At 66.1% G+C, this 55,537-nt stretch carries 56 protein-coding genes (2 of these 56 only partly in view); 24 read left to right on the forward strand and 32 right to left on the reverse strand.

The window, feature by feature from the left end; translation table 11 throughout:
• Both AC1RT8_RS12820 and AC1RT8_RS12825 read right to left on the reverse strand, forming a co-directional pair.
• A protein-coding gene (locus AC1RT8_RS12820) for a class I SAM-dependent methyltransferase (protein ID WP_493076034.1) crosses the window boundary here: on the reverse strand, positions 1-466 show its 5' portion. 161 nt of this gene lie to the left of the window's left edge; only the first 466 of its 627 coding nucleotides appear in the window; its start codon is at positions 464-466; its stop codon lies beyond the left edge, outside the window.
• The gene (locus AC1RT8_RS12825) at positions 466-1,350 is read right to left on the reverse strand and encodes a helix-turn-helix domain-containing protein (RefSeq protein ID WP_493076036.1); all 885 of its coding nucleotides are present in this window, start codon (positions 1,348-1,350) and stop codon (positions 466-468) included. Before AC1RT8_RS12825 ends, AC1RT8_RS12820 begins: the two co-directional genes overlap by 1 nt.
• 473 nt (positions 1,351-1,823) lie before the next feature.
• On the opposite strand from AC1RT8_RS12825, the gene AC1RT8_RS12830 reads away from it, so the two are divergent.
• Positions 1,824-2,057, forward strand: coding sequence for a hypothetical protein (locus AC1RT8_RS12830; RefSeq protein ID WP_493076037.1), 234 nt, complete (start codon positions 1,824-1,826; stop codon positions 2,055-2,057).
• 36 nt (positions 2,058-2,093) lie between these two features.
• Here AC1RT8_RS12830 and AC1RT8_RS12835 read toward each other — a convergent pair whose 3' ends face one another.
• The 7 genes from AC1RT8_RS12835 to AC1RT8_RS12865 all read right to left on the reverse strand — a co-directional run bounded on the left by AC1RT8_RS12835 (position 2,094) and on the right by AC1RT8_RS12865 (position 10,367).
• Positions 2,094-3,974: an ABC-F family ATP-binding cassette domain-containing protein gene (locus AC1RT8_RS12835; protein ID WP_493076131.1), complete on the reverse strand. Its 1,881-nt coding sequence runs from the start codon at positions 3,972-3,974 to the stop codon at positions 2,094-2,096.
• 156 nt (positions 3,975-4,130) lie between these two features.
• Positions 4,131-4,922: an SDR family NAD(P)-dependent oxidoreductase gene (locus AC1RT8_RS12840; protein ID WP_493076038.1), complete on the reverse strand. Its 792-nt coding sequence runs from the start codon at positions 4,920-4,922 to the stop codon at positions 4,131-4,133.
• A gap of 137 nt (positions 4,923-5,059) precedes the next feature.
• A complete protein-coding gene (locus AC1RT8_RS12845) occupies positions 5,060-6,367 on the reverse strand; it encodes a sensor histidine kinase (protein ID WP_493076132.1) in 1,308 nt (435 codons plus the stop codon).
• Between the two features lie 38 nt (positions 6,368-6,405).
• Positions 6,406-7,125 (reverse strand): response regulator, encoded by a 720-nt coding sequence (locus AC1RT8_RS12850; protein ID WP_465173881.1) that lies wholly within the window; start codon positions 7,123-7,125, stop codon positions 6,406-6,408.
• Between the two features lie 90 nt (positions 7,126-7,215).
• Entirely contained in the window at positions 7,216-7,932 is a 717-nt protein-coding gene (locus AC1RT8_RS12855) for a hypothetical protein (RefSeq protein ID WP_493076039.1), read from the reverse strand.
• 135 nt (positions 7,933-8,067) lie between these two features.
• Entirely contained in the window at positions 8,068-8,844 is a 777-nt protein-coding gene (locus AC1RT8_RS12860) for a thioesterase family protein (protein ID WP_493076040.1), read from the reverse strand.
• Positions 8,841-10,367: a class I adenylate-forming enzyme family protein gene (locus AC1RT8_RS12865; RefSeq protein ID WP_493076041.1), complete on the reverse strand. Its 1,527-nt coding sequence runs from the start codon at positions 10,365-10,367 to the stop codon at positions 8,841-8,843. Before AC1RT8_RS12865 ends, AC1RT8_RS12860 begins: the two co-directional genes overlap by 4 nt.
• Positions 10,368-10,438: 71 nt before the next feature.
• Here AC1RT8_RS12865 and AC1RT8_RS12870 point away from each other — a divergent pair, with 71 nt between their 5' ends.
• Complete coding sequence (locus AC1RT8_RS12870; protein ID WP_493076042.1) at positions 10,439-11,053, forward strand: glutathione S-transferase family protein; 615 nt, start codon at positions 10,439-10,441, stop codon at positions 11,051-11,053.
• Positions 11,050-11,844, forward strand: a complete 795-nt coding sequence (locus tag AC1RT8_RS12875; protein ID WP_493076043.1) for an SDR family NAD(P)-dependent oxidoreductase — start codon at positions 11,050-11,052, stop codon at positions 11,842-11,844. The genes AC1RT8_RS12870 and AC1RT8_RS12875 overlap by 4 nt, the downstream gene beginning before the upstream one ends.
• Positions 11,845-11,856: 12 nt before the next feature.
• On the opposite strand, the gene AC1RT8_RS12880 is transcribed toward AC1RT8_RS12875, so the two are convergent.
• The gene (locus tag AC1RT8_RS12880) at positions 11,857-13,092 is read right to left on the reverse strand and encodes a TCR/Tet family MFS transporter (protein ID WP_493076044.1); all 1,236 of its coding nucleotides are present in this window, start codon (positions 13,090-13,092) and stop codon (positions 11,857-11,859) included.
• Between the two features lie 262 nt (positions 13,093-13,354).
• Between AC1RT8_RS12880 and AC1RT8_RS12885 the strand changes: the two genes are divergently transcribed.
• From AC1RT8_RS12885 to AC1RT8_RS12930, 10 genes are all read left to right on the forward strand, one after another.
• The gene (locus AC1RT8_RS12885; RefSeq protein WP_493076045.1) at positions 13,355-14,164 is read left to right on the forward strand and encodes a flagellin N-terminal helical domain-containing protein; all 810 of its coding nucleotides are present in this window, start codon (positions 13,355-13,357) and stop codon (positions 14,162-14,164) included.
• A gap of 206 nt (positions 14,165-14,370) precedes the next feature.
• On the forward strand, positions 14,371-15,588 hold the full coding sequence (locus tag AC1RT8_RS12890) for an acyl-CoA dehydrogenase family protein (protein WP_493076046.1): 1,218 nt from the start codon (positions 14,371-14,373) through the stop codon (positions 15,586-15,588).
• Positions 15,589-15,633: 45 nt separating this feature from the next.
• On the forward strand, positions 15,634-16,701 hold the full coding sequence (locus tag AC1RT8_RS12895) for an acyl-CoA dehydrogenase family protein (protein ID WP_493076047.1): 1,068 nt from the start codon (positions 15,634-15,636) through the stop codon (positions 16,699-16,701).
• A gap of 259 nt (positions 16,702-16,960) precedes the next feature.
• Positions 16,961-19,942 carry a TonB-dependent receptor domain-containing protein gene (locus tag AC1RT8_RS12900; RefSeq protein ID WP_493076048.1) on the forward strand — a complete coding sequence of 994 codons (2,982 nt, stop codon included), beginning with the start codon at positions 16,961-16,963 and terminating at the stop codon, positions 19,940-19,942.
• Between the two features lie 99 nt (positions 19,943-20,041).
• A complete protein-coding gene (locus tag AC1RT8_RS12905; RefSeq protein WP_493076049.1) occupies positions 20,042-21,358 on the forward strand; it encodes a spinster family MFS transporter in 1,317 nt (438 codons plus the stop codon).
• Between the two features lie 17 nt (positions 21,359-21,375).
• Positions 21,376-23,715, forward strand: coding sequence for a ribonuclease R family protein (locus AC1RT8_RS12910; RefSeq protein WP_493076050.1), 2,340 nt, complete (start codon positions 21,376-21,378; stop codon positions 23,713-23,715).
• Positions 23,712-24,014 (forward strand): hypothetical protein, encoded by a 303-nt coding sequence (locus AC1RT8_RS12915; RefSeq protein WP_493076051.1) that lies wholly within the window; start codon positions 23,712-23,714, stop codon positions 24,012-24,014. Before AC1RT8_RS12910 ends, AC1RT8_RS12915 begins: the two co-directional genes overlap by 4 nt.
• 41 nt (positions 24,015-24,055) lie before the next feature.
• Complete coding sequence (locus AC1RT8_RS12920; protein ID WP_493076052.1) at positions 24,056-24,367, forward strand: hypothetical protein; 312 nt, start codon at positions 24,056-24,058, stop codon at positions 24,365-24,367.
• A gap of 9 nt (positions 24,368-24,376) precedes the next feature.
• Complete coding sequence (locus AC1RT8_RS12925) at positions 24,377-24,931, forward strand: hypothetical protein (protein ID WP_493076053.1); 555 nt, start codon at positions 24,377-24,379, stop codon at positions 24,929-24,931.
• 48 nt (positions 24,932-24,979) lie between these two features.
• Positions 24,980-25,336 carry a hypothetical protein gene (locus AC1RT8_RS12930; RefSeq protein WP_493076054.1) on the forward strand — a complete coding sequence of 119 codons (357 nt, stop codon included), beginning with the start codon at positions 24,980-24,982 and terminating at the stop codon, positions 25,334-25,336.
• Here the strand turns inward: AC1RT8_RS12930 and AC1RT8_RS12935 are convergent, their stop codons facing one another.
• From AC1RT8_RS12935 to AC1RT8_RS12945, 3 genes are all read right to left on the reverse strand, one after another.
• Positions 25,337-26,500 carry a saccharopine dehydrogenase family protein gene (locus AC1RT8_RS12935; protein WP_493076056.1) on the reverse strand — a complete coding sequence of 388 codons (1,164 nt, stop codon included), beginning with the start codon at positions 26,498-26,500 and terminating at the stop codon, positions 25,337-25,339.
• Positions 26,501-26,676: 176 nt separating this feature from the next.
• A complete protein-coding gene (locus tag AC1RT8_RS12940; RefSeq protein ID WP_493076057.1) occupies positions 26,677-27,207 on the reverse strand; it encodes a dihydrofolate reductase family protein in 531 nt (176 codons plus the stop codon).
• Between the two features lie 28 nt (positions 27,208-27,235).
• On the reverse strand, positions 27,236-27,907 hold the full coding sequence (locus AC1RT8_RS12945) for a glutathione S-transferase family protein (protein WP_493076058.1): 672 nt from the start codon (positions 27,905-27,907) through the stop codon (positions 27,236-27,238).
• A 59-nt stretch (positions 27,908-27,966) separates the two neighbouring features.
• Here AC1RT8_RS12945 and AC1RT8_RS12950 point away from each other — a divergent pair, with 59 nt between their 5' ends.
• Positions 27,967-28,419 (forward strand): MarR family winged helix-turn-helix transcriptional regulator, encoded by a 453-nt coding sequence (locus tag AC1RT8_RS12950; RefSeq protein WP_493076059.1) that lies wholly within the window; start codon positions 27,967-27,969, stop codon positions 28,417-28,419.
• A gap of 320 nt (positions 28,420-28,739) precedes the next feature.
• Here AC1RT8_RS12950 and AC1RT8_RS12955 read toward each other — a convergent pair whose 3' ends face one another.
• Together AC1RT8_RS12955 and AC1RT8_RS12960 are read right to left on the reverse strand one after the other, a co-directional pair.
• Entirely contained in the window at positions 28,740-30,179 is a 1,440-nt protein-coding gene (locus AC1RT8_RS12955) for an FAD/NAD(P)-binding protein (protein ID WP_493076060.1), read from the reverse strand.
• Position 30,180: 1 nt separating this feature from the next.
• Positions 30,181-31,983, reverse strand: coding sequence for an ABC transporter transmembrane domain-containing protein (locus AC1RT8_RS12960; protein ID WP_493076061.1), 1,803 nt, complete (start codon positions 31,981-31,983; stop codon positions 30,181-30,183).
• Positions 31,984-32,150: 167 nt separating this feature from the next.
• Here AC1RT8_RS12960 and AC1RT8_RS12965 point away from each other — a divergent pair, with 167 nt between their 5' ends.
• A complete protein-coding gene (locus AC1RT8_RS12965; RefSeq protein WP_493076062.1) occupies positions 32,151-33,365 on the forward strand; it encodes a polyhydroxyalkanoate depolymerase in 1,215 nt (404 codons plus the stop codon).
• A gap of 89 nt (positions 33,366-33,454) precedes the next feature.
• The gene (locus AC1RT8_RS12970; protein WP_493076063.1) at positions 33,455-33,613 is read left to right on the forward strand and encodes a hypothetical protein; all 159 of its coding nucleotides are present in this window, start codon (positions 33,455-33,457) and stop codon (positions 33,611-33,613) included.
• A 6-nt stretch (positions 33,614-33,619) separates the two neighbouring features.
• On the opposite strand, the gene AC1RT8_RS12975 is transcribed toward AC1RT8_RS12970, so the two are convergent.
• The 4 genes from AC1RT8_RS12975 to AC1RT8_RS12990 all read right to left on the reverse strand — a co-directional run bounded on the left by AC1RT8_RS12975 (position 33,620) and on the right by AC1RT8_RS12990 (position 37,038).
• Positions 33,620-34,576, reverse strand: coding sequence for a glucokinase (locus AC1RT8_RS12975; protein WP_493076064.1), 957 nt, complete (start codon positions 34,574-34,576; stop codon positions 33,620-33,622).
• An 82-nt stretch (positions 34,577-34,658) separates the two neighbouring features.
• A complete protein-coding gene (locus tag AC1RT8_RS12980) occupies positions 34,659-35,219 on the reverse strand; it encodes a DUF805 domain-containing protein (protein WP_493076065.1) in 561 nt (186 codons plus the stop codon).
• Between the two features lie 37 nt (positions 35,220-35,256).
• A complete protein-coding gene (locus tag AC1RT8_RS12985) occupies positions 35,257-36,435 on the reverse strand; it encodes an acetyl-CoA C-acyltransferase (protein WP_493076066.1) in 1,179 nt (392 codons plus the stop codon).
• 144 nt (positions 36,436-36,579) lie between these two features.
• A complete protein-coding gene (locus tag AC1RT8_RS12990; RefSeq protein ID WP_493076067.1) occupies positions 36,580-37,038 on the reverse strand; it encodes a MaoC family dehydratase in 459 nt (152 codons plus the stop codon).
• A gap of 299 nt (positions 37,039-37,337) precedes the next feature.
• Between AC1RT8_RS12990 and AC1RT8_RS12995 the strand changes: the two genes are divergently transcribed.
• Complete coding sequence (locus AC1RT8_RS12995; protein WP_493076068.1) at positions 37,338-37,829, forward strand: hypothetical protein; 492 nt, start codon at positions 37,338-37,340, stop codon at positions 37,827-37,829.
• Position 37,830: 1 nt separating this feature from the next.
• On the opposite strand, the gene AC1RT8_RS13000 is transcribed toward AC1RT8_RS12995, so the two are convergent.
• From AC1RT8_RS13000 to AC1RT8_RS13025, 6 genes are read right to left on the reverse strand one after another with little or no spacing between them, the layout of a single operon-like run.
• Positions 37,831-38,199, reverse strand: coding sequence for a nuclear transport factor 2 family protein (locus AC1RT8_RS13000; protein WP_493076069.1), 369 nt, complete (start codon positions 38,197-38,199; stop codon positions 37,831-37,833).
• The gene (locus AC1RT8_RS13005; protein WP_493076070.1) at positions 38,196-39,449 is read right to left on the reverse strand and encodes a mechanosensitive ion channel family protein; all 1,254 of its coding nucleotides are present in this window, start codon (positions 39,447-39,449) and stop codon (positions 38,196-38,198) included. Before AC1RT8_RS13005 ends, AC1RT8_RS13000 begins: the two co-directional genes overlap by 4 nt.
• Before the next feature lie 4 nt (positions 39,450-39,453).
• On the reverse strand, positions 39,454-40,455 hold the full coding sequence (locus AC1RT8_RS13010; RefSeq protein ID WP_493076071.1) for a DNA topoisomerase IB: 1,002 nt from the start codon (positions 40,453-40,455) through the stop codon (positions 39,454-39,456).
• Positions 40,456-40,510: 55 nt separating this feature from the next.
• Complete coding sequence (locus AC1RT8_RS13015; protein ID WP_493076072.1) at positions 40,511-41,644, reverse strand: acyltransferase family protein; 1,134 nt, start codon at positions 41,642-41,644, stop codon at positions 40,511-40,513.
• Entirely contained in the window at positions 41,641-43,002 is a 1,362-nt protein-coding gene (locus tag AC1RT8_RS13020) for a putative O-glycosylation ligase, exosortase A system-associated (protein WP_493076073.1), read from the reverse strand. Before AC1RT8_RS13020 ends, AC1RT8_RS13015 begins: the two co-directional genes overlap by 4 nt.
• A complete protein-coding gene (locus AC1RT8_RS13025; RefSeq protein ID WP_493076074.1) occupies positions 42,995-43,135 on the reverse strand; it encodes a hypothetical protein in 141 nt (46 codons plus the stop codon). Before AC1RT8_RS13025 ends, AC1RT8_RS13020 begins: the two co-directional genes overlap by 8 nt.
• A gap of 96 nt (positions 43,136-43,231) precedes the next feature.
• Between AC1RT8_RS13025 and AC1RT8_RS13030 the strand changes: the two genes are divergently transcribed.
• Both AC1RT8_RS13030 and AC1RT8_RS13035 read left to right on the forward strand, forming a co-directional pair.
• Positions 43,232-44,473, forward strand: coding sequence for a TIGR04063 family PEP-CTERM/XrtA system glycosyltransferase (locus tag AC1RT8_RS13030; RefSeq protein ID WP_493076075.1), 1,242 nt, complete (start codon positions 43,232-43,234; stop codon positions 44,471-44,473).
• Entirely contained in the window at positions 44,443-45,711 is a 1,269-nt protein-coding gene (locus tag AC1RT8_RS13035; RefSeq protein WP_493076076.1) for a hypothetical protein, read from the forward strand. The genes AC1RT8_RS13030 and AC1RT8_RS13035 overlap by 31 nt, the downstream gene beginning before the upstream one ends.
• Positions 45,712-45,714: 3 nt before the next feature.
• Here the strand turns inward: AC1RT8_RS13035 and AC1RT8_RS13040 are convergent, their stop codons facing one another.
• Positions 45,715-46,026, reverse strand: coding sequence for a hypothetical protein (locus AC1RT8_RS13040; RefSeq protein ID WP_493076077.1), 312 nt, complete (start codon positions 46,024-46,026; stop codon positions 45,715-45,717).
• Complete coding sequence (locus tag AC1RT8_RS13045; RefSeq protein WP_493076078.1) at positions 46,023-46,202, reverse strand: hypothetical protein; 180 nt, start codon at positions 46,200-46,202, stop codon at positions 46,023-46,025. The genes AC1RT8_RS13040 and AC1RT8_RS13045 overlap by 4 nt, the downstream gene beginning before the upstream one ends.
• A 112-nt stretch (positions 46,203-46,314) precedes the next feature.
• On the opposite strand from AC1RT8_RS13045, the gene AC1RT8_RS13050 reads away from it, so the two are divergent.
• Positions 46,315-46,929, forward strand: a complete 615-nt coding sequence (locus AC1RT8_RS13050; RefSeq protein ID WP_493076079.1) for a S24 family peptidase — start codon at positions 46,315-46,317, stop codon at positions 46,927-46,929.
• A 54-nt stretch (positions 46,930-46,983) separates the two neighbouring features.
• Here the strand turns inward: AC1RT8_RS13050 and AC1RT8_RS13055 are convergent, their stop codons facing one another.
• A complete protein-coding gene (locus AC1RT8_RS13055) occupies positions 46,984-47,163 on the reverse strand; it encodes a hypothetical protein (protein WP_493076081.1) in 180 nt (59 codons plus the stop codon).
• A 166-nt stretch (positions 47,164-47,329) separates the two neighbouring features.
• Here AC1RT8_RS13055 and AC1RT8_RS13060 point away from each other — a divergent pair, with 166 nt between their 5' ends.
• The 3 genes from AC1RT8_RS13060 to AC1RT8_RS13070 are packed head-to-tail and all read left to right on the forward strand — an operon-like array spanning position 47,330 to position 53,789.
• The gene (locus AC1RT8_RS13060; RefSeq protein WP_372857121.1) at positions 47,330-47,542 is read left to right on the forward strand and encodes a hypothetical protein; all 213 of its coding nucleotides are present in this window, start codon (positions 47,330-47,332) and stop codon (positions 47,540-47,542) included.
• Between the two features lie 53 nt (positions 47,543-47,595).
• The gene (locus tag AC1RT8_RS13065) at positions 47,596-49,611 is read left to right on the forward strand and encodes an autotransporter assembly complex protein TamA (protein ID WP_493076082.1); all 2,016 of its coding nucleotides are present in this window, start codon (positions 47,596-47,598) and stop codon (positions 49,609-49,611) included.
• The gene (locus tag AC1RT8_RS13070; RefSeq protein ID WP_493076083.1) at positions 49,608-53,789 is read left to right on the forward strand and encodes a translocation/assembly module TamB domain-containing protein; all 4,182 of its coding nucleotides are present in this window, start codon (positions 49,608-49,610) and stop codon (positions 53,787-53,789) included. Before AC1RT8_RS13065 ends, AC1RT8_RS13070 begins: the two co-directional genes overlap by 4 nt.
• Here the strand turns inward: AC1RT8_RS13070 and AC1RT8_RS13075 are convergent.
• The 3 genes from AC1RT8_RS13075 to AC1RT8_RS13085 form a co-directional block, all read right to left on the reverse strand.
• Positions 53,783-54,187 carry a PIN domain-containing protein gene (locus AC1RT8_RS13075; RefSeq protein ID WP_493076084.1) on the reverse strand — a complete coding sequence of 135 codons (405 nt, stop codon included), beginning with the start codon at positions 54,185-54,187 and terminating at the stop codon, positions 53,783-53,785. The two genes, AC1RT8_RS13070 and AC1RT8_RS13075, sit on opposite strands and share 7 nt — an antisense overlap.
• Positions 54,188-54,190: 3 nt before the next feature.
• Positions 54,191-54,448, reverse strand: coding sequence for an antitoxin (locus AC1RT8_RS13080; protein WP_372857125.1), 258 nt, complete (start codon positions 54,446-54,448; stop codon positions 54,191-54,193).
• Between the two features lie 63 nt (positions 54,449-54,511).
• Positions 54,512-54,877, reverse strand: coding sequence for a VOC family protein (locus tag AC1RT8_RS13085; protein WP_493076085.1), 366 nt, complete (start codon positions 54,875-54,877; stop codon positions 54,512-54,514).
• 72 nt (positions 54,878-54,949) lie between these two features.
• Here AC1RT8_RS13085 and AC1RT8_RS13090 point away from each other — a divergent pair, with 72 nt between their 5' ends.
• Positions 54,950-55,228, forward strand: coding sequence for a hypothetical protein (locus AC1RT8_RS13090; RefSeq protein WP_493076086.1), 279 nt, complete (start codon positions 54,950-54,952; stop codon positions 55,226-55,228).
• Here the strand turns inward: AC1RT8_RS13090 and AC1RT8_RS13095 are convergent.
• Positions 55,225-55,537, reverse strand: partial view of an ATP-grasp domain-containing protein gene (locus tag AC1RT8_RS13095; RefSeq protein WP_493076087.1) — the 3' end only. Its footprint extends 500 nt past the window's final position; 313 of the gene's 813 nt are visible here — the last part of the coding sequence; its start codon lies beyond the right edge, outside the window — the gene reads right to left on this strand; it ends in the stop codon at positions 55,225-55,227. The genes AC1RT8_RS13090 and AC1RT8_RS13095 overlap by 4 nt on opposite strands.

A 55,537-nucleotide genomic window follows, 5' to 3' on the forward strand; every position in this document is an offset into this window, starting at 1 on the left:
CGCGCTCGACAAGGTCCCGCCGCCCCTCCCGCACCGAGAACAGAAAGGCTCCGCCGGGGATGAGCGCGTGCGCGATCCTGGCGAGGACGTGCGGGAGCAGCGGCCGGTCGACGTGCTGGAAGACGTAAAGCGCGATCACGCCGGCATATGGTCCGCCGATGTCGTCGACGACCACATCGAGCAGTTCCGCGACCGCACCGCGCGCCTTCTGGAAATCCACGAACGCCGCCGCTGCGTCGGTTCGCCGGACGGCCACGCCTTGTTCCGCGAGCCAGTCCGCGTCCCAGCCGGGACCCGAGCCGATCTCGAGCACGCGGCCGCTGGAGGGGAGTGCCTCCCGGAAGCGTCGCAGGACGGGATTGTCGTCCGATCCCGGCTTGGGGGCGGTCGACTGCGCATAGTCCAGCGCGCAGTCCTCGTACGACGCGATGGTTGTCCGGTTGCCGGATGCCTTCCCGTCTCCCATCAGATCGCGGCCCGTTCGGTTGCCATCGGCGCGCCGGGAGCTTCCGGACATTCCGCGAGCGGAACCCAGATCTGCAGCCCTCCCATTCCGGTGTCGGGGTCGAACGCGGCGTTGTGGAACTCAAGCACCGGGCCGTCGGCCATGGTGCGCGACAGTGCGGGCAGCGCCTCGTTCCAGATGGCCGTATAGGTGTCGAAGATCGCCGAAACATGGCCGGTGTGCCTGAAGACGGCGTGGGGTCGCGGCCTGGTTTCGATATAGACGAGGTCCGGCGCACGACGGTGGTCGAACGCCTCCACCTCCGCGGCGCACACGTACCGGAAGGATCCCTCGTCGTCGGGCGGCTCGCAGACGCCGACCGGCATCGCTTCCACCTTCTCCGGGATGTCGTCATAGTGGCTCGACATGAAGCGCTGCCATTGGGCGGGGATATGGACGACCTCGTTGTACGAGCATGGAGCGGCCAGGCCGACCAGCTTCATGCGACCTAGCTGCTTCAGCTGCGGCAGCGGAAGGCGTGCCTCGCCCGTGCGCAGGCGTACCGGGGGCGTCGTAGCCAGGCCCTCGACGCTCCCGTTGCTGCGGACCCCCTCGGGCGTACGGCCGAACTGGTCGCGGAACGCCCTGGTGAACGCCTCATGGGATCCGTATCCGGATTCCAGCGCGAGCGTCAGTATGTCACCAGCGCCGGCCGCCAGTTTGTGCGCGGCTTCGGTCAGGCGTCGCGCCTTGAGGTATTTCATCACCGGCCAGCCCGTGGCGGTGCCGAAGGCGTTTGCGAGATGCGATCTCGATACGCCGCAGGCCCTGGCGATGTCGTTCAGTCCAAGCTGCCGATCCGAGTTGCGCTCCAGAACCCAGAGCGCCTTTTCCGCGATGCTCATTCACCATCTCCTCACAATCGCGACGTGCATAGCGGCGGCTCGGGCGCGCCTGTTTGATGAAAAGTCCGGTCGGCGTACGAATCTTCCGGTGCGGGCCGCTGCCCACTGCTCCCTGGCGACCTTGCGCCTTCAGGCCTCATCGGTCAGCACTCCCTTCGCCGGCAGTCAGGGCGCGGGCGAAATAGTCTTGTTGAACGAACATGCATCGGAAACAATCCAGCGCTGATGCCTCAGCGGCGGGTGACTTCATATTCTTCATAAATTATCAGAATAAATTACACATGAATAAATATTAATCAGTATAATTCTTGATATTCTACAACAATTTCCAAATCATTTAAAATAATGTATAAGTAAAATTCTAAATTTATGGAACAATAATATTGCATGATTGTTTAGTCGTTATGGAAAATCACCATTCGAAATATGAGATGTATGTCGAGCAAATGCCCGGCCGAGGCTTTGGCTCGGTGATGACGCATTGGATCTGGCGCAAATTGAACGACGCCGGGCGTGTCACCGTGCATGGGTCTCACCATGGCTCGCTCGAGGCGTGCTTCGCGTCAGCCCGCAAGCATCGGGATGCGTTCGGCGATGCGCCGATCATCATCAACCTGCGCAAGGGGGATGCGAGCGACGCCCCGACCCTCATTGGGCTGCCCGGCGCCGAACACGATATATCGATCGCGAGCAAACCGCTCCACTAGGGTCTCGACCCCAGCTATCGGTTGAGCCTGTGGCGTTCAGGCCTCGACAGTCTCAAGCTCTTCGCTGATCTCGAGCCAGACGGCTTCGGCGGCCTCCAGCTTGGCCGCGACATCGGCGCGCTGCTTCATCAATTCGCTCATATTCATTCTCGACAGCCAAGGCTCGGCGGTCGAGGGGTCGAACATTGCCCGGTCGATCGCGCTGCGCTGCTTGGAGAGCTTGGCGACCAACGCTTCCGCCTCATGGGCACGCTTGCGCAAGGCGACGCTCTTCTCGCGCGCCTCGGCATTGGCGCGGCGTTCGTCCTTCTTGCTGACCTTGGCCTTTGCCGCACCGCCGCCGCCGGTCGCGCCATCGCTGGAGAGCACGAAGGCGATATAATCCTCCATGCTGCCATTATATTCGGTCGCGGCGCCGCCATCGACCAGCACCAGCCGGTCGGCGGTCAGCTCGATCATGTGGCGGTCATGGCTGACGATCACCACGGCGCCGTCATAGGCGTTGAGCGCCTGGACCAGGGCCTCGCGCGCATCGACGTCGAGATGGTTGGTCGGCTCGTCGAGGATCAGCATGTGCGGTGCGTCGCGGGTGATCAGCGCCAGTGCGAGCCGGGCGCGTTCGCCGCCCGACAGGCTGCCGACCTTGGTCGTCGCCTTTTGCCCGGAAAAGCCGAACCGGCCGAGCTGGGCGCGGACCGCGGCGGGCGACATGCCCTTCATCATCCGCGTCATATGCTCGAGCGGCGTATCGGTCGTGTCGAGTTCTTCCACCTGATACTGGGTGAAATAGCCGACGCGCATCTTGCCCGACGCGGTCATCTCGCCTTCCATCGGGGTGAGCTGCGCGGCGAGCAGGCGGGCAAGGGTGGTCTTGCCGTTGCCGTTGCGGCCGAGCAGCGCGACGCGGTCGTCCGGGTCGAGGCGCAGGTTGAGGCGGCGCAGGATCGGGTTGCCCTCGGTATAGCCGACCGCCGCCATGTCGAGCGTGACGAGCGGCGGGCGCAATTCCTCGGGGCTGGGGAAGTCGAAGGAGAGCGTCGGATCCTCGGCCATCGCCGCGATCGGCTGCATCTTGGCCAGCATTTTCTGGCGCGACTGGGCCTGCTTCGCGGTCGAAGCGCGGGCGCTGTTGCGGGCGATATAGTCCTGCAGCTTGGCGCGCTGCGCATCCTGCGACGCCTTGGCCGCGGCGAGTTGGGCGGCGCGCTCGGCGCGTTGCTGCTCGAAGCTGTCGTAACCGCCGGTGTACATCACCGTCTTGCCGCCCTCGAGATGGAGGATGGTGTCGACGACATTGTTGAGCAGGTCGCGCTCATGGCTGATGACGACCATCATCGCCGGATAGCTCTTCAGGAAATTCTCGAGCCAGAGCGTCGCTTCGAGATCGAGATGGTTCGAAGGCTCGTCGAGCAGCAGCAGGTCGGGTTCCGAGAAGAGCAAAGCGGCGAGCGCGACGCGCATCTTCCAGCCACCCGAATAGCTGTCGAGCGGGCGGCCCTGCATTTCCTCGTCGAACCCCAGGCCGACCAGGATGCGCGCGGCGCGCGCCTCGGCGGTATAGGCGTCGATCGCGATCAGCCGGTCGTGGATCTCGCCGACCCGGTCGGGATCGTGGCAATCCTCGGCCTCGTGGAGCAAAGCGGCGCGCTCGGTATCGGCGGCGAGCACGGCTTCGATCGGGGTGGTGGTGCCGTGCGGTGCTTCCTGCGCGATATAGCCGATGCGCGTCTTGCGCGGCATCTCGATCTCGCCCTCATCGGCCTCGATCGATCCGATCATCACCTTCATCAACGTCGACTTGCCCGCGCCGTTGCGGCCGATCAGGCCGACGCGGCTCTTCGGCGGCAAGGTTGCCGTCGCGCGGTCGAGGATCGTGCGCCCGCCGAGGCGCACCGTGATACCGTTGATATTCAGCATGCGGGCGCCATTATCATGCAGCGCAGCATAATAGAAGGGCGGCACATCTTTCGTCATGCCGGATTTATTCCGGCATCCACGGTGCCGCGAATCCACCCTTTTCGGAGTTGCGGCACCGTGGACCCCGGAACAAGTCCGGGGTGACGACATTGAAGGTCACGCGATCGTGTTCACCAGCCCGCCCTCGGCCCGGATCGACGCGCCGTTGGTCGCTGAGGCGCGGGGGCTGGCGATATAGGCCACCATGTCGCCGATCTCCCTGGCTTCGATCATGCGCTGGATGATCGAGGAGGGGCGGGCGTCGCGGAAGAATTCGGCCTCGATCTGGTCGATCGGCGCAGCGGGATCGGCTGCCTGGCTGCGCAGGAATTCCACCACGCCATCCGACCGGGTCGGCCCCGGCAGCACTGAATTGACCGTGACATTGGTGCCGCGCGTCAGCTGCGACAGGCCGCGTGCGATGGCGAGCTGGGCGGTCTTGGTCATGCCGTAATGGATCATGTCCTGCGGCACGGCGAGGCCGGATTCACTGGAGATGAAGATGATCCGGCCCCAGTTGCGTTCCAGCATGCCGGGCAGATAGGCGCGCGACAGGCGGACGCCGCTCAACACATTGACGTCGAAGATGTTGGTCCAGTCGGCATCGCTGATGTCGGCAAACGCCTTGCTTTCATAGATGCCGAGATTGTTGATCAGCACGTCGATGGTCGGCAGCGCGACCGTCACTGCAACAGCGCCTTCGGCGGTCGCGACATCGGCGAGCAAGCCCGCCACCGGCTTGCCGCCCGAGGCGTTGATGGCGGCGGTGGCGGCGGTGAGCTTCTGCTGCGAGCGGCCGGTGATGGTCACGGCAGCGCCTTCGAGCGATAGCGAGCGGGCGATCTCAAGCCCGATGCCGCCGGTGCCGCCGGTCACCAAGGCAATCTTGTCGGTCAGTTCGAGGTCCATGATGTATCTCCACCGGGTTTCGTTGGAGGGAATCTAGGGGGCGCGACGATCGCCAACTATGTCCTGGCGCGTACAATCATCTGTGCATGGAGATCATCAATGCCGCCTGTCCCGGTGGAACGGCGGAGAGGCGAACGTCAGCGCCGAGGGAGGGTGATCGTCGCGACCAGTCCGCCCTGGGGGCGGTTGACCAGGGTGATGTCGCCGCCCGCCTCGCGCACGATCGCGCGGGCCAGGGCCAGGCCGAGGCCGATGCCGCCCGTCTCCTTGTTGCGTGAGGTCTCGAGCCGGGTGAAGGCATCGAACACGTTGCCGAGATGCTCGGACGGAATGCCGGGCCCCTTGTCGGCCACATGGATCGCGACCTCACGCTCGCCGGCCACGATCCGCACCTCGGCGGACTCGCCATATTTGACCGCATTCTCGATCAGGTTGCGCACCGCGCGCCGGATCAGCGACGGGCGCAGGCGCATCCTCAGCCGGTTCGTCTCCTCGAAGGTCACATCATTGTCGAGATCGCGGAAATCCTCGACCACCGCGTCGACCAAAGCCGCCAGATCGACTTCGGTGAGCGGTTCGCTCGGCCGGCCGAGCCGGGCGAGCGAGAGGATGTCGTCGAGGGTGCGATTCATTTCCTCGATCGTGTCGGCCATCTTCAGCCGGTCGGTATCGTCCTCGACCGATTCGATGCGAACGCGCAGCGCGGCGAGCGGCGTGCGCAGATCATGGCCGATCGCGCCGAGCATCCGGTCCTTCTCGTCGAGCATCGCCGAGACGCGTAACCTGAGGGCGTTGAACGCGGCGATCACGTCGCGCAGATCCTGCGGCCCGCGTTCTTCCACGGGCACGTCGACCTCGCCGGGCATGAAGTTGCGCGCGGCGGAGGCGAGGCTGCGCAGCGGCTGCGACAGCCGCCGGCCGATCCACAGCACGGGGATCAGCACGATCGCGTAGAGGATCAAGGTCTGCCAGATCAGCCGCCAGATCAGAAAGGCTTCCGCGCGGGGCCAGGGGGCGTTGAGCACCAGCCAGCCCTTGCCGGGCTGCTCGACCGCGATGACCAGCTCGCCGCCCATCTTCACCATGCGATCGGCGAGGCGCGGGCCCCAGCGGCGCGTGCGGCGGTCGCCCTTGTGGATCGCATGGACCTCGGTCTCGATCCGGCCGACCTTCAGGCCAGCCTCTTCCAGTTCGGTGCGCAATCCCTGCTCGACCGCGTGCTGATGTTCGCCCGCCGGGTCGACCGGGGAGGTATCGGCCTGGCGGACTCGACCTCGATTGGCGTCGAAAGGCCGCCCGGAATTACTGCGCTCGACCGCATCGACGATGCGGGTGACCGCCGGGCCGGTCGCCTGGTCGTAGCGCGAGGCGCGCCGATCCTGGAGCTGGATCGCGAAGTTGATCGCCTGCGCCACGAAGAGCGCGATCGCGATCAGCAGCACCATCTGCCCGGAAAGATTGCGCGGCCACAGCCGGATGCGCCTCACAGGCGGGTGACTTCGGCGGCTAGCGTATAGCCGCCGCCCCACACCGTCTTGATTAGATCGGGATTCTTCGGATCTGTCTCGATCTTGCGGCGCAACCGGCTGACCTGGTTGTCGATCGCACGGTCGAACGCGGCGGCCTCGCGGCCCTGGGTGAGATCGAGCAGCTGGTCGCGCGTCAGCACCTGGCGCGGTCGGGTCACCAATGCGTGGAGGAGATTATATTCGCCGGTCGAGAGCGGCACCGACACGCCTTCGCGGTCGACCAGCGCGCGCTCGCCCGATTTGAGCACCCAGCCGGAAAAGGCGAAGGAGCCGGTGTCCGGCGCATGCTGGCGCGTGCCGCCGGCGGCGGCGCGGCGCAGGATCACCTTGACCCGGGCGGCCAGCTCGCGCGGCGAGAAGGGCTTCACGACATAATCGTCGGCGCCCATTTCAAGCCCGACGATCCGATCGGTCTCCTCGCTGCGCGCGGTGAGCAGGATGACGGGGGTCTCGCTCGTCTCGCGGATATGGCGACACAGGCTCAGTCCGTCCTCGCCCGGCATCATGATGTCGAGGATGACCAGATCGATCGCATAGGCGGTGAGGCGCGTGCGCGCTGCCTCCGCGTCGCCCGTCTGGGTCACGCGGAAGCCCTGCTTGGTCAGATATTGTGCGAGCGGCTCGCGGATCGAGCGCTCGTCGTCGACCAGCAGAAGGTGTGGCGTTTCTCCCATGAGATCGGCGTCTAGCATGATCGTTCGCCTTTGGAACATGCCGGGCGGGCAAGGGGGGAAGCCCGCCCGGCAGCCAGGCCAGTCGGGGGATTACTGGCCGGCGTCTGGTTTGGGCGCATCGGCGCCCGGCGGCGGGGGCATGCCCGGGCCGCCGGGACGATGCCGCCAATGGCCGCGCGTCTTGTCCATGCGCTGCTTCATTGTATCGCGCAGCGCGTCCATCTCGGCCTTGTCGATAAAGCCGTCATGATTGGTATCAGCCTTCGCGAAATGCGCCTCGGCCTGGGCGAGCGCCTCGGCACGGCTGATCTTGCCGTCATGGTCGGTGTCGAAACGGGCCATGAAGCCGCCGCGGCCGCCGCCATAATCATGCATCGTGCCCGGCGCGGGCGGGGCGCCGCGCGGGGACATCATGCCGCCGCCGCGTCCGCCGCGCCCTTCGCCCATGCGCTGTCCCGCCGCCTTCATCTCGTCGGGCGAGATCTTGCCGTCGCCATTGGTGTCGAGCTTCGCGAAGCGGGCGGCGGCCTGGGCCGAATATTCCGCCTTGGTGATCTTGCCGTCCTTGTCGGTGTCGGCGCTTGCCACCAGGCGGCCGCGGCCGGGCAGTTCGTCGCCCGAGATCACGCCATCGCCATTGGCGTCGAGCCGGGCGAAGCGCTGATCCGATCGCGCCATGAATTCGGCGCGCGAAATGGTGCCGTCCTTATCGGTGTCGGCGCGCGTAGCGCCCCCATTCTGCCCCGCGATCGCGGCGCCGCTGATCGCGGTACCGGCCAAAGCCAGCGCGAGAAGATATTTACGCATGCCCATGCCCTCCAGTGATTGCCCGGTCCCGCCGGCTATGATCGGGCTTTTCGCTCAAGGGTGTCGCGCAGCTATGTCAGCGAAGGGCGAAAGTGTCGCAATTTGTCGCATCACCCCGTGCCGGGGAGGATTTAATCACGCGAAGATCGCGACGCTTTGCATGCCCTGGGCGATGGGCTGGCCGTCGGCGTTCCAGATCGTCATCGACTGGGTTGAGCAGCCGTTCCGCGCATGATCGGACTTGGCCGAGAGCAGCCACCAGCCGTCGGTCGTCGCCGGCGCGGGGGTGAGCAGGTTGACGATCCAGGTCAGCGAGCTGATCGGGGCGGGTTGCTTGCCGAGCAGCTTGAACGCGGCCGGGGGCAGGGCGTCGGCGACGGCGAGCACATGGACCATCGGATCCAGCCCGTCGAATGCGCGCAACCGGGCCCAGCGCAGCCATTCGGCCTCGCCGGTCGCCTCTTCCTTCAGGTCGAGGAAGTTGAAGTTGCCGGTGAAGAACTCGTCGGGCCCGGTATAGAGCGTCGCATCGGGCGCGGGCGGGCGCCTGTCGCTGTTCAGCCTGCCGGCGAGATCAATCTTCGACGGCTGATCCGACATGAAGACGAAGGTCGCGCGGAAACCGAGCCCGGCGTCCGAGACGATATCGGCCTGGATGAAGGCGGCGGTGCGGCCGCGGCGCAATTTGGTCGCGGTGACGTAGACCTCGCCCGAAAGCGGGCCGATAAAGGCGATCTGGGCTGAACGGAGCGGTGGCAGATCAGGCTCGATACCGTGTGCCGCATGGAGCGCGAGCGCGCTGGACAGGCCGCCATAGGTGGTTCGGCCCTGCAGCCAGCCGGTGGGAATCGTCGCGCGGAATCCGTCTGCGATGGGGGTGCCGGCGGCGAGGATGTCGGTGATCGGAGTCACAGGGTCTTCTCCGCCAGGCGATCGCGCAACGCGCGTTTCAGCACCTTGCCGATTGCGCTTCGCGGCAATTCGTCGATGGCGTGGAGTGCGGACAGCCGCTGGGTCTTGCCGAGTTGGGCATTCGTCCAGGCGAGGATCTCGGCACTGCCCGCGTCCACCCCCGTATGCGGCACATAGAAACCGACCGGCGTCTCGCCCCAGGCCTCGGACGGCACGCCGATGACGCTGCAATCGGCGACGGCGGGGTGCTGCGCCAGCACCGCTTCGAGGTCGGTCGGATAGATGTTGAAGCCGCCCGAGATGATCAGGTCCTTCTTGCGATCGAGCAGGGTGAGGAACCCGTCAGCGTCGAACCGGCCGACATCCCCGTGACGGATATAGCGCCGCCCCTCGGCATCGAACCATTCGGCCGAGCGGGTCGCCTCGGAGCGGCCGTGATACCCCGTCATCATCGCGGGCGAGCGGCCGACGACTTCGCCCATCTCGCCTTGCGGAACCTCGTTGCCGTCATCGTCGATCAGGCGGATGTCGTGATCCTCGATCGGGCGGCCGACGGTATGGAGCTTGTCCGGAAACAGGTTGGCGATCAGCAGGCAGGTGCCGCCACCCTCGGTCATGCCGTAATATTCGACCAGCAGGCCCGGCCAGCGCGCAAGGACATCGGCCTTGAGCGCGGCGGAGAAGGGGGCGCTGGTGCAGGTCTTCAGGCGGAAGGCCGACAGGTCGAAGCTGTCGAAATCGGACAGCGCCATGATCCGCTGATACTGGACGGGCACGAGCATCGCGTGAGTCGCGCGGTTGGTCTGGGCGAGTTCGAGGAAGCCGCGCGCATCGAACTTCTTCATCAACACCGCGGTGCCGCCCCAGCCGATCGTTGGCAGGAAGCTGACGAGGGTGGTGTTGGAATAGAGCGGCGTCGCGATCATGGTCACCGCGTCGCCGAAGCCGGCCGAACTGTTGCGGTTGATATGCGCCCAGCGCATCGCATGGCTCTGCACGATGCCCTTGGGCGTGCCGGTGGTGCCGGAGGAATAGATGATGTTGAAGCCATCGCCGGGGGCGATGGTGACGGATGCGGGTTTTGCGCCCTGGGGAGCGAGCCACTCCTCAAAAGCGGCAAGGTGGACGACCTTTGCGGCGATAACCTGGCTCGCCAGCGCTGCGGCGGCGTCATCGTCGACGAACACGATCGGCGCCCCGCAATCGGCGATCATCGCAGCGAGCGATTCCGGTGTGGACGAGGGAGCAAGGGGCGCGGCGACGCAGCCGGCCCGGAGCGCGCCGAGAAAGACGGCGCCATACTCGATTCGCGAAGCCGCGACGATCGCGACCGCCTGGCCCTGCGTGACCCTATCGCGCTGCAGCGCCGCGGCGACTCGGTCCATCAGCGCGTCGAGCGTTGCATAGTCGATGCTGCCCTCCAGCGCGGCAAGCGCGGTCTTGCCGCCCTGCTCGGTCGCATGGGCACGGATCAGGTCGGGCAAGGTCGCGAAACCGGTCGCGAGCAGATCGGCGGCTGTCATGATACGCCGCTATGCGAGGCGCGCGGCAAATGCCATACGCAATCTTCGAAAAAAATAAGGAGGGGTTGCCGATGCTGTTCTACGACGCGGTGAATCCGGCGCCCAATCCGCGCCGGGTACGCATCTATCTCGCGGAGAAGGGCCTGAGCGTGCCGAGCGAGACGCTCTCGATCGTTGCGGGCGAGCATAAGGGGCCGGAATTCCTCGCGGTGAATCCGCTTGGCCAGATCCCGGCGCTGAAGCTCGACAATGGCGATGTGCTGACCGAGAGCGTGTCGATCTGCCGCTTGTTCGAGGCGATGCATCCCGAGCCACCGCTGTTCGGCGAGGGGCCACAGGGCGTGGCCGAGGTGGATATGTGGATCAGGCGGGCCGAGCTGCGCATGATGGTGCCGCTGTCGATGGTATGGGCCCATTGCCACCCGTTCACCGCGCGCGTGGTGAAGCCGCAATATACCGAGTTCGGCGAGAGCCAGCGGCCGCGCGTGATCGGGGCGATGCGCGAGTTCGACCGGGCGCTGGCCGACCGCGACTATCTGAGCGGCAGGGGTTATTCGATGGCGGATATCGTCCTGCTCTCGGTGGTCGATTTCGCCGGCTTTGTGGGGATCGCGATTCCCGAGGAGCAGGCGAATCTCCGCGCCTGGCATGAGCGTGTCTCCGCCCGGCCGAGCGCCCGGGCATGAGCGACCGGATGGAAGGTGCCGTCGCGATCGTCACTGGCGGCGGGACGGGGATCGGCGCGGCGGTGGTACGGCGGCTGGCGGCGCGGGGCGTGCGCTGTGTGATCAACTATGCGAGCAGCCGCGACGAGGCCGAGGCGCTGGCCGCCGGGGTCGAGGGCGCGATCGCGGTGCAGGCCGATATCGTCGAGGATTCGGCCTGCCGCGCGCTGGCCGGTGCGGCGATCGACGCGTTCGGGCGGGTCGATTTCCTGGTCAACAATGCCGGCCGCACCAAATTCGCCAATCACGAGGATCTCGACGCGCTGTCGGCCGACGATTTCATCCATATCTACCGGCTCAACACGATCGCGCCGTTCCAGATGGTGCGCGCCTGTGCGCCCGCGATACGCGAGGGCGGGATCGGCGCCGTCGTGAATGTCGCGTCGGTGGCCGGCGTGTTCGGCAATGGATCATCGGTCGCTTATGCCGCCTCGAAAGGCGCGCTGGTGACGATGACGAAAAGCCTGGCGCGGGCGCTTGCCCCGGCGATCCGGGTCAATGCGGTGGCGCCCGGTTATGTCGGGACCGGCTGGTTCGAAAAGCGGCTGGGCGAGGCGGGCTTCACCGCGCTCAATGCGCGCATCGCCGCACAGACTCCGATGGCGATGGCGGCGGGCGCGGACGATATCGCCGGACCGGTGGTGATGCTGCTCGACCCCGACAATCGGGTGATGACGGGCGAGACCTTGCTGCTCGATGCGGGCGCGCATCTCGACATCGGGCTGTCGCGGCGGCCGGGGAAGGAACTCTGATTCCGCCTGGCTTCAGCTGGCGATTTTCGGCTCCGCCGCCGCATCCGGCGGCGGGACGCGATCGAGTACCTTCCAGGCGATGATGCCGAGCGAAGCAAAGGCGAGGATCCCCGCCAGCAGGAAGGCGGCGCCTGGGAAGCCATGGTCGACGCCGGTTGCCAGCGCCTGGGTCAGCAGCAGCGGGCCGAGGATAGAAGACACGCTGCCCATACTGCCGATGCCGCCCTGCAAGGCGCCCTGGTGCGACGCGTCGACCATGCGCGAGAGCAAGCCGTTCATCGCCGGGAAGATCAGGCCGGAGAGCGCGCTGACCAGGAACAGCGCATAGGCTTGCCAGCTCTGTGTGATGAAGGCGAAGGCGAGGAAGGATATCCCCGCCGACACGAGGCCGATGACGAGCGCGCGCCGTTCGCCGACCCGGGCGATGATCCTGCCGGTCAGGCCGCCCTGCACCAAGGCCATCACCAGCCCGACAAAGGCCAGCGACCAGCCGATCGCCTTCGCGTCCCAATCGAAACGGATCGCTGCCCAGAAGGCCCAGGTCGAGGGATAGACCATGTGCGCGAGTTGCCAGACGAACCAGGCGGCGAGCAGCGGCGCGGCGTTGCCGGCGTGGAACAGCGGGCGGAAGGCCCCGACGATATGGGCGTCGCGCAGCTTGAACGGGCGACGGTTCTCCGGCGCCAGCGTTTCGGGCATGGCGACGATCATCACCGCCGCATTGACCAGCGCCAGGATCGCGGCGGCGACGAACGGTGCGCGCGGTCCGAAGTCGGCGAGCAGCCCGCCGATCGCCGGGCCGATGACGAAGCCGATGCCGAACGCCGCACCGATCAGCCCGAACACGCCGCTGCGTTTTTCGGGCGGGGTGACGTCGGCCAGCACCGAACTGGCCGGGCTGTAGACCGCGCCTGCAATGCCGGCGATGGCCCGGCCGAGGAACAGCCAGGCGAGCGTCGGCGCCCAGGCCATGAGCGCATAGTCCATGCCGAAGGCGAGCATCGAGGCAATCAGCACGGGGCGCCGGCCGAACCGGTCGCTGAGATTGCCCAGCACCGGCCCGGCGAAGAACTGAGTCACCGCGAACACCACCAGCATATAGCCGGCGATCCGTGTCGCCTGCTCGAGATCGACATGGCCGATGCTGGTGATCAGGTGCGGGAAGACCGGCATGACGATGCCGAAGCCGATCGTATCGATCAGCACGGCGGCAAGGACGATGGGCACGGCGCGGTGTTCGAAGCGCATTGACTCCCCCGGATCGTTCGCGTCCCACATCTTTTATCGGCGGCACGGGCCCCGGCGGAACATTCGCCGAACATGCACAAGGCGGCGGCGAAGGACAAGGGGGCAAGGGCCAGCCAACTGTCCCCGAAACCCGCTGTTTTTCGGACCATTTCGGGTCAATCCAAAAAAAACTGCTTAATGTCGCATTTACCCTGCCGTTCTCCTCGTGGACGGTTCGATCCATCGCTTTGGGGGCGGCGGGAGGACGGTCCGGAGACGGAATATGACTGTTATTGGAACCAACGTTGCCGCGCTGCGCGCGACCAACGCGTCGAACGCGGCGTCGAAGGCGCTGCAAACCAGCATCGAGCGCCTGTCGACCGGCAAGCGCATCAACAGCGCGAAGGACGACGCGGCGGGCTCCGCCATCGCTTCCTCGCTTACCTCGCAGATCCGGGGCCAGACCCAGGCGATCCGCAACGCCAATGACGGCATCTCGCTCGCTCAGACCGCCGACGGCGCGCTGAGCGAAGTCACCAACATCCTGCAGCGCATCCGCGAGCTGTCGGTCCAGTCGGCTTCGGGCACTTACTCCGATGACGACCGCACCAATTTGCAGGTCGAGGTCACCGGCCTTGCCGCGCAGCTTGCCGATATCGTCGACAAGACCAACTTCAACGGCGTGACCCTGTTCGGCGCCAGCGACGTCACGATCGACATCCAGACCGGCTCAGGCTCGGCGGACAAGGTCGCGATCTCGATCACGGCGCTCGATCTTGACGATGTCGGCGATATCGACATCTCCGACGCCGATGGCGCCACCGACGCGCTCGACACGCTCGACACCGCGCTGCTCGCCGTGAACACGACCCGTTCGTCGATCGGCGCGAGCCAGAGCCGGCTCGACTCGGTGGTCAACAATCTCACGACCAGCGTCAGCAACCTGACCGATGCCCGTAGCCGGGTGGAGGATGTCGACTTCTCGACCGAGACGATCGCGCTCGCCAAGGCCCAGATCCTGAGCCAGGCATCGACCGCGCTGCTCGCCCAGGCGAACCAGACCCAGCAGGGCGTGCTCTCGCTGCTGAAATAAGACTCGCCAGCGATCCCGGCGCCGCCCCCCGAGGTGCCGAGACCGCCCGTGGAGACCACGGTGCGACCGCGCCAGCCCGCAAGGGCTGTGCGCGGCGCAGCGCGTTCGGCGTTGCGGGCGGCGTTACCGGCTTTGCTTGCCTTTCGATCTGTGCCACATGCTCGACCATACCCGAAATTCAGATTCGGTTTCCGAAGGAGAGCATTATGGCCAGCGCAGCCGAAGCCGACGTCGCCGTCACCCCGATCGACGCGTTCCGCCAGGAGGCGCGCGCCTGGCTCGAGGTGCATTTTCCGCCGTCGCTGAAGGGCAAGGAGAATCCGATGGCGACGGTCGAGGGGCCGACCGCGCTTTCCGACGAGGAGGCCGCCTGGAAAAAGGCGTTCGGCGAGAAGGGCTGGGGCGTGCCCACCTGGCCCGCGGCCTATGGCGGCGGCGGGCTCGATCGGGCGCAGGCGCGCGTGCTGGGCGAGGAAATGGCGCGGATCGGCGCCTGGAACCCGATCGGCGGCATGGGCATCATGATGTTCGGCCCGACCCTGCTCGAATATGGCAACGAAGAGCAGAAGCTCGAGCATATCCCGGCGATCGCGAAAGGCGAGGTGCGGTGGTGCCAGGGTTATTCGGAGCCGGGCGCGGGCTCCGATCTGGCGAGCTTGCAGATGTTCGCCGAAGACAAGGGCGATCATTACCTCGTCAACGGCCAGAAAACCTGGACCTCGGGCGGCCAATGGGCCGACAAATGTTTCGCGCTGGTGCGGACCGACAAATCGAAAAAGCATGAAGGCATCAGCTTCCTGCTGATCGACATGACCTCGCCGGGTGTCGAGGTGAAGCCGATCAAGATGATCTCCGGCGCGTCGCCTTTCTGCGAAACCTTCTTCACTGACGTGAAGGTGCCCAAGGGCAATCTGGTCGGCCGTGAAGGCGAGGGCTGGACCATCGGCAAGCGCCTGCTCCAGCATGAGCGGCAGAATCTGTCGGGCGGCGGGTCGCTCAGCCGGCTGTTCGGCGGCGCCTCGATGGGGGCGCTCGCCAAGCAATATCGCGGCACGGACGAGCAGGGCCGGGTCGACGACAGCGACCTGCGCATGCGGATCGTGCGTCACGAGATGGACAGCCGCGCCTTCGCGCTGACCCTGCGCCGCGCCGCGCTGGAAGCGAAATCGAACCAGGGGCCGTCGGCGGCGACATCGATCATGAAGAATGTCGGCGCGCGCATCACCCAGGACCGCGCCGAGCTGTCGATCGAGATCATGGGCATGAACGGGCTCGGTTGGGAAGGCGAGGGTTTCACCGAAGCCGAGCTGACCCAGACCCGCACCTGGCTGTGGGGCAAGGCGGTGTCGATCTACGGCGGATCGACCGAGATCCAGAACAATGTGATCGCCAAACGCATCCTCGGGATGCTCGACCACCAATAATTGTCGTCGCCGGCATGACGGAAGTAGATTTCAAGGGACAGGATGATGGCCGTACTCAACGACGAACAGACGATGCTGCGCGACATGGCGCGCGAATGGGCTGACAACGAGGCGCCCGTCGGCGCCTTCCGCAAGATGCGCGATGCCGCGCCGGTGGAGGGCTATGACGCCGCCGCCTGGGCCGAGATGGGGCAGATGGGCTGGGCGGGGATCGTGGTGCCCGAGGCTTTTGGCGGATCGGAATTCGGCTATCTCTCGCTCGGGCTGGTGCTCGAGCAGCTCGGGCGCAATCTTGCCGCGTCGCCACTGGCATCGACCGCGGCCGCGGCGACCGCGATCGTGCTGGGCGGGTCGGATGCCGCCAAGGCCGAATGGCTGCTGAAGATCGCCTCGGGCGAGGTCGTCGCGACGCTCGCGGTCGATGAAGGGCCTGTCCACAATCCGGCGAAGATCGCGACCAGCGTATCGAACGGCAAAATCAGTGGCACCAAGCAGTTCGTCGCGGAGGGCGACAGCGCCGGCCTGTTCGTCGTCGCGGCGGCGGACGGGCTGTATCTCGTCCCGGACGGCGCGGGCGTGTCGCGATCGGCGCGGCACATGGCGGATTCGCGCAGCCATGCACAGGTGAGCTTCGACGCCGCCGCCGCGGAGAGGCTGGGCGGGGCCGAGCTGACCACCAAAGTGATCGACCGCGCCACCGTCGCGGTCTGCGCCGAGATGCTCGGCATGGCGGAACAGGCCTTCGCGACCACCAACGACTATCTCAAGACCCGCGTTCAGTTCGGCCAGCAGCTCTCGACCTTCCAGGCGCTGCAGCACCGCATGGCGAAGATGTTCACCGAGCTCGAGCTGATGCGCTCTGCGGTTGAGGGCGCGCTTGAGGCGATCGATGCGAACCGCTCGGACGTCGACCAGGCGGTAACGCTTGCCAAGGCCGTGGCGAGCGATACGCTCAACCTGGTCAGCCGCGAGCTGATCCAGCTCCACGGCGGCATCGGCATGACCGACGAGCATGATGCCGGCTTCTATATCAAGCGCGCTCGCGTGCTGGAGACGATGTGGGGCAACGCCGCCTATCACCGCGAGCGCTTCGCCCGACTCAACGGCTACTGACACCTCCTTTCCGACCCGCAAGACGGGCGTCGCCCACCCGGGCGGCGCCTGTTTCCTTGTGTCCCGGCGAGGAGAGATATAGCCGATTCGAATATAGGTTCTGGCCGATCCGGGGCTTTCGTATAGATGCAATCGGGCAACACAGGGAAACGGGTACCGTTTCGCAACGAGTCTTTTACTTGACGTAACGTCAATCTCTCTATCAATTCGAGTTTACGGTACGGGATCATCGAGTGTCCCGGCTTAAGGGGAGAGAGAGATGCTCAGGAAGCAGTATTTATCGGCGTGCGCCGTTTCGGCCCTCGCGCTCGGCCTTGCCACGCCCGCCTTCGCCCAAAGCACGGTTGCCGATCAGGACGATGCCGGCCAGACCACGCCCGACATCGTCGTCACCGGATCGCTGATCAAAGGCACGCCCGAGGACGCGGCGCTGCCGGTCGACGTGATCTCCTCCGAAGAACTTCTCAAACAGGGCAGCCCGTCAGCGGTCGAGATGCTCAAGGCATTGCCCACGTCGAACGGCGTACTCGGCGATTCCAACCAGTTCGACAGCCGGTCGCAGGGCGCCGAGGGCATCGCCACGGTCAACCTTCGCGGCCTCGGCCCGCAACGCACCCTGGTGCTGCTCAACAACAAGCGCCTGGTCGCGGCCGGCAACGGCATTCCCTCGATCGACATCAACATGATCCCGCAGGCGGCGATCGGCCGGATTGAGGTGCTGAAGGACGGTGCCGCGGCGACCTATGGCTCGGACGCGGTGGCGGGTGTGGTGAACTTCCTCACCAAGACCAACCAGAAGGGCTTTCTGGTCGCGGGCAGCTACAAGTTCATCAACGACAGCGTCGGCGACTACGATATTTCGGCGAGCTTCGGCCATCAGGGCAACGGCTTCCGCGTGCTGGTCGCGGCCGGCTTCCAGTCGCGCGGCGAATTGCTGGCGCGCGAGCGGGATTTCGCGGCGCAGCCCTTTACCGTCAATCCGGAGGGCGGCTGGACCGGCGGCGGCAATCCCGCGACCTTCGTCGCCCTGGGCCCGACCGGTGCCGCGATCACCAACCCGATGCCCGATCTGAGCTGCACCTCGCTCGGCGGCTATGTCACCGCGCAGAACCGCTGCGCGACCCAGTACAGCGTCTATGACGCGCTGGTCGATACCGAGCGGCGCGGCCAGGCCTATGTCGAGGTCGGGGTCGATGTGGCGCCGGATATCGAGTTTGAGGTGACCGCCCTGTTCGGCCGGTCGACGGTGCCGCATTACCGCACCTCGCCTTCCTATCTGCTGACCCAGTCGCCCTCATCGGCGGCGGGCATCACCCAGAGCGGCTTCTTCGTGCCCGCGAACAATCCGGGCCTGATCCAGTACAAGCTGCAGAACCCGACCCAGATCCCGGCGGGCATCGGCGTGCTGTTTCCGACCCTGCTCTACCGGCCGTTCCTGACCGGCGGAAACCCGATGTTCTCCGATCCCGACAGCAATGACCCCGGCGCGTCGATCGGCATGCGCAAATCGGAATCGGAACGCTTCACCGCGACCCTGTCGGGCAAGCTGACCGACAGCCTCGATTTCAACATCAACGCGACCTATCATCATTATTACCGTTATATCGACGGCTATGATTCGTTCGGCGACCGGGTCCAGCTCGCGCTGCGCGGGCTCGGCGGGCCGAACTGCACCGGCACCACGCCCGGCGCGAACGGCTGTCTGTGGCTCAACCCGTTCGGCAATGCCGTGCAGACCAATCTCGCCACGGGCGCGACCAACCCCGCTTACACCGCGAGCGTCGCCAACAATGCCGAGCTGGCGCGCTGGTTCTTCGTCAAGTCGTTCAGCCAGACCAACACCTCGCTGTTCGTCGGCGAGGCGAGCGTCAGCGGGGGGACGGGGCTCACCCTGCCGGGCGGCGAGGTGCAGTTCGGCGTCGGCGCGCAATATCGCCGCGACACCTACAGCGTGAATTACGGCAACAACAACAATCTGGCGAGCAACCCCTGTCGCGAATCGCCGCTCAACGGCAATCTCGGCCCGTGCCGTCCCAACCAGACGACGCCGGCGATCAACCCGCCAGCCACCGGCGCGCTGGCGTTTCTCGGCACCAATGCGAATGCGAAGGCATCGGGCGACGTGATCGCGACCTATGCCGAGTTGCAGGTGCCGGTCTTCGACATCCTGAACGTGCAGCTTGCCGCCCGCTATGAGGACTATGGCGGCGGGGTGGGATCGACCTTCGATCCGCAGGCGCGCGTCCGGTTGCAGGCAACGCCGTGGCTTGCCTTCCGTGGCGGCATCGGCACCACCTTCCGGGGCCCGCGCAACGAGAATCTGACCAACGGGTCGGTCACCTCGCTTCAGCTGATCGGCACCAGCTTCCGCCCGGTCGACGTGTTCAACAACCCCGGGCTCACGCCGGAATCCTCGCGCAACATCTCGGGTGGCGTGCTGCTCAACTTCGGCGGATTCACCGCCAGCGTCGATTATTTCAACTACAAGCTGAAGGACTCGATCCTGTTCGAGCCGGTCGCCGGCATCGTCAACACGCTGTTCGCCAATGCCGCGAACTGCACCGATCCGGCCTATGCCAATCTGCGCAAGCGGTTCCAGTTCAACGACGGCAATGGCGTGGCGGGCGCGGGTACCTGCGCCATCGCCAATATCTCGCGGCTGCGCACCCAGATCATCAACGGTTCGGGCATCAAGAACAGCGGGCTCGATTTCACCGCCAATTATCGTACCGATATCGGCGCGGCGCGCTTCGGTGCCGGCGTCACCGCGACCTACACGATCGAATATAAGAGCGAGGACCAGGTCGTCGAAGGCGTGGTCGTGCAGAAGGCGTTCGACGCGGCGGGCAAGCTCAACTTCCAGACCACCGCCTATCCGGTGCCGAAATGGAAGGGCCAGGCCTATATCGATCTCGGCGCGGGCATCTTCGATGCACGGCTGACGGGCACCTATATCGACAAATATCACGACCAGCGCGCCGATACCAATTCGGGCCCGTTCGCGCCGCGCGCCGATATCGCGGGCGCGCCGATCCTGATGCAGGGCGCCGACATCAAATCCTATTTCACCGTTGATTTCAGCCTGCGCGCCAGCCTGCCATGGGAGACGACCCTGAGCCTGACGGTGATGAACATCTTCGACCGCGACCCCTCCTTCGCGCGGCTCGATTACAATTACGACCCGTTCACCGGCAGCCCGCTGGGCCGCAATTTCAAGGTCGGCCTGTCGAAGAAGTTCTAAGGGTCTGGACCCTGATGCTTCTTTGACATCCCTTCGGCCCGCCGCTTCTTCCCTTGGACGGCGGGCCGTTTTTTTGCTTTGTAACCGAGTACCTCCGCAATGGCTTTCTCCCCAGAAAATGCTCCGGAAACCGCCGACGCGCTGGCGCTCCGGCGACGCCGCCTCACCCTGGCGCTACTCACCTTCGTCTATTTCTTCAGCTATATGGACCGGCAGATCCTCGCGATCCTGCTTGAGCTGATCCGCAAGGACCTGCTGCTGACCGATACGCAGCTCGGCTTGTTGTCGGGCCTTGCCTTTGCGATCTTCTATGCCGGGCTGGGCATTCCGGTGGCGCGGCTCGCCGACCGGACCAGCCGCAAGAAGATCATCGTGCTGTCGCTGGCGCTGTGGAGCGCGATGACGGCGGTGTGCGGCCTGGCGACCAATTTCCTCCAGCTGCTGCTCGCCCGGATCGGCGTCGGCGTGGGCGAGGCGGGATCGAGCCCGCCCAGCCATTCGATGATCGCCGATCTCTACGCCCCGCACGAGCGGGCGAGCGCGATGGCGATCTATTCGCTCGGCGTGGTGCTCGGCGCGGCGTTCGGCACGATCATCGGCGGGACGATCGGTCATTTCTATGGCTGGCGCGCGGCGATGTTCGTCGTCGGCCTGCCCGGGTTGCTGCTCGCGGCGATCGTCTGGCTGTTCGTGATCGAGCCGCGCCGCGGGCTTTCCGACGGGCGCACCGCGGCCGAGCAGGAACGCGAGGCGATACCGAGCCTGGGCGCGGGTTTTGCCTCGATCTGGCGGGATCGGGCGGCGCGGCATCTGGTCGCCGCGGTCACGCTGACGTCGATGATCGGCTATGGCCATGCCCAATGGGGGCCGAGCTTCATCCTGCGCTCCTTCGACGTCTCGCTGCTGACCATTTCCTGGGTGGTCGCGCCGGTCGGCGCGATCTTCGCGACCGTCTCCGGCGTGGTCGGCGGCATGCTGGCCGATCGGCTGGCGAAGAAGCACGGGCTTCACTGGCAGAGCTGGATGGTCGGCATCCTGAAGACGATCGCGCTGCCGTTCAGCCTGATCTTCTATTTCCTTCACGACGCCAACATCGCGATCGGCGCCTATTTCCTCTCGCTGCTGTTCGCGTCGAGCTATCTCGGCCCGACCTTCGCGCTGCTGCAGGGGCTCGCGCCGATGCGGCTGCGCGCGCTCTGGGCGGCGATCACCCTGCTGGTGATCAACCTGATCGGGCTTGGGCTGGGGCCGACCCTGGTCGGCCGGATCAGCGACCTGCTGCGCCCGACCTACGGCGAGGAATCGCTGCGCTGGGCGATGTTCGTCTTCGCGGTGGCGACGCCCTGGGCGATCTTCCACTATTGGCGCGCGGGCGTGATCCTGAAACAGCGCGGGCAGGTGACGGCGGGGGCGTAAACCCCTATCTCCCGTCGATGCCCAAACCAAAGCGTTCGCCCGGCCTTCCCACCCGCGAGCAGATTCTCGACTTTATCGCCTCGTCGGATACCCCCGCCGGCAAGCGCGAGATCGCGCGCGCCTTTGGCCTGACCGCGCAGGAGAAGATCGGCCTCAAGGCGCTGCTCAAGGACATGGCGGACGAGGGGCTGATCGACAGCGCCCCCGGCCGCGCCTTCCACAAGCTGGGCGGCCTGCCCAAGGTGACGGTGCTGCGCATCGCCGATGTCGATGACGGCGGCAATGTGTGGGCCGTGCCCGAGCGCTGGGATTCGGATGCGCCCGCGCCGCGTCTGCGGGTGCGCGAACGCAAGCGCGGCGCGCTCGGCGTGGGCGACCGAGTGCTGGCGCGCACCGAGGAAGCCGGCAATGGCTGGATCGCGCATCCGATGAAGCAGCTCGCACGCGGCGAGGAGCTGGTGCTCGGTGTGCTGCACCAGGAAGGCGGCAAGCTCTGGCTGCAGGGCGTCGAAAAGAAGGAACGGCGCGAGTTCATGGTGTCCGATGCGGGCGGTGCCGAGCCGGGCGATCTGGTGCTGGCGGAAAAGGCCGGTCGTCCGCCCCGGATCACCGTGCGGGTGACCGAACGGCTCGGCGATCCCTTCGCGCCGCGCAGCTTTTCGCTGATCGCGATCCACAAGCTCGGCATCCCCAATGTCTTCACGCCCGAGACGATCGAGGAAGCCGCGCGGGTCGCGCAGACCCCGCTTGGGGATGGACGCGAGGACCTGCGCGATCTGCCGATCGTCGCGATCGACCCGGCCGACGCGCGCGACCATGACGATGCCGTCTGGGCCGCGCCCGACGACGATCCCGCGAACGACGGCGGATGGAAGGCGATCGTCGCGATCGCCGATGTCAGCTTCTATGTCCGCCCCGGCTCCGAGCTCGACCGCGAAGCGCGGCGGCGCGGCAACAGCGTCTATTTCCCCGACCGAGTCGTGCCGATGCTGCCCGAGGAATTGTCCGCCGACATGTGCTCGCTGAAGCAGGGCGTCGATCGCGGGGCGCTGGCGTGTCACTTGCGGATCGCGAAGGACGGAACGCTCAAGAGCTGGCGCTTCACGCGGGCGATCGTGCGGATCGCGGCGAATATCGCCTATGAGGATGCGCAGTCGGCGATCGATGCTCATGGGGCGACAAACCAACCCGTTCGTGTCGAGCGAAGTCGAGACACCATCGATGAAAATGACGGTCGCCCGCCCCAAGGCTTCTCGACTTCGCTCGAAGCGAACGGAGAGGGGGCAGGCCCCCTGGCAGCGAATGGTTTGCTGGAATCCGCCCTCCTCCCCCTCTGGGCCTGCTGGCGCACCCTCACCAAGGCCCGCGCAAAACGCGAGCCGCTCGATCTCGACCTGCCCGAACGCCGCGTCGTGCTCGACGAGAAGGGCCGCATCCTGTCGGTCGCGCCGCGCGAGCGGCTCGATGCGCACAAGCTGATCGAGGATTACATGATCGCCGCCAATGTCGCGGCGGCCAAAGCGCTGGAGGCGAAAAAGGCGCCGGTCATGTACCGCGACCATGAGCCGCCGAGCCGTGAGAAGCTGGTCGCGCTCAAGGAGTATCTGAAGACTTTCGGCGTCGAGTTCGCGCTGGGCCAGGTGGTGCGCCCGGCGACCTTCAACCACATCCTCGACAGGATCGGCGAGGTCGATTTCCGCCCGCAGATCATGGAGCAGGTGCTGCGCACCCAGACCCAGGCTTATTACGGCCCGGAAAATCACGGTCATTTCGGGCTCGCGCTCGGCAGTTACGCGCATTTCACCTCGCCGATCCGGCGTTACGCCGATCTGATCGTCCACCGCTCGCTGGTCAGCGCATACAAGCTCGGTCCGGGCGGGCTGACCGAGGGCGAGGCCGCGTCGATGGAGAAGATCGGCGAGAGCATCTCGCTGATGGAGCGCCGCGCGATGGAGGCGGAACGCGACACGATCGACCGCTATGTCGCTGCATTCCTCGCCGAGCGGGTGGGGCAAGTGCTCGACGTGCGCATCACCGGGGTCGCCAATTTCGGCTTCTTCGCGACGGTCGAGGGCATTGGCGGCGACGGGCTGATGCCGGTGCGCGACATCGGCGGCGAATATTTCCGCTATGACGAGGCGGGGCGGCGGCTGATCGGCGATGAGACCGGCACCGAATATGCGAGCGGCCAGCGGCTTCAGCTCCGGCTGGCCGAGGCCAATCCGGTATCGGGCGCGCTGCGCTTCGAGATGATCGACGGCAAAGGCGCTCGGCCCGAACGCGACGCGAAGCCTCACCGCGTGATCAAACGGCGCGGCCGTCCCGCGAACATCCGCCACCAGGGTCGCAAACGGTGACCGAGCTTCCCGCGGCCGCCCGGCGCGTGCGCGGGCCGGTGGCGGGGCATTTTCTCGCGTATCACGCGCTGTCGCCCGAGGATGCGATCGCGTTTGTGCCCAGGGGTCGGGTCGAGCGCTGGTGGTTCGACCGCTTCCGCCGGATCGGCGCATTGCGCGAAGCGGCGCCCGGGCGCTGGTGGCTCGATCTGGTCGCCTATCATCTCGACCGGGAGGCGTTCAGCCGGCGCTGGGTGCCGATCGCGATCGCTGTGTCGGTAGTGATCGCGGCCGTCGCGATGCTCTTCTATCGCGGGTGAAGCCGTGGCATGATCGCCGCGCACGTCATTGGAGAAGGGGCATGGGCGGGGCAACGGCGGGCGTGGCGGCGGCGGCACGCGCGCGGCGCAAGGTCATCTCGCACTTCATGTCGAAGAACGCGGTGTCGTCGGACAATGCCGTGAGCTTCACCCCGGCGCGCCGGATGGAGGAGAAATTCTTCGACCGGCTGCGCGCGAACGGCGTGCTCGCGCCCGCGAAGAACGGGACCTGGTATCTCGATGTGCCGAAGCTCGATGCCTATCAGCAGGGCCGGCGGAAGAAGATCGGCATGGCGCTGGCCGGGCTTGCCGCGGCGCTGGCGGCGGGCGTGGGGATCGGGTTGCTGGGGTAGACGGAGGTGATGAGACGTTCCTTCATTGCCAGCCTGTTCGCGGCGCTCGTGGCCGGCAAGGGTGGGGCTGAAACGATTCAGAACAGAACGCTTCCTCCAGTCCCGACCTGGAAGCCTTCTTTTCCACACCCAATCGATCGGGTCGCCGACCGCATTTCCTATTATTATGACGGCAAGGCCGACTTCTCGATCTTTCGCAACGGTACCTGCGTCATCCTGGACAAAGGGCTATCTGACTCCGATGCCAAGAGCTTCTCGTTGAAGGTGCTGGCCGATATTTTGGGATTCCATCCGGATATGAATCCGGCGCCTATGGATGATGGCAACATCCTGGTCCGATACAATCATCCTGCCGTCAACGTGGTGCTGAGCGACATTGCAAAAGAACATTGGCAAGAGATTGAAGAGCGCCACCTGGACGGCCTTACGCCTGATGAAGTTCTCATAACGCCCCTCGGGCCAAACAAATTCGATGATTTTGGCAAGCAGGCTCTGCTGGGCCGCGCGTATATGTTCATGGATGCCGGGCAACCCGAGGTCGTCGGGATCAGGCGGCACGGCTAGACCGGTTGCGAGGATTCCTTCCGGATCGATCGGCGCGAGGGGAATGTGATGGAACGTCCAGCAGCGATCGTCCGGTTCGAGCGCTTCTATCTCGGGGCCCTCGGACTCAAGATCATCTTCGCCATCGTAAATTGGTCATCGGTCGATGCGGCGGCATTGCAGATCGGGATCACCTTCTCGCTTCTGCTGTGGTTCGGCGTGGCGTACCGGCATTCCGTCATATCGAAATGGCTCATCATCGTCGTGTTCATCGGCACGTCGATATGGACATGCTTCGGGCTCGCGATCGGCGGATACGACGCATTTTTCGGCGCTGTCGCGGCCGTTGCGATGATCTTGCACGGCATCGCTGCCTGGCAGTTGCTGAACGCGGGCGCCGACAGATGGTTCGAACAAGCCGCTTGATCAGCCAGCCCGAAACGTCAGCCCCGCTTTCGCTTCGAGCCGCTTGACCAGTATTTCGCCGAGCAGCGCACCCGGCGTCCAGATCCCGCCTTCACCCGCCACGTCCTGCACCAGGCACAGGGCTGTCTCCGCGATCATCTTGCTGGTCGACCCATAACCCGGATCACGGTCCCCCGTGACGACCGAGTCGATCCGCGTGCCGTCCGGCATCTCGCCGATGAACAGCACATCATAATAGCCGTTCTCGCGCTCCTCCTTCGAGGGGCCTTCGCCGGGTTTGGGCCCCTTGTCGCTGGCGAGCGGGTTGATCTTGGCGATCGCCTCCGCCGCCGCCTTGCCGATATCGCCGAGACCGGCGACCATCATCTCGTCATAGACGAAGTCGGCGCCGTAAGCCTCGCCGAGCAGGAAATTGGTGCGGTGAACATTCTTGGTGTTGATCGGCGCCATGATGAACGGCGCGACCCAGGCTTCGATCGTTTTGTCATAGTCAGGCAGCAGCCCGCGCGGCTGGCTGGGGCCCTGGAAGCCGGGGGTCAGCGAAAAGGGGTTGGTCAGCAGCCCGAGGATCGACGGATCGCGCGCCGCGGCGGCGAGCGTCGCCTTGAGGCTCGCCGCGGTGCCGCCGGAAAAGCCGCCCTGCATCTTCCGCACCCGGCATTTCACGCGCGGGGCGGGCTTGCCGTGTTTCAGCTTCGCCGCGTTCTGCAAGGTCAGCACGCCGAGATCGAACGGGATCGAATCGAACCCGCAGGAAAAGACGATGCGCGCGCCGGTACGCTGCGCGGTCTCGTGATGCGCGTCGATCATGTGGCGCATCCAGGCCGGCTCGCCGCACAGATCGACATAGGCGGTGCCGGTCTCGGCGCAGGCGGCGACCAGGTCGCTGCCATAAAGCTGATACGGTCCGACCGTGGTGAGCATCACCGTCGTGCGCTCGCACAAAGCCTTGAGCGTGGCGGGATCGTCGGAATTGGCGGTGAGCAGCGGCGTGTCGGCAGGCGCGCCGATCTCGTCGCGCACCTCCTGCAGCTTCGAGAGTGACCGACCGGCCATCGCCCAGCGCGGACGATCCGGGCCGGTATAGGTCTGGACCAGATATTCCGCGACCAGGCGCCCGGTGAAGCCGGTGGCGCCGTATACGATGATGTCGAAGTCGCGCATCTCGCTCTCCTCTCGTCACCCCGGACGTGTTCCGGGGCCCCCTGTCCGAAGCAATATCGGAGTGTGGGGCACAGCGGATGCCGGAACAAGCCCGGCACGACGCGCTATCGACATGCGGTGGATCGATTCAAAGCGGATCTGACGCGTCGGCGATTTCCATCCGGCGAGTCGCGGGATCAAGCGGGAACGTAGGTCAGCCTGATCACGTCCTCGCCCATCCGATCATTGGTCACAAGGCGGAGCGGCGGCCGGGGGCCGGCGAAATAGGGCGTGCCGTGACCAAGCACGACGGGGTGCAGATAGATCCGATACTCATCGATCAGGCCAAGGTCGGTGAGGCTTCGCGCCAGGTCCGGGCCGGCAACTTCGATCTCCCCGTCGCGCTCGGCCTTCAGCTTGCGGATCGCGCCCTCGAGATCAGCCTCGACAAGCTCGGCATTGGGACCGACCGACGTCAACGAGCGCGAGACGACCCATTTCGGCTGGCTCCGCCACGCCGCGGCGAAGGCATGTCTCGCCGCATCCCATTCAGGATAATCATCATCCCAGTACCGCATGATCTCATACATGTTGCGACCATAGATGCTGCCCGCCTGCCCCTGAGCCTCCTCGATGAAGTGGCGGAAGAGTATGGGCCCCGGCGCGAACCCCATATGGTCGACATAGCCGTCCAGCGACTGGTTCATTCCAAAGACGAGCTTGGCCATGCTGTAAAATCTCCATCTCGTGCCGCTCTCAGGCCGGCACGGGCTCGGGCGCGAAGGATGCCAGTTGCGCATTCAGCGCCCGCCCGAAGGCGGGGCGCGCCATGCACCGATCGCGATAGGCGACCAGATTGGGGAATTCGGCCAGCAGGGCATCGTCCGAAACCTCGCGCAGCACCGTCGTCATGATGATGTCCGCGGCGCTGAACTCGCCTTCGAGATAGTCTTTCTCGCCCAGCCAGCCGGACAGGCTCGCCAGCCGGCCGCGCAAATTGTCGATCACCTGCGGGCGGCGCAACCTGCCCCATTCGGCGTCCGGGTTGAACGTGTCGATATCGACCAGATCGAACACGAACGGCTCCACGCTGTTGAGCGCGGCGGTGACCCAGGTGAGCACGCGCGACCGGCCTGCCGCGCCTTCGGGCATCAGCTTGTCGGAACGCTCGGCGATGCGCAGCACCATCGCGCCGCTTTCGAACATCTGCACCTCGTCGTCGCGATAGGCCGGCACCTGGCCGAACGGCTGCTCGCGGCGATAATCCTCGCCCTTGGCCGTTTCGAAGCCGATCAGGCGCTCCGCATAGCCCAGGCCGGCTTCCTCGCACGCCCAGCGCGGCCGCAGGTCCCGGACGAAGCCGCGGGCGAACTCCGGCACCCAGGCAAAGCTGGTGATCTCGATAGGGGCGTTGGGATCGATCGGCACGCGGAACATCCTCTCATTGAACGCTTGACAGAATCAGTTGATATCAACATAAATTCTCCATGTCAAAACCCGGTCTCGTTCCTTTCGACCAGACGCATTTCGTCCGCGATCATTGCCTGTGCCTGGCCACCCAGCGCGCAGCGCGCGCGCTGTCGCGGCGCTTCGACGAGGCCTTTCGCGGCTTCGGCATCACCAGCGGCCAGTTCTCGCTGCTGAATGCGCTCAACCGGCCCAGGCCGCCGTCGCTCGGTTCGGTCGCTGACCTGCTCGCAATGGACCGCACCAGCCTCACCGCCAATCTCAAGCCGTTGCAGCGCGACGGCCTGGTGCAGGTGGCGGCGGATCCGACGGACCGGCGGATCAAGCGGCTGGTGCTCACGGCGGCGGGGCGGCAGGTGCTGGCACAGGCGATGCCGATATGGACCAGCGTCCATGGCGAGATCGACAGGGGCCTGGTGACCCGTGCCGCCAGCGGCGAAGCGCTGCGCACGGGCCTCGGCGCGTTGCTCTGACGTTTCATGGGACACTTGTTGGAAATAACCGGCCGCGCGTCCCGCGATTGGCGCCGCCGAGCCTCGATTTCGCTTTAAATGATTGATATACAACAATATATGTCGAAGCGCTCGTCAGGCGGTCGAGGGAGATATGGGACAAAGTGGTGTCCCATATCTCTCCCACATGTTCCACAGCCTTGTCGTCGGCGTCGATTCAACGGCGCCAGGGGATCTGGCATGTCATCCCTTGCCGGACTTGTGGCGGCTCGCTCTTTCTTGTTGTCGGAACGGAATGCAAAGGGCTGCGATGCCTGCAGCCGGATTGTAACGGCGGAAGTCTAGATACCCGCCCCAAGATCCAGGAAATCGCCCGCGCTGAGCTGCGCGGCCGCGGGATTGGCGAGTTGCCCGACCAGCCGATCGACCTGCACCGCGATTTCCGGGACGGCGGTGATCTCCCACCATTGCGGGCAGGTGAGGGCGCCCAGCGCGAAAAGCCAGGTCGAGGCGCGGCGATCCGTGTCGAGCAGCGCGCAATTGTCGGTTTCGAGACCCAGGCCGAGGTCATCCGGCAGGGCGAGACCCTGATCGCGCAGGTCGGCGAGCAAGGGGATCGCGATCGCGCCCGCATCGCGACGCGGGCCGGTGCAGTTGACCACCCGGGCAGCGGTGAAGCGGCGCTCGCCGCCATGGCGGGGGGCAAGCGCGACCTCGACCATGTCACCCGTCGGGCGATAGCCACGCAAGCGCGCCGGCAGGATCTCCAGGCGGCCGCGCGCGGCCTCGGCGTGGAGCGCGTCGTGGATGCGCTGCGCCATGCGGTGGCGGTGCACGTCCCAGCGGGTGCGGAGATGCCGGAGGAACTGGCGCTTCTCGCGCGTCGACCAGCTGCTCCACGCCGCCGGGATGGCGGGGCGGGCGGCGTCGAACACGCGCTGCCACGGGATGCCGCGTGCTTCGGCGGTCGCGACCTGCTCGCGGATCAGGCGCATCAGCCGGCGCGGCGAAGCGGGCAGGGCCGCTTCGAGGAACGCTGGCCATGCGCCGCCGCTTGCATGCACCTGCGGCAACAGGCCGCGCCGCGAGGTGGCGAGGATCGGGCCGCGATGGCCCGCTGCGGTGAGCTTCAGCACGATATCGACGGTGGTCAGGCCGGTGCCGAGCAGCAGCAGGGGATCGTCGGGCTCAAGGCCCTCGAACGCATCGGGTGCCCAGGGATCGGGCACGAAGCCTGGGCTGTCATAGAACCATTGATCCGGCCCGCCCGGTGCGCGCGGGGCGAGGTTGCCGGTGGCGAGCACTACGGCATCGACCGGGATTTCGCGGCCGTCGCTCAGCCGGACGGTGCGGTCGGGGCGGGCAAGCACGCGTACCGCCTCGCCGCGGATCAGCGACAGGCCGGGGCCGCCACCCGTGACCAGCGCCGCTTCCAGCCGTTCCTCGAGATAGGCGCCGAACAGCGCGCGCGGCACGAACACGCCGTGCAGGTCGCCGCCACTCTCTTCCAGACCGGTCGAGAGCGCTTCCTTGGCGTTCGGGTTGGCCAGGAGCCAGTCGGCGAAACCGGGTTTCAGCCCGACCTCCATCCGGCTGATCGGCACGTTGAGCAGGTGCTGCGGCGTGCAGGCCCCATACGCCAGGCCACGGCCGATGCAACGCGTCGCCTCGATCACTACGACGTGGAAGTCGGGGCGCGCTGCGGCCAGTTTCAGGCCGAACAGCGTACCGCTCATGCCGCCGCCGATGACCGCGACGGTGTGGACCTTGGCTCTGGTCAAGCTACGCCGCCTCGCTGAACTGCAGGCTGGCAAGCCGCGCGTACAGGCCGTTCTGGCCGATCAGCGAGCCGTGCGTGCCGCTTTCGACGATCTGCCCGTCGCTCATCACGATGATCCGCCCGGCGGCGCGGACGGTGGCGAGGCGGTGGGCGATGACCAGGGTGGTGCGGTCCTGCATCAGCCGCTCCAGCGCTTCCTGCACCAGCCGCTCGCTCTCGGCGTCGAGCGCGCTGGTCGCTTCGTCGAGCAGCAGGATCGGCGAGTCGCGCAGCACCGCGCGGGCGATCGCCACCCGCTGGCGCTGGCCGCCCGACAGGCGCGCGCCGCCTTCGCCCATGAAGGTGTCGAGGCCCTGGGGCAGCTTGCGCAGGAACTCGGCGGCATTGGCCACCTCGGCGGCGGCCCAGAGCTCGTCGTCGCTCGCCTGCCATTTGCCGTAGCGCAGATTGTCGCGCGCCGAGGCGCCGAAGATCACCGTTTCCTGCGGCACCATCGCGATATGGCGGCGGATATCGGCCGGGTCGGCATCGGGCAGCGGCACGCCTTCAAGCAGGACACGCCCGGCGTCGGGATCGTAGAAGCGCTGGATCAGCTGGAACAGGGTGGTCTTGCCGGCGCCCGAGGGGCCGACCACTGCGACGGTTTCGCCCGGCGCGATCGCCAGCGAGAAATCCTGCAATGCGGAGACTTCGGGCCGGGTCGGATAACGGAAGGTGACATTGTCGAATTCGATCGCGCCGCGTGCCGTCTCCGGCAGGGCGGCCGGATTCGCCGGCGCGCGGATCTCGGGGACTTCGTCGAGCAGTTCGGCGAGGCGGCCGGCGGCGCCCGCGCCGCGCAGCAGGTCGCCATATACTTCGGTCAGCGCGCCGAACGCGCCGGCGACCAGGCCGCCGGTCAGCACGAACGCCGCGATCGATCCGCCGCTGATCCGGCCGGCGGCGACATCGACTGCGCCTTCCCACAGCACCAGGGTGATCGATCCGAAGATCAGCCCGATGACGATCGCGGTCATGAACGCGCGCAGGATGATGCGGCGCTTGGCGGCGGTGAAAGTGGCGTTGACCGCCGAGGCGAAGCGGGCTGCCTCGCGGTCTTCCTGGCCGAACGCCTGGACGACCTTCATCGCGCCCAGGGTCTCGGAGGCGATCGAGCCGACATCGGCGACCCGGTCCTGGCTGGTGCGCGAGAAATTGCGGACGCGGCGGCCCAGCAGCGCGATCGGCAGGATGATGACCGGAATGCCCAGCATCAGCATGCCGGCGAGCTTGGGCGAGAGCGCGAAGAGATAGATCATCCCGCCGACCCCGGTGAAGCTGTTGCGCAGCGCGACCGAGACCGTGGTGCCGACGACCTGCTCGATCAATGTGGTGTCCGAGGTCAGGCGCGAGGAGATTTCCGACGGGCGATTCTCCTCGAAGAAGCGCGGCGCGAGGGTGAGCAGGTGGCGCTGCACCGCGGTGCGGATATCGGCGACGACTCGCTCGCCCAGCCAGGAGACGTAGTAGAAACGCACTGCGGTCGCGAGCGCGAGCACGACCACGATCATCAGCAGATAGTGGAAGGAGTTGGCGACGGACCCGTCGGCGCCGGGGCCGAAGCCGCGATCGATCACCTTCTTGAAGCCATAGGGGATCGCGATCGTCGCCGCCGAGGTGACGAGCAGGGCGAGCAGGGCGGTGGCGATCTGGCGCGGATAGCGCGAGGCGTGCTGCCACACCATTTTGAGATTGCCGAGCTGACGCCGCGATGGGGCGGGTTTCGCCTCGGAAACGGCGGGTGAAGCGGGGAGCGGCTCAGCCATGCGCGGGGACTAGGGCTTGTCCTGAGTTCCCGCAATGGCGGAGAAATGAGAGCGTGCAACCCGCTATGGGTCACATCCGGCAATAGTATGTCCGTTTCGATTGCGTATGCTGCAATGCACACCTATGCCTTGCATCAAGGTAACCGTTTTCCGATATTGGGTACGCGATGCTCTATAACGCCTATGAAATGCAGAAATCGATGTTGGCGGGTGCCAGCGCCATGGCCAATTTCGGTGCAGGAATGCTGTCGAATCCGGCCAATCCCTTCGCCTATTTCGGCGGCGGGTCGATCATCAGCTCGGCGCTCGAGGTGTTCGCTCATGCGGCCGCGCCGCGCGGCAAGCCCGATTTCGGGCTCGATCGCACGACGGTAGACGGCGAGGACATCAGCGTGGTCGAGGAGATCGTGCTGCGCAAGCCATTCGGCCAGCTCAAGCATTTCAAGCGCGAGGGTGTCGAGGGCGGTCCGAAGCTGCTGATCGTCGCGCCGATGTCGGGCCATTACGCCACGCTGCTGCGCGGCACGGTGGAGCGGATGCTCCCGGTCGCCGATGTGTACATCACTGACTGGCGCGACGCGAAGCTGGTGCCGCTCAGCGACGGCAGCTTCGACCTGGACGATTATATCGATTACCTGATCGAGTTCATGGAGCATGTCGGGCCAGGTGTGCACATGCTGGCGGTCTGCCAGCCCTCCGTGCCCTGCTATGCCGCTGCCTGCCTGATGAGCGCTGACAAGAATCCGTCGCGGCCCAAGACCCTGACCATGATGGGCGGCCCGATCGACACGCGCGAGGCGCCGACCGCGGTCAATACGCTGGCGACCGAGCGGCCGCACAGCTGGTTCGAGAACAATGTCATTGCGACCATCCCGGCGACTTACCCAGGCGCCGGCCGGCGGGTCTATCCCGGCTTCCTGCAACTCAGCGGGTTCATGACGATGAACCTCGGCAACCACATGATGTCGCACTATGAGATGTTCAAACACCTCGTTCAGGGCGACGACGACAGCGCCAACCAGACCAAGGACTTCTACGAGGAGTATCGCTCGGTCTGCGACATGACCGCCGAATTCTACCTCCAGACGATCGACGTGGTGTTCCAGGACCATTCCTTGCCCAAGGGCACGATGACTCACCGCGGACGGCTGGTCGATCCGGCGGCGATCACCGATATCGGCATCCTGGCGATCGAGGGGAAGCGCGACGATATCTCCGGCCTGGGCCAGACCAAGGCGGCGTTGAAGCTGGCGACCAAGCTTCCCGAAGCGAAGAAGAAGTATGTCGTGGCCGATGCCGGCCATTACGGCATCTTCAACGGCAGCAAATGGCGCAACCAGATCGCGCCGGTGCTGGAAGAGTGGATGAAGACGAACGCCTGAGGGTGACGGCACTTTAAAGGACCGTCCCGGCCCAGCTGGAACAGCCGCCCATTGCCATCCGTTGACGCGCATCATTCAGGAGAGAATCGATGCGTAGCAACAAGATGGCGCTTGCCGCGGTTTTGGCACTGGCCGGGCTCACCGTTTCCGGATGCCGCTATGGCCATCCCGGCAATGCGAGCGACCGGCACCATGGCCGCCACGGCGGCGATCATGGCGGAGACCATGACCGCGATCACGATCGCTGATTGTCGCTAGTTATTGTGTAGCGCGGCGGCGGCGCCCATCAGCTCCAGGTCGGACCGGTTGACGATGGCGACCGGCACTTCGCCGAGTTGCCGGCGGAAGGCGTCCTTCCCCTCGAGCCGGTTGCGGAACCGGGCGTCGTTCAGATGGGCCTGTAGCGCGCGCGGGATCGGGCCGGTCAGGTAAACGCCCTCCCAGGCGCCGAAGGCGAGGATCAGATCGCCGATGAACGCGCCGAGATAGCCGGCGACCATCCTTGCCACCGCGGTCGACACAGGATCGCGCCCGGCCGAACGAGTCACTTCCTCCGGGCTGCCGATCGTCTTGCCGCCTTCGGCGAGAGCGGCATAGGCCGTGACAAGCCCGTTCGCGCTGAGCAGCGCTTCAGCGCTGGCCGTGCCGCGGGCACGGATATAGGCCGCGAACTTCTCCTCGTCGGGGCTGCCGGGGGAGAAGGTCATATGACCCGCCTCGCTCGCCACGGGCAGGAGCTTGCCGTTCGATCCGGTGATCAGCGCCGCGACGCCCAGGCCGGTGCCGATGCTGACCACGATATGATTGCCGCCGGGCTGGACCAGTCGGGTCGATTGCGCGCCGACCGGCGTGAAGGCGCTCTGGTTGAGCGTGGTCAGCGCCAGCGCGGTGGCGGCGCATTCGTTGAGCGCGCGCGGGCGGGAGCGGAGCACCGCCTCGACGCCCGAGAGCGAGATATACCAGCGGCTGCCGGTGAGGTTGATCAGGTCGCCCCGCGCCGCGCCCGCCACCGCGAGCACGCTGGGCAGCACCGCATCGCGCTGGCCGACCTCGGAGAGATAGGCGAGCAGGGCGCTGGTGAAGGTGGCGTGTTCGGCGGTGTGATAACTGCGCACGTCACGCGGCACGATGCCCGCAGCCCCGCCGGTCAGCGCAAATCTCACCGACTGGCGGCCGATATCGGCCACCAACCCAATTTCGTCGCCTGTCATCGCCCGCCCTCTAACGTCGCCCTCCTATGCAGGAGGGTCGATCATGTGAGCGGTATCATAGGGTCGGGTGCTTACCTAGAAGCTAATTCGCCACCGAAATGGCGGCTTCGTCGGCCGGACCCACGCGAGGATCGGGCCCGTAACGGTTGTCGCCCGGGGTTTCGGGCAGCAGGTACAGGATCGGCATGGCAATTAAGATGATCATCGAGGCCAACAGCAACGGAGTCGTCACCGGGGTCCATGCGAGCGATCGATGAAAGTTGAAAAAGGATATCGACGAGCCGTGACCATCACCGCTTTCTGGCAGCAGGAGCAGGATCACGAAGGAAATGATGACCACGCCCCAGAGCAGCGCCCAGCGGCCGGAGCAACCCTGGTCGTGCAGGCGCCGCACCAACAAGGGAATATAGGGCCAGCCAAGAAGAAGCGACCAGATCAGGTCGAGGGCGCCGGACAGAGTGGGCGACAGTGCGAGGCCGAGCAGCGGCGCCAGGAAATGAACCATCAGATTGGCGAGGGTGCCGAACAGCCAGAAGGAGATGACTTCGCTTCGGGTCGAGCGCCCGTCGAACTGGAACGAACGGGTCAGGGCCCGCAACGCGAGCTGCGGCGACACCCGATTATCGATATGTCGATCGTCCATGACAGGAGGGTGCCGCCGGGGCACCCTCCCGGTCACGTCACAGGACTTCGAACAGGCCCGCCGCGCCCTGGCCGCCGCCGATGCACATCGTCACGACGACATATTTCGCACCGCGGCGCTTGCCCTCGATCAGGGCGTGGCCGGTCGCGCGCGCGCCGGTCATGCCATAGGGGTGGCCGATCGCGATCGCGCCGCCCGAGACGTTGAGCAGTTCGTTGGGGATGCCGAGCTTGTCGCGGCAATAGAGCACCTGCACCGCGAACGCCTCGTTCAACTCCCACAGGCCGATATCGTCCATCTTGAGGTTGAAGCGCTGGAGCAGCTTGGGGATGGCGACGACCGGGCCGATGCCCATCTCGTCCGGCTCGGTGCCGCCCACCGCGATGCCGACATAACGGCCAAGCGGCTGGAGCCCGCGCTTCTCGGCGAGCTTCTCCTCCATCAGTACCGAGGACGACGAGCCGTCCGAGAGCTGGCTGGCATTGCCGGCGGTGATCGTCATGCCCGGGCCCATCACCGGCTGAAGCGCGCGCAGGCCCTCGATCGTGGTGTCGGCGCGGTTGCCCTCGTCCTTCGCCAGCGTCACTTCCTTATAGGTGACTTCCTTGGTTTCCTTGTTGACCACCGCCATGGTCGCGGTGACCGGCACGATCTCCTTGTCGTAATAGCCGGCCGCCTGGGCGGCGGCGGTGCGCTGCTGCGACTGGAGCGCATAGTCGTCCATCACCTCGCGGCTGATGCCGTAGCGCTTGGCGACCACCTCGGCGGTGCCGAGCATCGGCATGTAGATGTCCTTATGCATCGCGACGAGTTCGGGGTCGGGCGCGACGTTCATCTTGGGTGTCTGGACAAGGCTGATGCTCTCCACGCCGCCGCCGATGGTGATGTCCATCTGGTCGGTGATGATCTGCTTCGCGGCGGTCGCGATCGCCATCAGGCCCGACGAGCATTGGCGGTCGATCGACTGGCCCGCGACGCTGACCGGCAGGCCGGCGCGGAGCAGCGAAGTGCGGGCGATGTTGCCGGCCTGATGGCCCTGCTGCAGTGCGCAGCCGAACACCACATCATCGACCTCGGCCGGATCGATCCCGGCGCGCTCGACCGCTGCCCTGATCGAATGGCTGGCGAGGGTGGGCGAGGGAGTGTTGTTGAACGCACCGCGATAGGCGCGGCCGATGGCGGTGCGGGCGGTCGAAACGATGACGGCGGAACGCATGAGAGAGGGTCCTTCTTCTTCTGAAGCCCCTCCCCTTCAGGGAGGGGTTTGGGGGTGGGGGAGTCGGATGGGGCCGCCGTCGCGTTCAATCACGCAGGTCAGGCCCCACCCCAGCCCCTCCCTGAAGGGGAGGGGCTTTTGGGTTCACACGAAAATCTGGCCGATCCATTCGGCGATCATCGCGGGCTTTTCCTCGCCCTCGATCTCGATGGTGATCTCGTTGGTCTGCTGCCACTGGCCGGGGCGCTTCTCCGCGAACTCAAGCAGCTTGAAACGGCCGCGCACCCGCTTGCCGGAGCGGACCGGCTGGAGGAAGCGCACTTTGTTGCCGCCATAATTGACCCCCATCTTCACGCCCTCGATCTTCGGCGCGTCGGATATCTTGGAGGCGAGCAGCGGTATCAGTGAAAGGGTGAGGAAGCCGTGGGCAACGGTGCCACCGAACGGGGTCATCGCCGCCATTTGCGGGTTCACATGGATGAACTGGTGATCGCCCGTCGCGTCGGCGAACTTGTCGATCATCTCCTGGCTCACCTCGACCCAGTCGGAGACGGTCTCGGTGCCGATGCGGCCCGCCATTTCCTGCGCGGTGATGGTCGCCATGATGTCCTCAGGGGTGATTGGGTGTGAAAACCCTCTAGGCACGCTGGCCCGGCTGGCGCAAGCCTCGGCCGACCGGAAACTTTAACCGGGGCGATGACGTAGCGTCCCCCGCCCACGAATCCGGCGGCGGGCGGGGCGATGCGAGCGAACCCGAGCTTCTAAAAGCCATCGACTCGCGAATCGCACCTGTCGCAATTTCGTCGAATCCGTCGAACGGCGCACCATTCCGGCCGGGCGGCGCGATAGGAAGATTGCGACACCTCGCCGGACGCGAGGCCCGATACTCACGGAGCTTACAGATGATTTTCCACGTTTCGATCGACGCCGACAATCCGCAGCATGTCGCCAAGGTGATTGCCGAGCTGTGGGATGGCCAGGCGACACCGTTCCCGCCCGTGATCGAGGGCAGCTGGGTCGCGATGGCCGGTGATGAGCGCAACACCATCATCGAGGTCTATCCGCGCGGCACCGAACTGGTGCCGGCCGATGGCGATGCCGATTGCTATGGTGTGATCGGATCGCCGGATCGCCGTTCCGCGACTCATATCGCCATTGCCACCCGCATGGGCGCGACCGACGTGTTCGCGATCGCCGAGCGTGAGGGCTGGCCGGCCAAATACCGCAAGCGCGGCGGCGCGTTCGGCGTGATCGAGTTCTGGGTCGAGGGCACCCGGATGATCGAGGTGCTGACCCCGGTGATGCAGGGCGAATATCTCGGAACGATGACCATCGGCAACTGGAACGCAATGCTCGCCTCGGCCGGCATGCCGCGCGTGCCGGAAATGGCGTGAGCTATTCGGGCTTCTTCGGAATGAATTCCCCGCCGCGATGGCTTTCGCCGAAATAGACATGAACGCTGTGAATCTGGCCGTCCGAGACGGTCAGATACTCGGTATTGCGGAACTGGTCGCCGGTGTCGGTGGTGGCGAGATAGGTCACGAACGCCCCGGTCTGGTCGGGTGCCACACGCTCGATCTGGAAATCCGCGAACCGGTCCCCATTCGGCCAGCACCGCTCGAAAAAGGCGGCGCGCGAGATCGCGTCGTCATAGGGGCTGGTGAAGGCGAAATCGGCCGCGAGCAGCGCCTCGCTGTCCTCCCGCCTTCGGTCGCGGAATGCCTCATATTGGGCGCGCACAATCGCTTCATGGTCGTCGATCACGGGTGCGAATCCTGGTCTACAGCCGAGCGATCGCCCGATGGTTTCAGCTCGGCGCTGGTGTCGGGGTCGTCGGCGACGGGCGCGCCATTCTCACCGTAAATCGGCCCGTCGGGATAGGGGGCAATCATCCCGCCGCGCGGCGCGGCGGTGAAGGCGGTCTGGGTCGGATAGGCGAGTTCGATGCCCTCGGCGTTCAGCCGTTTGATGATGCCCAGGCCCACCGCGTGGCGGGCGGCGAAGAAATCCTCGAAGCTCGATGTGGGCGAATCGAACTCGACGTCGAAATCATAGCTCGCCTGGCCAAAGCCGATGAACCCGGCGCGAACGAATTTGCGGCCGCATCCTTCGATCACTTCCTCCAGCATCTCGGGCAGCTTCTCCATCTTTTCGACGGGCGTCCATTGCACCAGGCCGAGCTTGAACTGGCCGCGGCGATAGTCGCGCTGGCTGGTGTTGAGGATCTCCTTGTCGAGCAAATTGCGGTTGGCGATGATCCGCTCCTCGCCGGTGGGGGCGCGGATGCGGGTGGATTTGAGGCCGATCGCCTCGACCGTGCCCGAGCTGGTGTCGTACGAGATCGCGTCGCCGCGCCGGAACGGCCGGTCGAAGATGATCGCGAGTGCCGCGAACAGGTCGGCGAAGATGCCCTGCGCGGCCAGGCCGATGGCGATGCCGCCGACGCCGAGGCCGGCGACCAGGCCGGTTACATTCACCCCGAGATTGTCGAGCACGACAATCAGCGCGATCGCGAACAGCGCGAAGGTGACGAGCAGGCGGATGATGCCCATCGCGCTGCCGATCGCCTCGCCCGAATAATGTTCGGAATGGGTGCGTTGCTCGATCGCGCCGAGGATGATTTCGCGTGCCCAGATCGCCGCCTGGAACACCGCCGAGACGGTGAACAGGAAAGTGATGGTCGACGCTACTTCATGCGGCGCGTTGGCATAGCCCGCGACCAGCTTGGCCGCGACCATGACGATGAAGAAATTGCCGGTCTTGACGATCGCGCGGCCGAACACCGTGCCCCAGCCGGCGGCACCGGGCCTGAGGTTGCACAGCTTGTTGCCGAGCCGCCGCAGGAAATGCAGCGCGACGACGATCACCGCCGCCGCGGCGACGGCGATGATGATCTGCAGCCAATGGGTCTGGATCCAGATCGAGCTGGCGGTGAACAGGCTTTCGGCCTGATCCTGCACGTTGGACGCGGAAAGGGCAGGCGATTGCGCCTGGCTGTTGTTCGTTACGCTCATGCAATCATGCTGCCTTGGCGGGCGCCCGAGCACCAGGGTTTTCCAGGAAATCGATCAGCCCGCGCTCGGCACGCGACAGAAATTGAGTCGAACGGGGCAGCGGCGTCTCGCGCAGGGCAGCCTGCCCGTCTTTCACCGCCGCAATCAGCGCGGGGTGGACATAGGATTTGCGGGCGATGGCCGGCGTGTTGCCCAGCGCCTCGGTGACGGGTTCGAGCATCGTGTTCAGGCTGATGTCGTGATCGGCATGGGCCAGCGCCTCGAAAGCGAGGACGCTCGCCCCCCAGGTGCGGAAATGCTTGGCCGAATAATCCTCACCCATCGCGTCGCGGATATAGGCGTTGACGTCGGACGAAGTGACCGGATGCGCCTCGCCCGCGCTGTCGATCCAGCGGAACAGATGCTGGCCGGGCAGGTCCTGGCATTTCCTGACGAAGCGGCTGAGCGAGCCGTCGGTGATGGTCAATATGCGCAGCTTGCCCGACTTGGCCTTGTACTGGAGCTTCAGCGTCTTGCCGCGCAGATTGGCGTGGCGCTTGCGGAGCGTGGTCGCGCCGAAGCTCTTGTTCGCCTTTACATAGTCTTCGTTGCCGATGCGGACATGGCCGAGATCCAGCAGCCGGACGATGGCGGCGACTGCCGTCTCCTTGTCGAGTCCGCGGCGCTTCAGGTCCGCCTCGACCCGGGCACGCAGCTTCGGCAGGGCCTGGCCGAACGGGGCGCACAACTCGTATTTGGCGGATTCCTGCGCCTCGCGGAATTCTGGGTGATAGCGATATTGCTTGCGGCCCTTCTCGTCCCAGCCGATCGCCTGGATATGGCCGTTGGACCGGGGGCAGTACCAGGCGTCGCGATAGGCGGGCGGCAGGCCGATCGCGTTCAGCCGGTCGATCTCGTCGCGGTCGGTGATGCGATTGCCCTCAGGGTCGTAATAGCCCCAGCCGTGCCGGACCTTCTTCCGGGTGATGCCGGGCTCGCTGTCGTCGCAATAGGTGATCTTGGCCATGACGCCGGAATGCGTGGAGGTGCAGGGAGGTTCCCGTTTGCCGGATGCTGTCGGGTCAGGGGAGGGGCTGTCTCACCTTTGCGAGAAGCTCGGACACGCCCTCCGACCCTTTCCGCAAGCGGGAGGGGAGTTTCAGCGCGTTGACCCATTTCTGTGCCGGGCGCTCGACCAGATGATAGAGCGCGATCGAGCTGATCAGCACCAGCATCAGATACAGCGCGATCAGCAGCGGCGGAACGGCGTTGGCGTCGCTGACGAACGCCAGCTTGAACACCACGAACAGCAGGAAATGGCCGAGATAGGTCGCGTAGCTGATCTCGCCGAGATAATGCAGCAGCCCGATCTCGAGCGGATTGCCGCGCTTGCCCGAGGTGAGCGCGAGCAGCAGCAACATGGCGGCGAAGGCGGCGGGGACCGCAAGCGTTTCCGACATCGTGCCGACGGCCCAGCCCATCAGCATCAGCACGGCGACTCCGGCGGAGGTCCAGGCCGGTACCGCCGGCGTGTCCCGCCAACGCACCCACAAGGCAGCGACCGCGGTGCCCGAGGCGAATTCGAGCACGCAGCGACGGAGGCCGAAGCGCGAAATATCATGGCCGAGATTGAGCGCGCCGCCATCCGCCATCAGCGCATGGAGCAGGACGAGCAGCGCCCCGATCGCCGCGAGCACCGCCCAGGTCGGCACGCGCCGCCAGTCGATCGCCAGCGCGAGCAACGGGAAGAGAAGATACGCGCCCATCTCGGCGCTGATCGACCAGCTCGGGTCGTTCCAGGCGAGCTGGTCGGTGAAGCCCCAATTCTGCAGCAGGAAGACATGCAGCGGCAGCTCGCCGAACGGATAGTCGACCGGGTTGGACCGGCCGGTCGCGGCAAGCAGCAGCGCAAGCCCTACCGCGCAGCCGAGCATGAACAGATGCAGCGGCCAGATCCGCGCGACGCGCTTCTGCAGGAACTGCGGCACCATGCGCCAGCGCCCGGCGCGCAGGCGGTCGCCCCAGGTCAGCCAGATGACGAAGCCGGAGAGCAGAAAGAAGAAATCGACCGCGAGATAGCCCTTGGCGAAGATCGCCACCCAATCGGGCGACAGGCCGGCGATCGACAGGCGGATATGGTACAGCACGACGAACCACGCCGCGATGCCGCGGACGCTGGTCAGCGAGCGAAGCTCGTTCCGGCCGGTGGCGCTCATGAGGTCACCGGCTCCAGCGGTCGCACCTTCTGCATCGGGCGCCATGCCGCCTCTTGCCGCTTGCGTGAGAGATAGGTGTCGAGCCCGATCTGCGCGCCGATCAGCATATAGACGAAGGGCTGGAAGGCGATCGCGATGAATGCCGCGCCGAGCAGATAGACGATGTGCGCCGATTGCAGCGCGCTGGCGAGCGGGGTGACCCAGGCCTGGTCGGGCGGCGCCTTGCGGTACCGCTGGCGGATCACCTCCATCCGGGCGATGCCGATCAGGTTGATCATCAGCCACAGGGCAAGACCCGGATAGCCCTGCTCACCGAGCATCTCGAAATAGGCGCTGTGGAAGGCACGCGCCTTGTCGACCGTCAGCTTCTTGTCGACCGTGCTGTTCGCGGCATCGCCCTCGACCTTTTCGGTATCGTAGCGGATCTGGTTCTGGCGATACATTTCGAAGCCGCCGCCGAACGGATGCTCCTTGGTATAGTCCCAGGTCCATTTCCACACGGCGAGCCGGGTCGACGCGGATTCGTCCGCCTTGTAGGTCTTGATCGTGCTCATCCGGTCGGTGAAGGTCGATGGCAGGAACGGCACCGCGGCAAGTCCGATCGCGCCGAGCACGCCGAGATAGAGGAATTTACGCTTCGTATCGCGGATCATCAGCGCCGCGACCAGGCCGATGCAAAGCAGGCCGGTGCGGGTCGAGGTTCCGATCGGGATCAGCAGGCAGGAGAAGATCAGGGCGGCGCAGAAACCCTTCACCTTCCAGTCGGGCGGGAAGATCGTGCCGTGCTTGGCGAACCACAGGATCAGCGGGATGATCGCGATCGCCACGGTCGAGATGGTGCTGCCCTCGTACAGCCCCGAATTGTTCGAGACCATCAGGTTGAGCGAGCCGTATCCGCCCCCGCCGGACGCGAGCGTCTTGATGCCACCGACGATGATGATCGAGCTGGCCGACAGGATCATGAACAGCAGCAGCGATTCGATGCGTAGCCTGGTACGCAAGGTGAGCGGGAGAAAGGCGGCGAAGGCCAGCGCCTTCCACACCCAGTCCCATTTATCGAGCGCCTCCACCGGGAAGTCGGCGCTGCGTGTGGTGAGGTAACAATAGAGCAGCAGCGCCAGGATCAGCAGCTGGCGCGGGCCGACCCGCGAATCCTTCTTGTCGTCGACCAGCGCCCAGGACAGCACGCACATCGCCACCGCGATCAGCGAGATCGGTACCGAATTGAGCAGCACATAGGTAAGCCGCTGCGGCGAGACGATGTCGATATAGACATAGACCAGGATGAACAGGAACGGCCGGCGAAAGCCGCCAGCGAAGAACACACCGAGAAACGCAATGAAGACAAGATCACGCACCCGGGCGGTCTCCGGGTTTCGGCGCCGGATCGCGCGGGCTCGGCTCCTTGTCGAGATCGGGGCGGCGCAGCAGGAACCAGGCGGCGAGCAGCATCAGCCCGTGGCTGACGGCGAGCGCGAAATTGTCGATCATTCCCTTCGCCCTTTGCCTTACCCGTTCCGGAACGCGACATGGTTACTCCGGCGCGGGTTGAGGCTCCGTTAAGCAGTGGCGTGGCAAGGAATGCCTATGCGCATCCTCCATATCCTCGACCACGGCCTGCCCCTGCAGAGCGGCTACACCTTTCGTACGCGCGCCATCCTGAAGAGCCAGATGCGGCGCGGCTGGGAAGTCGCGGCGGTCACCGGTCCACGCCACGGCACGAGCCAGGCGGCCGAGGAGACGGTCGACGGGATCGATTTCTTCCGCACCAGGGCGCCGCGCAACTGGCCGAGCCCACTCGGCGAACTGCGCGAGATCAGTGCCTTCGCGAAGCGGATCGACGCGGTGGTGGACGAATTCCAGCCTGATATCCTCCATGCTCATTCGCCGGTACTCGACGCGGTCGCCGGCCTGCGCGTCGCGAAGAAGCGCAAGCTGCCCTTCGTCTACGAGATCCGCGCCTTCTGGGAGGATGCGGCGGTCGGCAACGGTACCGGACGCGAGGGATCGCTGCGCTACCGCGCCACCCGCGCGCTCGAAACCTGGGCGGTGCGCAAGGCCGATGCGGTCGCGGTGATCTGCGAGGGGCTGCGCCGCGATCTGGTGATGCGCGGCATCGACCAGTCGAAGATCTTCGTCTCGCCCAATGGCGTCGACCTGGAGATGTTCGGCGCGCCCCTGCCCTATGATCGCGCGCTGGCACAGTCGCTCGGGCTGGAAGGCGCGGAGGTGATCGGCTTCATCGGCAGCTTCTACGATTATGAGGGGCTTGACGATCTGATCGCGGCGATGCCGATGCTCGTCGCGTCGCGGCCCAGGGCGCATCTGCTGCTCGTCGGCGGCGGGCCGATGGAGGAGGCGCTGCGCGCCCAGGCGGCGTCATCGACGGTTTCCGGCCATATCCGCTTCATCGGCCGCGTGCCGCATGGCGAGGTCGATCGTTATTACAGCCTGACCGATATACTCGCCTATCCGCGCAAGCGCATGCGGCTGACCGATCTGGTCACGCCGCTGAAGCCGCTCGAAGCGATGGCGCAGCGCCGACTGGTCGCCGCGTCCGATGTCGGCGGTCACCGCGAGCTGATCCGCCACGGCGAAACCGGCACGCTTTTCCCGCCCGGGGATCCCGGTGCGATGGCGCGGAGCCTTGGCGGCCTGCTCGCCGATCGCGACATATGGGAGGCCCGGCGGGAGCGCGGACAGGCCTTTGTCGAAACCGAGCGAAACTGGTCGGTAAATGTCGGACGTTATGCTCCTGTTTACCAAAAACTTACCGAAAGCGTGCCATCCGGTAATGCATGGTCGACTCCACCCGCCGTCAACGCCTGAACCTCCCGGTCGCGCCGCTCGTCGCGGCGGTGATCGGCGGTGTCATCGCTCTCGTCTTCGCCCTGATCCCGACGGGCCTGCTCGAGGACCTCGTGATCGACAGCGGCATCGCCGCGGTGATCCAGGCCGCCGAGCCGCCGCTCGGCGTCACCGCCCGCGCGGTGCTGATCCTGGCGGCCGGCGGCGGCACCGCGCTGATCGCCTGGTTCGGGCTGTTCCTGCTGCTGGGCGACCGCGCCATCGTCGTGCAGAAGTCCGGCTCGGCCGAAGGCGACGAAGCGGCGCCGGTGCTGCGCCGCGCCGATGCCCATCCCGATGCGCCCGCGCGGCGGCCTTTGTCGGCCAATCGCGAGCTGGGTACGCCCTTCCTCGAGGTACGCGCGCATCGCCCGGTCCATACCAAGGCGGACGAGCCGGAGATCGAGGCCGAGTTCGACGAGCCGCCGGTGGAAGAGCCGGTCGAGCGTGATCTGCCGGCCGATCTCGACATGCCGCTCGCGGCCTATGATCCCCAGGCCATCCCCGATGAGCCGATCGACTGGGCCCCACAAACCGCACCGCTGCTGCGCACGCCGCGCCAGCAGGTGTTCGATCCGGGTGAGCGCTTCGAGACGTTCGAGCTGACGCCACTGGTTCGTCGCGCGGCGCCCGCGGTCGTTGTCGAGCCTGAGCCTGAGCCCATCCCGGCACCCGTTATAGTGCGCGCGCCGATCAGGGTCGTTGCGCCCCCGCCGGTTTCCGAGCCGATCGAGGCCTATGCGCCGGCGGTTCCCGTCTATGTGCCGGAGCCGATCCAGCTATCCGAGCCGGTTTACGCACCTGCCCCAATCGCGCCGCCCGAGCCGATGCCGGCCTTCGCCCCGACCGAGGCGCGCGCGCCCGAGCCGGCCCCCGAATCCGCCCCAGAACCCGCTTATGCGTCAGTGCCGATCGTCGCGCCCGAACCGATGCCGTCCTTCGCGCCGACCCCGTCGCGCGAGCCGGCGCAGTTCTTCCGGACCAAGAGCCCGCTCCGGCCCGCTCCGGCCAATCAGGAGCGGCCCTTCGCCCCGGTGCGGCCGCGCGCCTCGGCCCGGGTCGAGATGGACCCGTCGGCCAGCATCCATGCGTTGCTCGACCGGCTCGAGCGCGGTGTCGGCCGCCGCGAGACGATCGCGCCGCCGCCGCCGCCGCAGAATGAGGATTCGCTGCAGGAGGCGCTGGTCACGCTGCGCCGCCTCGCGACGACCCGCGGCTGAGGCTCACACCTCCACCGTCAACGCCTCGATCGTCATCGTCGCCACGCCGCCGGCGCGGGACACCCCGAGAACCACGATATCGGCGACCAGGTGGCCGCGCAACGGCAAGTCCGCTTCGGGCAAGGCGTCGAGCCATGTCTCGAGTGCGGGCGAGTCGGCGGCTTCGAGGCTCAGTTCGTGCCGGGCGCCGTTGAAGGTGGCGCTCGCCCAGCGTGTCCAGGTCGAGTCAATCATGCGCACGGGGCAGGCCGAGCGCTGTGAGGCGATTTCCAGGCTGCGGATGAGCAGGGTGGCCGCATCGGGGCCGCGGCTCATCGTTCGCGGCCCTGCGCGAGGAACGCCTCGATCCGCGCGAGCACGCGCGATCCGGGCTCGCGCCCGTTACGCAGGTCGCCGACCAGCCGCGGATCGTTGACCGCCAGCCGGCCGAATCGCGTCGGCGGCATTCCCGTCTTCTTTAGATACCGATCGATCTTTGCCAGCACCGACATCGCAGCCCTTCCCGAGTCTCTTGATTGTGTTCCCTTTCTGTTCCGTAATTTCCAACTTGTCTAGGAATTTTCCTATGCTATTGGAACAGGAATGGAGGCGACCGATCCTCGCATGGCTCTGGACCGTCTCGTCGAGGCGAGTGGAGAGAGCTATGCGGCGCTCTCGCGCATGCTCCACCGCAACCCGGCCTATCTCCAGCAATATGTGAAGCGCGGTACCCCACGCCTGCTGGCCGAGCGCGATCGCAAGCTTCTCGCCGGTTATTTCCGCGTCGACGAGGCAGTGCTGGGCGGGCCGGAAAGGCCGGCGATTCCGGCCGTCGCGCAGGTCCGCCGGCTCGACGTGGCGGCCTCGGCGGGGCCGGGCGGACTGGCCGAGGATGACCGTTTATTGGGCGGCGAGTTGTTCGATCCGCGCCTGCTCGCCTCGCTTGGCGTGCGCGAGGATGAAAGCGCGGTGCTGCGCGCCCAGGGCGATTCCATGTCGCCGACAATCGAGGACGGCGACCGCATGCTGATCGATGAGCGCGACCGGCGCGTCGTGACGAAGGGCGGCATCTTCGTCATCCGCATGGACGGCGCGCTGATGGTGAAACGCGTGGCGAAGGTGGGGGAATTGATCGCCATCACCAGCGACAATGAGGATTTCCCGCCGATAGCGTCGCGGGGGCCGGACGAGGTGGATGTGCTCGGCCGGGTCGTGTGGCTGTCGCGAGCGCTGCGTTAATTCCACCAGCCTTCGTCATGCCGGAACACGTCCGGGGTGACGTTGTGATTGTGGCTAACGCCGCAGGTTAAGCAGCCAGATCGCAATCGACAGCGCGATGCCGATCCCGGTGCCGATCAGCAATCCCGGGATGGGTTCATAGAGCAATTGGCCGATCACGGCGCCACCCAGGGCGCCCAACGCGATCAGGACGCCGCCGGCGAGCGGGGTACGGGTAGGGGGTTTGCTGGCCATGTCCCGCCTCTGCCATGTCCCGCTGCAGGACGCCAGCGTCCCGCCATGGGATCGGCGGGGCGGTGCCGAAACGGCCGTTTACCACTCGCCCCCGCCGCCACGCGCGATTCCCCGGATGTGGCACATGGCTTGAAGGCTTGAGGCCGGATCATTCCGGGGAGTCTCGATGTCGTACCTGCCGTATCTCGCCGATCGAGGCGAAGTCGCCGATGCCACCACGCTGATGGCGCTGTTCGGTGACGATGCCGGGCTCGAGGCGGCGGCGCGCGCTGACGAGAGCCGCGACATCGGCAATTATCTCCATTTCTGCCGCTGGCGGCAGATCGAGCGGCTGATCCTTCTCCTTTCGGCTGAAAGCGCGATCGGCACGGTTCACTGAGGGCGCGGACCAAGCCCCTGTCGCTGGCGGAGTTGAGCCGCTAGGACAGGGACATGTGGTTACCCGTCGGCGCGCGCGGCACGGTGTTGTGTGCCGCCGCAGGTCTTTTTGTCTGCACCGCGCCCTGCGTCCAAGCGCAGGATGGCGGGGCGGCGACCGCTCCCCAAATATCGCCACCGCAGTCCGCGCCACCGCAATCCGTGCCACCGCAGTCCTCTGGGCTCGATCCGCAATCGTCCCTCGCGCCGATGCCTGGCCTTGGCGTCGACTGGCCCGATCTCGACGCTGCCCCACCCGAACCCGTCGACCCGGCCGATTCCGCCGCCCAGACCGAGATGACCGGGGAATCGCGCTACAGCTACCGTATCGACGGTATCGATGCCGTCACCAGTCCGTTGCTCCACCAGCGCTTCCTCGGCCTCTCCACCCTGAAGGCGCATGAGGGCGAGCCGGCCAATGCCGCACAGCTCGACCGGCGCGCGCGCGAGGATTCGACCCTGCTCATCGGGCTGCTCCGCGCCGAAGGTTATTATGACGCGCGGGTCTCCACCCGCGTCGAACAGGCTGCCGGACGTCCGGTGGTGATACTCGATGCCGAGCCTGGCGTGATCTACAAGTTCGAGGGCGTCACGCTGGCCGGGGTAGGTGCTGCTGGCGACAAGGAACAGGGGCTGCGCGAGGCCTTTGGCGTAAAGGCCGACGACGTGGTCAATGCCGACCGGATCGCGGCGGGCGAGGCGCAATTGCGCACCACCATCGGCCAACAGGGCTTCCCCTTTGCCGAGGTGGGCGAACCCGAGATCGTCGTCGATCACGCGACCCACACCGCGACCCTGGCGATGACGGTCGAGCCGGGCGGAGAGAAGCGCTTCGGCACGGTAACCACGGCGGCCGACAACAAGGTGTTCAATGCGAAGCACATCCTGGAGATCGCCCGCTTCAAGCCGGGCGAGCCCTATAATGCCGCGTCGCTGGACGATCTGCGTCGCGCGCTGATCCAGACCAGCCTGGTCTCCACCGTCGAGATCAAGCCGGTGCAGACCGCCGACCCGAATGTGGTCGACATCGATGTCGGGCTCACGCCGGCACCGCCGCGCACCATCGCGGGCGAAATCGGCTATGGCACCGGCGAAGGCGCGCGCGCCGAGGTGAGCTGGACCCATCGCAACCTGTTCCCGCCCGAGGGCGCGCTGACCCTGCGCGGCGTGCTCGGCACCGAGGAACAGCTCGCCAGTGTCGTGTTCCGGCGCAACAATTTCCATGCGCGGGATCGGGTGCTGACCGGCCAGATCGTCGCGTCCAACCTGACGCGCGACGCCTATCAGGCGAAGACCTTCTCGATATCGGGCAGCCTTGAGAGGCAGACCAACATCTTCTTCCAGAAGAAATGGACCTGGTCGCTCGGTGCCGAACTGGCCGCCTCGGATGAGCGCGACGTGATCGTCTCGACCGGTGCGCCACGCCGCCGCACCTTCTTCATCGGCGCGCTCCCGACGACCTTGACCTATGACGGATCGGACGATCTGCTCAATCCGACCAGGGGGTTCAGGCTGGGCGGGCGGCTGTCGCCCGAGATCTCGCTGGAGGGACAGGCCTTTGGTTACGCCCGGCTGCAGTTCGATGCGAGCGCCTATCAGTCGGTCAGCGACCGGATCGTGATGGCGGGGCGCGTGCGGCTGGGCACGATCGCCGGCGCGCCGCGCGACGCGATCGCGCCGTCGCGGCGCTTCTATGCTGGCGGCGGTGCCTCGGTGCGCGGCTACGGCTATCAGAGCATCGGCCCGCGCGACCCCAATAACGATCCGATCGGCGGGCGCAGCCTGACCGAATTCTCGATCGAGGCCCGCGTAAAGGCGTTCGGCAATTTCGGCGTGGTGCCGTTCCTCGACGGCGGGAACATCTACACTTCGCCCTTGCCCAAATTCACCCAGTTCCGTTTCGGCACCGGCATCGGCGTGCGCTATTATTCGAGCTTCGGGCCGATCCGCATCGATGTCGGCACGCCGATCAACCGCCAGCCCGGGGATTCGCGCATTGCAGTCTATGTCTCGCTGGGGCAGGCCTTTTGACCGAGGAAGCCGCGCCTTCCCCGGCCGCAGAGGCAGCGCCCCCTGCGGCCGTCAAGCCGCGCCGCCGCTGGTGGCGCTGGCTGGCCGGCGGCGTGCTGGGCCTGGTCGCCCTGCTGCTGGTGGGGTTGGCGGTGCTCGATACCGCCATCGGCCATCGCTGGGTGGCGGACCGGATCGCGGCCCTCAGGCCGTCCAACGGGCTGCGCTACAGCGTCGGGCGGATCGAAGGATCGCTCTTCTCGAAGGCGCGCCTGATCGATGTCCGGATCTCCGATCCCAAGGGCCTGATCTTCTACGCCCCGCGCGCGGAACTGAGCTGGGTGCCCTTCGCCTGGCTCGACAATCGGCTGCACATCCGCAGCCTCGTCATCCCGCGCGCGACTCTCGCCAAGCTTCCCCAGACGATCCGTACCGGCAAGGCCGGGCCGCTGCTGCCCGCCTTCGACATCCGCATCGGCGAATTGCGCATCGACCGGCTGGCGGTTTCGCCGAAGATCACCGGCGTGGCGCGGACCGGGCGGCTGGCCGGGCGGGCCGAGATCCATGCCGGCCGAGCGCTGGTCGATCTCAACGCGGTGGTCGAAGGCAGCGACACGTTGACCTTGAAGCTCGACGCCGAGCCCGATCGCAACAAGTTCGACGCGGATATCCATGCCCGGGGTAGTGCGACCGGGGTTCTCGCGAAGCTCGCCGGTTTCGCGCGTCCGATCGCGCTCGACATTTCGGGCGACGGCACCTGGACCGCCTGGAAGGGCATGGCACGCGCCGATATCGGTGATGTCCGGCTGATCGATCTCGCGCTGACCAATCGTTCGGGCAGCTATGCGCTGTCCGGCACGCTCAATCCGGCGCCGCTGACCAAGGGCAAGCTCCAGCGCCTGACGACGCCCCGCGTGATCGTCACCGGCGCGGCGACCCTGGCCGACCGGCGGCTCGACGGCACGCTCAACCTCCGCTCGGCCGCTGTGGTGATCGACACGGTCGGCACGGTCGATCTGGGGCAGGGCGCCTATCGCAATCTGCGAATCCATGCCCGGCTGCTCCAGCCCAAGGCGCTGTTCCCCAATATGAGCGGGCGCGGGATCGAACTGCGTGCGATCCTCGACGGCGTCTTCGCCACCGCGCATTTCGACTATCGCCTGACCGCCGATCGCTTCGCTTTCGACCAGACCGGGTTCGAGGTCGCGCGCGCCGGGGGTGCGGGCAATTTCTCGAAACAGCCGGTCAAGGTGCCGATTCGCTTCACCGCGGCGCGAGTGACCGGCGTCGGCGATGTCGCGGGCGGCATTTTGCGCAATCTCAGCGTCGAGGGCGTGCTGCGCATCACCAGCAAGTTCGTCACCGGCGACGATCTCCGCGTGAAGTCGGACAAGCTGACCGGACGAATCAACCTGATCCTCGATCTGGCGACCGGCAAGTTCGAGGTCGGCATCAACGGCATGCTCGGACGCTATCTGATCCCCGGCCTCGGCATCGTCGACGTCAAATCCACCCTGCGCGTCGTGCCCGGCCCCGGCGGGCGCGGCACCAGAGTGATCGGCACCGGCACGGCGCAGATGGTGCGGCTCGACAACGCGTTCTTCCGCTCGCTCACCGGCGGCCTGCCGAAGATCGTCACCGGGCTCGAGCGAACGCCCGACGGCATTCTCCATCTCAACAACCTCGTCCTGACCTCGCCCTCGCTGCGGCTCGCCGGCAACGGCATCCGCCGGCGCGACGGCACCTTCCATTTCGAGGGGCGCGGGACCCAGGCGACTTACGGCCCGCTGACCCTGAAGCTCGACGGCAAGATCGAGCGGCCGACGCTCGACCTGGTGTTCGAGCGGCCCAATGACTCGATGGGACTGAGCAATGTCGTCGCGCATCTCGATCCGACCGCGCGCGGCTTCGCCTTCACCGCGCGGGGCGGATCGCGGCTTGGGCCGTTCGACGGCAAGGGCGAGATCCTGTTACCGCCGGGCGGCGGCGGATCGATCCAGATCGACGAACTGAACGTCAGCGGCAGCAAGGCGAGCGGTACGCTGGCGATCGTCGATGGCGGGTTCGACGGACGGCTCGCGATTGCGGGCGGCGGACTGTCGGGCGAATTGCTGTTCCGTCCCGTCGGCACAATCCAGCGGATCGAGGCGCACATCGATATCGCGGCCGCCAAGCTCGCCAACAACATCACGTTGCGCCGTGGGCGGATCGACGCGGTGATGCTGCTCGATCCCGCGGGGACCTCGATCGAGGCGACCGCGACGGGCGCGGGGCTTCGGCGCGGCACGCTGTCGCTCGGGCGGTTCGCGGCCAATATCTCGCTACGCGGCGGGCGCGGGCAGATCCGTGCCTCGATCGCCGGCTCGCGCGGGCGGGCCTTCGACATCCAGACGGTGACCGAGGTGACGTCCGACAGCTTCGCCTTGTCGGCGCAGGGCACACTCGATCGCCGCCCGATCAAGCTGGTGACACCAGCGATATTCACCCGCGAGGGCGATGGCTGGCGGCTGGCACCGACGAAGCTGAGTTTTGCGGGCGGCGAGGCGCAGGTCGCGGGCCGGTTCACCGGTGGCTCGAGCGCGGTCGACGCGACCCTGTCGCGCATGCCGCTCTCGATCCTCGATATCGGCTATCCAGGGCTCGGGCTGGGCGGCACTGCCTCGGGCAAGCTCTCCTTCGCGCAAGGACACGGCACCGCGCCGACCGGCCGGGTCGATATGACAGTGCGCGGACTCACCCGGTCGGGGCTGATCCTGTCGTCGCAGCCGGTCGATGTCGGCATTGCCGGTATCCTCCAGCCGGGCAAGGCCGCCGCGCGCGCCGTCGCGAAGAGCGGCGGCAAGACGGTGGGCCGGGCCCAGGCCCAGCTTACCCTGTCGGGCTCGGGCGACCTGCCCACTCAGTTCGCCAATGCCGGGCTGTTCGCGCAGCTTCGCTATGACGGGCCAGCCGATACGCTTTGGCGGCTCACCGGCATGGAGCTGTTCGATCTGACCGGCCCGGTGGCCATCGGCGCCGATCTCGGCGGCAAGGTCAACGATCCGCAGATTCGCGGCGTGGTCGAGGCGAAGAACGCGCGGATCGAAAGCGGGGTGACCGGCACCCTGCTCACCAACGTCCAGGCCACCGGTCGTTTCGGCGGATCGCGGCTGGTGATCGACAGGTTCGCGGCGGACGCGGGCAAGGGCGGGCGAGTCACCGGCACCGGCACCTTCGACCTGGCGGCCGCCAACGGCTTCGGCATCGACCTCGCGATCCGCGCCGACAATGCGGTGATGATCAACCGCGACGATATCGGCGCGACCGTCACTGGCCCGCTCACGATCAAGTCGGATGGGCAGGGCGGGGTGATCGGCGGGGATCTGCTGCTCAACAAGAGCCGCTACCGCCTCGGCCAGGCGACCGCGGCGAGCGCGGTGCCGCAGCTCAACATCCGTGAGATCAACCTGCCGGGCGGCGGCGAGGAAGACGATGTGCCGCGCAAGCCATGGCGGCTGGCGATCAAGGCGCGCGCGCGCGACCAGCTGATCGTCAGCGGCCTGGGGCTCAACAGCGAATGGTCTGCCGATCTCCAGATCGGCGGCGCGCCCGACAATCCCGCGATCAACGGGCGGGCCGATCTGGTCCGCGGCGATTATGAATTCGCCGGCCGCCAGTTCGAGCTGGAGCGCGGGCGCATCCTGTTCGTCGGCGAGGTGCCGGCCAACCCGTCGCTCGATATCGCCGCCAACGCCGATTCGACCGGGCTGAGCGCGACGATCCGGGTGACCGGCTATGCCCAGAAACCGGAGATCAGCTTCACCAGCACGCCGGCGCTGCCCGAGGACGAGTTGCTGTCGCGGCTGTTGTTCGGCACCTCGATCACCAACCTGTCGGCGCCCGAGGCGCTGCAACTTGCAGCAGCAGTGGCGGCGCTGCGCGACGGCAGCGGTGGGTTGAACCCGATCAACGCCGTACGCCGCGCGGCGGGCCTCGACCGGCTGCGTATCCTTCCCGCCGATCCGCAGACCGGCGCCGGTACCTCGGTCGCGGCCGGCAAATACATCACCCGCCGGCTGTTCGCCGAGATCATCACCGACGGCGCGGGCTATTCGGCGACCCAGGTCGAGTTCCAGGTCACGCGCTGGCTGTCGATCCTGTCGAGCATCTCCACCCTCGGCCGCCAGAGCGCGAACCTCAGGGTATCGAAGGATTATTGAGGCGTAGGGTTTGGCCAGATTTCGAGGTCGAGGCCTGGAATGTCTCGGAAATCGTCGCCGTTGATGGTGATCAGCGTTAGACCGTGAACGATGGCGGTGGCCGCGATCATGCGATCGGTTACGCGGCGTCGCGAATAGCCGCGAACGGCAAGTATGTCACGATAGACTGATGCCATGCTGGCAGTGAAATCATGGACATGAAGCGCCGAAAGCAACGCATCGGCTGTTTCTCGACGCTTCGCCGTCAGCTCCGGAACGGCGTACACGCCACCTTCAAGTTCTATTTGCGTCAGGATGGAAATCGATGGCGGAGAAGCCAGCATTTCGTACCGCCCGATGATCGTCGAATCACCATCGCGCAAATGGATTGCGATGTTGGTATCGATCAGGGCCCGCAACGCTTACAGGCCGGGCCGGTCAGGGAATTCAATCGGTTCGCGAACCTGGATTTCGCCGACCGGGCCGAGCGCGCGGAGCTTTGCGACCAGATCGGCGACCTTGCGCTTCTCTTCGACAGGGTCGATCATCGGCTGGACCTTCACTCCAGTGCCGTCGCGTTCCACGGTAACGGACAAGCCCGCCTCAAAACCAAATTCGGCTGGCAAGCGCACCGCGACACTATTGCCGCTCTTGAATATCTTGGTTCGGACCACGCCCATCGCCAACTCCTGTCTATACACGTATATACAAGGTTGGTGGTGCCCTCGCAACCGACTCCCAATCTACCGGCTCGACATGATGAACTGGTTCCCGTCGGGGTCGCGAAACCGCGCGAAGGTTCCCCAGGGCTGTTTCTCCGGCGGGCCGTCGAATTCCACCCCGCGCTCGCTCAACTGGCGATAGCTGTAGTCGACATCGTCGCAGGCGAAGGAGCCGTTGAAGAAGCTGCCGATCCTGTCCTGATGGCCGTCGGGCGTGAACAGTACCACGCTGGTTTCCGCGCCCGGAATGCCCAGCTCGATCCAGCGCTGGGTCTCGCCCATCGGCTGGTCGGTCACCACGCGGAACCCCATCTTCGTCGTCCAGAAATCGAGCGCGCGGTCCTGGTCCGTCGTGGGGATGCTCACGAACTTCACCATCTTGATCATCGCCGTCTCCTTTGTCCGCGAATCTAGCCATGGGGCTTGCAGGCGGGGAGGGGTGCAGGCATTGCTATGGCAATGAATGCCATATCACTCGACCCCTATGTGATCGACACGCTGATGGGCGACCTGGTCGGCCATGATCGCCGGCCGTCGGCCTTCCTCGTCTATCTGCTGATCGAGGCGAGCGGCGCAGAGGCGCTGAGCTATGCGGTCATGGCCGAACGCACCGGCCTGTCGCGCCGTTCCTGCCAGGCGGCCGTCGCCCATCTCGAACGCCGCCGCCTGATCGAGGCGGTGCGCCGCGCGGAGAATGAGGCGGCGATCTACCGCCCGCTTCGTCCCTGGCGGCGTTAGAGCCGCGCTGTCACAGCGTCCGCCAGTCGGCCGGGTAATTCCGGCGCCATATGCGGATAAAGGTCCGGCTCGATCGCTTCCAGCTCCATCAACGCCAGGCTGCCATCCGCTAGCCGCAGCAGATCGACCCGGGCGTACAACGATGGTTCGGGCAGGGCGGCGATCACGGTCTCCGCCTGCGCCAGCTGCGACGCTTCGGGCTCGAACCGGCTGAACTGCCCACCGAATTGCGGCTGGATGCGGAAATCGCCCTGCTTCGCCACCTTGCGCACCGCGTGACTGAAGACGCCACCGATGAACAGGAAGGAG

Source organism: Sphingomonas sp. GW821-FHT10F11, assembly GCF_058809095.1.

Bases quoted from the DNA above. Each gene is read 5' to 3' on its own strand.
- AC1RT8_RS12825 (WP_493076036.1), bottom strand. From the start codon at position 1,350: ATGAGCATCGCGGAAAAGGCGCTCTGGGTTCTGGAGCGCAACTCGGAT.
- AC1RT8_RS12830 (WP_493076037.1), top strand. From the start codon at position 1,824: ATGACGCATTGGATCTGGCGCAAATTGAACGACGCCGGGCGTGTCACC.
- AC1RT8_RS12835 (WP_493076131.1), bottom strand. From the start codon at position 3,974: ATGCTGAATATCAACGGTATCACGGTGCGCCTCGGCGGGCGCACGATC.
- AC1RT8_RS12840 (WP_493076038.1), bottom strand. From the start codon at position 4,922: ATGGACCTCGAACTGACCGACAAGATTGCCTTGGTGACCGGCGGCACC.
- AC1RT8_RS12845 (WP_493076132.1), bottom strand. From the start codon at position 6,367: ATGGTGCTGCTGATCGCGATCGCGCTCTTCGTGGCGCAGGCGATCAAC.
- AC1RT8_RS12850 (WP_465173881.1), bottom strand. From the start codon at position 7,125: ATGGGAGAAACGCCACACCTTCTGCTGGTCGACGACGAGCGCTCGATC.
- AC1RT8_RS12855 (WP_493076039.1), bottom strand. From the start codon at position 7,932: ATGCGTAAATATCTTCTCGCGCTGGCTTTGGCCGGTACCGCGATCAGC.
- AC1RT8_RS12865 (WP_493076041.1), bottom strand. From the start codon at position 10,367: ATGACAGCCGCCGATCTGCTCGCGACCGGTTTCGCGACCTTGCCCGAC.
- AC1RT8_RS12870 (WP_493076042.1), top strand. From the start codon at position 10,439: ATGCTGTTCTACGACGCGGTGAATCCGGCGCCCAATCCGCGCCGGGTA.
- AC1RT8_RS12875 (WP_493076043.1), top strand. From the start codon at position 11,050: ATGAGCGACCGGATGGAAGGTGCCGTCGCGATCGTCACTGGCGGCGGG.
- AC1RT8_RS12880 (WP_493076044.1), bottom strand. From the start codon at position 13,092: ATGCGCTTCGAACACCGCGCCGTGCCCATCGTCCTTGCCGCCGTGCTG.
- AC1RT8_RS12885 (WP_493076045.1), top strand. From the start codon at position 13,355: ATGACTGTTATTGGAACCAACGTTGCCGCGCTGCGCGCGACCAACGCG.
- AC1RT8_RS12890 (WP_493076046.1), top strand. From the start codon at position 14,371: ATGGCCAGCGCAGCCGAAGCCGACGTCGCCGTCACCCCGATCGACGCG.
- AC1RT8_RS12895 (WP_493076047.1), top strand. From the start codon at position 15,634: ATGGCCGTACTCAACGACGAACAGACGATGCTGCGCGACATGGCGCGC.
- AC1RT8_RS12900 (WP_493076048.1), top strand. From the start codon at position 16,961: ATGCTCAGGAAGCAGTATTTATCGGCGTGCGCCGTTTCGGCCCTCGCG.
- AC1RT8_RS12905 (WP_493076049.1), top strand. From the start codon at position 20,042: ATGGCTTTCTCCCCAGAAAATGCTCCGGAAACCGCCGACGCGCTGGCG.
- AC1RT8_RS12910 (WP_493076050.1), top strand. From the start codon at position 21,376: ATGCCCAAACCAAAGCGTTCGCCCGGCCTTCCCACCCGCGAGCAGATT.
- AC1RT8_RS12920 (WP_493076052.1), top strand. From the start codon at position 24,056: ATGGGCGGGGCAACGGCGGGCGTGGCGGCGGCGGCACGCGCGCGGCGC.
- AC1RT8_RS12925 (WP_493076053.1), top strand. From the start codon at position 24,377: ATGAGACGTTCCTTCATTGCCAGCCTGTTCGCGGCGCTCGTGGCCGGC.
- AC1RT8_RS12930 (WP_493076054.1), top strand. From the start codon at position 24,980: ATGGAACGTCCAGCAGCGATCGTCCGGTTCGAGCGCTTCTATCTCGGG.
- AC1RT8_RS12935 (WP_493076056.1), bottom strand. From the start codon at position 26,500: ATGCGCGACTTCGACATCATCGTATACGGCGCCACCGGCTTCACCGGG.
- AC1RT8_RS12940 (WP_493076057.1), bottom strand. From the start codon at position 27,207: ATGGCCAAGCTCGTCTTTGGAATGAACCAGTCGCTGGACGGCTATGTC.
- AC1RT8_RS12950 (WP_493076059.1), top strand. From the start codon at position 27,967: ATGTCAAAACCCGGTCTCGTTCCTTTCGACCAGACGCATTTCGTCCGC.
- AC1RT8_RS12960 (WP_493076061.1), bottom strand. From the start codon at position 31,983: ATGGCTGAGCCGCTCCCCGCTTCACCCGCCGTTTCCGAGGCGAAACCC.
- AC1RT8_RS12965 (WP_493076062.1), top strand. From the start codon at position 32,151: ATGCTCTATAACGCCTATGAAATGCAGAAATCGATGTTGGCGGGTGCC.
- AC1RT8_RS12970 (WP_493076063.1), top strand. From the start codon at position 33,455: ATGCGTAGCAACAAGATGGCGCTTGCCGCGGTTTTGGCACTGGCCGGG.
- AC1RT8_RS12975 (WP_493076064.1), bottom strand. From the start codon at position 34,576: ATGACAGGCGACGAAATTGGGTTGGTGGCCGATATCGGCCGCCAGTCG.
- AC1RT8_RS12980 (WP_493076065.1), bottom strand. From the start codon at position 35,219: ATGGACGATCGACATATCGATAATCGGGTGTCGCCGCAGCTCGCGTTG.
- AC1RT8_RS12985 (WP_493076066.1), bottom strand. From the start codon at position 36,435: ATGCGTTCCGCCGTCATCGTTTCGACCGCCCGCACCGCCATCGGCCGC.
- AC1RT8_RS12990 (WP_493076067.1), bottom strand. From the start codon at position 37,038: ATGGCGACCATCACCGCGCAGGAAATGGCGGGCCGCATCGGCACCGAG.
- AC1RT8_RS12995 (WP_493076068.1), top strand. From the start codon at position 37,338: ATGATTTTCCACGTTTCGATCGACGCCGACAATCCGCAGCATGTCGCC.
- AC1RT8_RS13005 (WP_493076070.1), bottom strand. From the start codon at position 39,449: ATGAGCGTAACGAACAACAGCCAGGCGCAATCGCCTGCCCTTTCCGCG.
- AC1RT8_RS13010 (WP_493076071.1), bottom strand. From the start codon at position 40,455: ATGGCCAAGATCACCTATTGCGACGACAGCGAGCCCGGCATCACCCGG.
- AC1RT8_RS13015 (WP_493076072.1), bottom strand. From the start codon at position 41,644: ATGAGCGCCACCGGCCGGAACGAGCTTCGCTCGCTGACCAGCGTCCGC.
- AC1RT8_RS13025 (WP_493076074.1), bottom strand. From the start codon at position 43,135: ATGATCGACAATTTCGCGCTCGCCGTCAGCCACGGGCTGATGCTGCTC.
- AC1RT8_RS13030 (WP_493076075.1), top strand. From the start codon at position 43,232: ATGCGCATCCTCCATATCCTCGACCACGGCCTGCCCCTGCAGAGCGGC.
- AC1RT8_RS13035 (WP_493076076.1), top strand. From the start codon at position 44,443: ATGGTCGACTCCACCCGCCGTCAACGCCTGAACCTCCCGGTCGCGCCG.
- AC1RT8_RS13040 (WP_493076077.1), bottom strand. From the start codon at position 46,026: ATGAGCCGCGGCCCCGATGCGGCCACCCTGCTCATCCGCAGCCTGGAA.
- AC1RT8_RS13045 (WP_493076078.1), bottom strand. From the start codon at position 46,202: ATGTCGGTGCTGGCAAAGATCGATCGGTATCTAAAGAAGACGGGAATG.
- AC1RT8_RS13050 (WP_493076079.1), top strand. From the start codon at position 46,315: ATGGCTCTGGACCGTCTCGTCGAGGCGAGTGGAGAGAGCTATGCGGCG.
- AC1RT8_RS13055 (WP_493076081.1), bottom strand. From the start codon at position 47,163: ATGGCCAGCAAACCCCCTACCCGTACCCCGCTCGCCGGCGGCGTCCTG.
- AC1RT8_RS13060 (WP_372857121.1), top strand. From the start codon at position 47,330: ATGTCGTACCTGCCGTATCTCGCCGATCGAGGCGAAGTCGCCGATGCC.
- AC1RT8_RS13065 (WP_493076082.1), top strand. From the start codon at position 47,596: ATGTGGTTACCCGTCGGCGCGCGCGGCACGGTGTTGTGTGCCGCCGCA.
- AC1RT8_RS13080 (WP_372857125.1), bottom strand. From the start codon at position 54,448: ATGGGCGTGGTCCGAACCAAGATATTCAAGAGCGGCAATAGTGTCGCG.
- AC1RT8_RS13085 (WP_493076085.1), bottom strand. From the start codon at position 54,877: ATGATCAAGATGGTGAAGTTCGTGAGCATCCCCACGACGGACCAGGAC.
- AC1RT8_RS13090 (WP_493076086.1), top strand. From the start codon at position 54,950: ATGAATGCCATATCACTCGACCCCTATGTGATCGACACGCTGATGGGC.